This is a genomic window from Bradyrhizobium sp. WSM4872 (assembly GCF_055811715.1).
In genome coordinates this window covers 1-56576 of the sequence record NZ_JBVVPT010000003.1, presented here as the reverse complement: position 1 = coordinate 56576, position 56576 = coordinate 1, and the positions used below count along the sequence as shown (strand labels likewise).

Annotated in this window: 51 protein-coding genes and 3 pseudogenes (1 of these 54 running past the window's edge); 32 read left to right on the top strand and 22 right to left on the bottom strand. The window is 64.0% G+C overall.

Translation table 11 applies throughout. The annotated features are described in order from the left end of the window. Positions 1-791, bottom strand: partial view of a GAF domain-containing protein gene (locus AC0L3C_RS05920; RefSeq protein ID WP_473407413.1) — the 5' portion only. 250 nt of this gene lie to the left of the window's left edge; the window shows 791 of its 1041 coding nt (coding positions 1-791); the start codon lies at positions 789-791; its stop codon lies off the left edge, out of view. Positions 792-1338: 547 nt separating this feature from the next. Here AC0L3C_RS05920 and AC0L3C_RS05915 point away from each other — a divergent pair. Next, on the top strand, positions 1339-2085 hold the full coding sequence (locus AC0L3C_RS05915) for a hypothetical protein (protein WP_473407412.1): 747 nt from the start codon (positions 1339-1341) through the stop codon (positions 2083-2085). Between the two features lie 23 nt (positions 2086-2108). On the opposite strand, the gene AC0L3C_RS05910 is transcribed toward AC0L3C_RS05915, so the two are convergent. After that, the gene (locus AC0L3C_RS05910; RefSeq protein ID WP_473407411.1) at positions 2109-2453 is read right to left on the bottom strand and encodes a hypothetical protein; all 345 of its coding nucleotides are present in this window, start codon (positions 2451-2453) and stop codon (positions 2109-2111) included. A gap of 398 nt (positions 2454-2851) precedes the next feature. On the opposite strand from AC0L3C_RS05910, the gene AC0L3C_RS05905 reads away from it, so the two are divergent. Both AC0L3C_RS05905 and AC0L3C_RS05900 read left to right on the top strand, forming a co-directional pair. Further along, positions 2852-3160: a hypothetical protein gene (locus AC0L3C_RS05905; protein ID WP_473407410.1), complete on the top strand. Its 309-nt coding sequence runs from the start codon at positions 2852-2854 to the stop codon at positions 3158-3160. After that, positions 3157-3627 (top strand): hypothetical protein, encoded by a 471-nt coding sequence (locus AC0L3C_RS05900; RefSeq protein WP_473407409.1) that lies wholly within the window; start codon positions 3157-3159, stop codon positions 3625-3627. The genes AC0L3C_RS05905 and AC0L3C_RS05900 overlap by 4 nt, the downstream gene beginning before the upstream one ends. A gap of 680 nt (positions 3628-4307) precedes the next feature. Here AC0L3C_RS05900 and AC0L3C_RS05895 read toward each other — a convergent pair. From AC0L3C_RS05895 to AC0L3C_RS05880, 4 genes are all read right to left on the bottom strand, one after another. Then, a complete protein-coding gene (locus AC0L3C_RS05895) occupies positions 4308-4634 on the bottom strand; it encodes a hypothetical protein (protein ID WP_473407408.1) in 327 nt (108 codons plus the stop codon). A gap of 147 nt (positions 4635-4781) precedes the next feature. After that, positions 4782-5048, bottom strand: coding sequence for a hypothetical protein (locus AC0L3C_RS05890; protein ID WP_473407407.1), 267 nt, complete (start codon positions 5046-5048; stop codon positions 4782-4784). A 398-nt stretch (positions 5049-5446) separates the two neighbouring features. Next, the gene (locus AC0L3C_RS05885) at positions 5447-6085 is read right to left on the bottom strand and encodes a DUF6680 family protein (RefSeq protein ID WP_473407406.1); all 639 of its coding nucleotides are present in this window, start codon (positions 6083-6085) and stop codon (positions 5447-5449) included. Beyond that, entirely contained in the window at positions 6054-6389 is a 336-nt protein-coding gene (locus AC0L3C_RS05880; protein WP_473407405.1) for a hypothetical protein, read from the bottom strand. Before AC0L3C_RS05880 ends, AC0L3C_RS05885 begins: the two co-directional genes overlap by 32 nt. Positions 6390-6794: 405 nt before the next feature. Here AC0L3C_RS05880 and AC0L3C_RS05875 point away from each other — a divergent pair. Next, positions 6795-8171 (top strand): annotated as a pseudogene (locus AC0L3C_RS05875) (ComEC/Rec2 family competence protein); the annotation flags it as partial. Between the two features lie 138 nt (positions 8172-8309). Here the strand turns inward: AC0L3C_RS05875 and AC0L3C_RS05870 are convergent. From AC0L3C_RS05870 to AC0L3C_RS05845, 6 genes are all read right to left on the bottom strand, one after another. Next, positions 8310-8747 carry a hypothetical protein gene (locus AC0L3C_RS05870; protein WP_473260002.1) on the bottom strand — a complete coding sequence of 146 codons (438 nt, stop codon included), beginning with the start codon at positions 8745-8747 and terminating at the stop codon, positions 8310-8312. Between the two features lie 473 nt (positions 8748-9220). After that, positions 9221-9922 carry a transcriptional repressor LexA gene (lexA, locus tag AC0L3C_RS05865; protein WP_007610823.1) on the bottom strand — a complete coding sequence of 234 codons (702 nt, stop codon included), beginning with the start codon at positions 9920-9922 and terminating at the stop codon, positions 9221-9223. A 175-nt stretch (positions 9923-10097) separates the two neighbouring features. Further along, positions 10098-11309, bottom strand: coding sequence for a molybdopterin molybdotransferase MoeA (locus AC0L3C_RS05860; RefSeq protein WP_473282839.1), 1212 nt, complete (start codon positions 11307-11309; stop codon positions 10098-10100). Between the two features lie 209 nt (positions 11310-11518). Beyond that, positions 11519-11710 carry a hypothetical protein gene (locus AC0L3C_RS05855; RefSeq protein ID WP_473260006.1) on the bottom strand — a complete coding sequence of 64 codons (192 nt, stop codon included), beginning with the start codon at positions 11708-11710 and terminating at the stop codon, positions 11519-11521. Positions 11711-11864: 154 nt separating this feature from the next. Beyond that, positions 11865-12497 carry an HAD family hydrolase gene (locus tag AC0L3C_RS05850; RefSeq protein ID WP_473260009.1) on the bottom strand — a complete coding sequence of 211 codons (633 nt, stop codon included), beginning with the start codon at positions 12495-12497 and terminating at the stop codon, positions 11865-11867. A gap of 8 nt (positions 12498-12505) precedes the next feature. After that, positions 12506-13639 carry an alpha-hydroxy acid oxidase gene (locus AC0L3C_RS05845; protein WP_473260011.1) on the bottom strand — a complete coding sequence of 378 codons (1134 nt, stop codon included), beginning with the start codon at positions 13637-13639 and terminating at the stop codon, positions 12506-12508. Between the two features lie 302 nt (positions 13640-13941). Here AC0L3C_RS05845 and AC0L3C_RS05840 point away from each other — a divergent pair, with 302 nt between their 5' ends. Continuing rightward, complete coding sequence (locus tag AC0L3C_RS05840) at positions 13942-15279, top strand: S41 family peptidase (RefSeq protein ID WP_473260013.1); 1338 nt, start codon at positions 13942-13944, stop codon at positions 15277-15279. Between the two features lie 144 nt (positions 15280-15423). On the opposite strand, the gene AC0L3C_RS05835 is transcribed toward AC0L3C_RS05840, so the two are convergent. Next, positions 15424-18156, bottom strand: coding sequence for a bifunctional diguanylate cyclase/phosphodiesterase (locus AC0L3C_RS05835; RefSeq protein WP_473407404.1), 2733 nt, complete (start codon positions 18154-18156; stop codon positions 15424-15426). A gap of 112 nt (positions 18157-18268) precedes the next feature. Here AC0L3C_RS05835 and AC0L3C_RS05830 point away from each other — a divergent pair. After that, positions 18269-18411: pseudogene (locus AC0L3C_RS05830) on the top strand (Flp family type IVb pilin). 9 nt (positions 18412-18420) lie between these two features. Here AC0L3C_RS05830 and moaC read toward each other — a convergent pair. From moaC to AC0L3C_RS05810, 4 genes are read right to left on the bottom strand one after another with little or no spacing between them, the layout of a single operon-like run. Then, positions 18421-18933, bottom strand: a complete 513-nt coding sequence (gene moaC, locus AC0L3C_RS05825) for a cyclic pyranopterin monophosphate synthase MoaC (RefSeq protein WP_473260017.1) — start codon at positions 18931-18933, stop codon at positions 18421-18423. Next, positions 18933-19751: an indole-3-glycerol phosphate synthase TrpC gene (gene trpC / locus AC0L3C_RS05820; RefSeq protein WP_473407403.1), complete on the bottom strand. Its 819-nt coding sequence runs from the start codon at positions 19749-19751 to the stop codon at positions 18933-18935. Before trpC ends, moaC begins: the two co-directional genes overlap by 1 nt. 7 nt (positions 19752-19758) lie before the next feature. Continuing rightward, the gene (gene trpD, locus AC0L3C_RS05815) at positions 19759-20772 is read right to left on the bottom strand and encodes an anthranilate phosphoribosyltransferase (protein WP_473407402.1); all 1014 of its coding nucleotides are present in this window, start codon (positions 20770-20772) and stop codon (positions 19759-19761) included. Positions 20773-20786: 14 nt separating this feature from the next. Continuing rightward, positions 20787-22685, bottom strand: a complete 1899-nt coding sequence (locus AC0L3C_RS05810) for a peptidylprolyl isomerase (RefSeq protein ID WP_473407401.1) — start codon at positions 22683-22685, stop codon at positions 20787-20789. A gap of 223 nt (positions 22686-22908) precedes the next feature. Between AC0L3C_RS05810 and tpiA the strand changes: the two genes are divergently transcribed. From tpiA to AC0L3C_RS05795, 3 genes are all read left to right on the top strand, one after another. Further along, entirely contained in the window at positions 22909-23664 is a 756-nt protein-coding gene (gene tpiA / locus AC0L3C_RS05805) for a triose-phosphate isomerase (protein WP_473282827.1), read from the top strand. Positions 23665-23804: 140 nt separating this feature from the next. Further along, positions 23805-24191, top strand: a complete 387-nt coding sequence (secG, locus tag AC0L3C_RS05800; protein WP_007590603.1) for a preprotein translocase subunit SecG — start codon at positions 23805-23807, stop codon at positions 24189-24191. A gap of 166 nt (positions 24192-24357) precedes the next feature. Further along, the gene (locus tag AC0L3C_RS05795) at positions 24358-25989 is read left to right on the top strand and encodes a CTP synthase (RefSeq protein WP_007590604.1); all 1632 of its coding nucleotides are present in this window, start codon (positions 24358-24360) and stop codon (positions 25987-25989) included. Between the two features lie 5 nt (positions 25990-25994). Here AC0L3C_RS05795 and AC0L3C_RS05790 read toward each other — a convergent pair whose 3' ends face one another. From AC0L3C_RS05790 to AC0L3C_RS05780, 3 genes are all read right to left on the bottom strand, one after another. Next, positions 25995-26657 (bottom strand): class I SAM-dependent methyltransferase, encoded by a 663-nt coding sequence (locus AC0L3C_RS05790; RefSeq protein ID WP_473260030.1) that lies wholly within the window; start codon positions 26655-26657, stop codon positions 25995-25997. A 103-nt stretch (positions 26658-26760) separates the two neighbouring features. Continuing rightward, complete coding sequence (locus AC0L3C_RS05785; RefSeq protein WP_473282825.1) at positions 26761-28137, bottom strand: sensor histidine kinase; 1377 nt, start codon at positions 28135-28137, stop codon at positions 26761-26763. Beyond that, on the bottom strand, positions 28134-28808 hold the full coding sequence (locus AC0L3C_RS05780) for a response regulator transcription factor (RefSeq protein WP_473407400.1): 675 nt from the start codon (positions 28806-28808) through the stop codon (positions 28134-28136). Before AC0L3C_RS05780 ends, AC0L3C_RS05785 begins: the two co-directional genes overlap by 4 nt. Before the next feature lie 197 nt (positions 28809-29005). Here AC0L3C_RS05780 and AC0L3C_RS05775 point away from each other — a divergent pair, with 197 nt between their 5' ends. The 4 genes from AC0L3C_RS05775 to glsA all read left to right on the top strand — a co-directional run bounded on the left by AC0L3C_RS05775 (position 29006) and on the right by glsA (position 33506). Continuing rightward, a complete protein-coding gene (locus AC0L3C_RS05775; RefSeq protein ID WP_007590607.1) occupies positions 29006-29332 on the top strand; it encodes an NIPSNAP family protein in 327 nt (108 codons plus the stop codon). A 125-nt stretch (positions 29333-29457) separates the two neighbouring features. Beyond that, positions 29458-30321: a 3-deoxy-8-phosphooctulonate synthase gene (gene kdsA, locus AC0L3C_RS05770; RefSeq protein WP_473282821.1), complete on the top strand. Its 864-nt coding sequence runs from the start codon at positions 29458-29460 to the stop codon at positions 30319-30321. Then, complete coding sequence (locus AC0L3C_RS05765; protein ID WP_473260041.1) at positions 30321-31526, top strand: MFS transporter; 1206 nt, start codon at positions 30321-30323, stop codon at positions 31524-31526. The genes kdsA and AC0L3C_RS05765 overlap by 1 nt, the downstream gene beginning before the upstream one ends. A gap of 105 nt (positions 31527-31631) precedes the next feature. Beyond that, positions 31632-33506, top strand: coding sequence for a glutaminase A (glsA, locus tag AC0L3C_RS05760; RefSeq protein ID WP_473407399.1), 1875 nt, complete (start codon positions 31632-31634; stop codon positions 33504-33506). 34 nt (positions 33507-33540) lie between these two features. On the opposite strand, the gene queF is transcribed toward glsA, so the two are convergent. Beyond that, positions 33541-34017, bottom strand: a complete 477-nt coding sequence (gene queF / locus AC0L3C_RS05755; protein ID WP_473260045.1) for a preQ(1) synthase — start codon at positions 34015-34017, stop codon at positions 33541-33543. Between the two features lie 126 nt (positions 34018-34143). On the opposite strand from queF, the gene eno reads away from it, so the two are divergent. From eno to AC0L3C_RS05675, 16 genes are all read left to right on the top strand, one after another. After that, positions 34144-35427 (top strand): phosphopyruvate hydratase, encoded by a 1284-nt coding sequence (gene eno / locus AC0L3C_RS05750; protein ID WP_473260048.1) that lies wholly within the window; start codon positions 34144-34146, stop codon positions 35425-35427. 34 nt (positions 35428-35461) lie between these two features. Then, positions 35462-36595: a zinc-binding dehydrogenase gene (locus AC0L3C_RS05745; protein WP_473260050.1), complete on the top strand. Its 1134-nt coding sequence runs from the start codon at positions 35462-35464 to the stop codon at positions 36593-36595. Positions 36596-36715: 120 nt separating this feature from the next. Further along, entirely contained in the window at positions 36716-37714 is a 999-nt protein-coding gene (locus AC0L3C_RS05740) for an MBL fold metallo-hydrolase (RefSeq protein WP_473407398.1), read from the top strand. A 175-nt stretch (positions 37715-37889) separates the two neighbouring features. Then, on the top strand, positions 37890-38441 hold the full coding sequence (locus AC0L3C_RS05735; RefSeq protein ID WP_473260054.1) for an NADPH-dependent FMN reductase: 552 nt from the start codon (positions 37890-37892) through the stop codon (positions 38439-38441). A 210-nt stretch (positions 38442-38651) separates the two neighbouring features. Then, positions 38652-38969, top strand: coding sequence for an FtsB family cell division protein (locus AC0L3C_RS05730; RefSeq protein ID WP_007590617.1), 318 nt, complete (start codon positions 38652-38654; stop codon positions 38967-38969). Positions 38970-39124: 155 nt separating this feature from the next. Further along, a complete protein-coding gene (locus AC0L3C_RS05725; RefSeq protein ID WP_473407397.1) occupies positions 39125-40087 on the top strand; it encodes a helix-turn-helix domain-containing protein in 963 nt (320 codons plus the stop codon). Positions 40088-40381: 294 nt separating this feature from the next. After that, entirely contained in the window at positions 40382-41899 is a 1518-nt protein-coding gene (gene adh / locus AC0L3C_RS05720; protein ID WP_473282807.1) for an aldehyde dehydrogenase, read from the top strand. Positions 41900-42166: 267 nt separating this feature from the next. Beyond that, a complete protein-coding gene (pdhA, locus tag AC0L3C_RS05715) occupies positions 42167-43189 on the top strand; it encodes a pyruvate dehydrogenase (acetyl-transferring) E1 component subunit alpha (RefSeq protein ID WP_473260060.1) in 1023 nt (340 codons plus the stop codon). A 29-nt stretch (positions 43190-43218) separates the two neighbouring features. Further along, positions 43219-44607 carry a pyruvate dehydrogenase complex E1 component subunit beta gene (locus tag AC0L3C_RS05710; RefSeq protein WP_473282805.1) on the top strand — a complete coding sequence of 463 codons (1389 nt, stop codon included), beginning with the start codon at positions 43219-43221 and terminating at the stop codon, positions 44605-44607. A 3-nt stretch (positions 44608-44610) separates the two neighbouring features. Continuing rightward, entirely contained in the window at positions 44611-44913 is a 303-nt protein-coding gene (locus AC0L3C_RS05705; protein ID WP_007590623.1) for a DUF5076 domain-containing protein, read from the top strand. Between the two features lie 2 nt (positions 44914-44915). Further along, positions 44916-45368, top strand: coding sequence for a nucleoside deaminase (locus tag AC0L3C_RS05700; protein WP_007590624.1), 453 nt, complete (start codon positions 44916-44918; stop codon positions 45366-45368). 60 nt (positions 45369-45428) lie between these two features. Next, positions 45429-46772: a pyruvate dehydrogenase complex dihydrolipoamide acetyltransferase gene (locus AC0L3C_RS05695; RefSeq protein ID WP_473407396.1), complete on the top strand. Its 1344-nt coding sequence runs from the start codon at positions 45429-45431 to the stop codon at positions 46770-46772. A 20-nt stretch (positions 46773-46792) separates the two neighbouring features. Further along, positions 46793-47020, top strand: coding sequence for a hypothetical protein (locus AC0L3C_RS05690; RefSeq protein ID WP_473407395.1), 228 nt, complete (start codon positions 46793-46795; stop codon positions 47018-47020). Positions 47021-47037: 17 nt separating this feature from the next. Then, positions 47038-48456: a dihydrolipoyl dehydrogenase gene (lpdA, locus tag AC0L3C_RS05685; protein ID WP_473407394.1), complete on the top strand. Its 1419-nt coding sequence runs from the start codon at positions 47038-47040 to the stop codon at positions 48454-48456. 191 nt (positions 48457-48647) lie between these two features. Beyond that, positions 48648-49889, top strand: a complete 1242-nt coding sequence (locus AC0L3C_RS05680; RefSeq protein WP_473260071.1) for a threonine synthase — start codon at positions 48648-48650, stop codon at positions 49887-49889. Positions 49890-49976: 87 nt separating this feature from the next. Further along, positions 49977-50945 carry a tripartite tricarboxylate transporter substrate binding protein BugD gene (locus tag AC0L3C_RS05675; protein WP_473407393.1) on the top strand — a complete coding sequence of 323 codons (969 nt, stop codon included), beginning with the start codon at positions 49977-49979 and terminating at the stop codon, positions 50943-50945. Positions 50946-51042: 97 nt separating this feature from the next. Here AC0L3C_RS05675 and AC0L3C_RS05670 read toward each other — a convergent pair whose 3' ends face one another. Next, complete coding sequence (locus AC0L3C_RS05670; RefSeq protein ID WP_473407392.1) at positions 51043-53232, bottom strand: lytic transglycosylase domain-containing protein; 2190 nt, start codon at positions 53230-53232, stop codon at positions 51043-51045. A gap of 322 nt (positions 53233-53554) precedes the next feature. Between AC0L3C_RS05670 and AC0L3C_RS05665 the strand changes: the two are divergent. The 3 genes and pseudogenes from AC0L3C_RS05665 to AC0L3C_RS05655 all read left to right on the top strand — a co-directional run bounded on the left by AC0L3C_RS05665 (position 53555) and on the right by AC0L3C_RS05655 (position 55936). After that, positions 53555-55292: pseudogene (locus AC0L3C_RS05665) on the top strand (adenylate/guanylate cyclase domain-containing protein). Between the two features lie 105 nt (positions 55293-55397). After that, a complete protein-coding gene (locus AC0L3C_RS05660) occupies positions 55398-55574 on the top strand; it encodes a hypothetical protein (RefSeq protein WP_007590638.1) in 177 nt (58 codons plus the stop codon). Between the two features lie 149 nt (positions 55575-55723). Continuing rightward, entirely contained in the window at positions 55724-55936 is a 213-nt protein-coding gene (locus tag AC0L3C_RS05655; RefSeq protein ID WP_473260079.1) for a hypothetical protein, read from the top strand. The last annotated feature ends 640 nt before the right edge of the window (positions 55937-56576 follow it).

Here is a 56576-nt window from a genome sequence, read left to right as displayed (position 1 = left end):
GGAAATGCTGCGAAGGATTGATATGTGTCTAGGTCCGTTGGATTTTGCACGACCAGCGAAGCCACGGAGGGATCGCCAGCGTTGCTGATAATGACACTCCGGTTCCTGGCGAGGCAATGACCAGCAACACCATCGCCCACTCCCCACGTGCGAGCCTTCGTCATATCGCACTTGTTGGAGCGCACGTGCGCTATCAGGTGGAGTTTAGGTGCGCCGTTCACTTTGCGAGCCTGGTAGATGTCTATCGTGTAATGCTGCCGAGACTCGAAGTTTAGCGATCTCTTCATCCATGGTTCACCCGCAGTGAGCGTGCGCGTGATGGCGTCAATCACAGTCGTGTTCGGTTGATCGATGGACTGCTCAATTGCCTCCTGCATCCATCGCATTCCCTCGAGCATCTGATTCGCTTCGTTGAGTTCGCGCGTTGCCAAATCCACCTCTGCTCGCAAAGCTTGGCTCTGCAACGCATGATCCGACAACTGACCAGCGAGTTCTTTGTCCTTCTTCTCTGCGGCGCGCAAAGCCTGCCGCGCCAAATCAATTTCTTCAGCCGAGTCCTTGTTCGTTACGACCAGGCCAACCGACAGCAATAACGCGAGAATAGAGACGGTCATGCCGACGATGTGTGATGGTAGCCACTTCTCAGCAGCGTAGAACTGAAGGAAGGTCGACAAGCCGATCATCAGCGCTGTCAGAATCCCAACCCCTAGAACGATCCAGCGCGATCTCTTCAAATTGTTGGAAGAAGCCGTCGCGACCTGATCGTGGATCGGCGCCAAATCATCAGTCATAGCAAAACCAAAAAGCGGAATGGAGAAAGGCAGTGATGCCCGATAATATAAGTCCAGTCTAAGCGCAACCGGAGAGCGAGCGCAAGACCCTCAGTTAGTCGGCCTCGTTCGCCAGCCGTTTTCCTGATGCGGAATAGTAGCAGTGATGTCCGCGTCTCTGCCCGAGGACTGGCGCCATGCCGCAACCCCAAAGCACAGGGTCAGCGTCAAAGCCGTCCCCAGCAGCAGCACGGACAAAAACTGGCTCATGAATACCCCACGACCAGAACCATGGTCAGGCAGCGAGCACGCACAGGCGATTCGGAAAATGCAGGCCAGCTGACCTAGAGACTGTTTTCCCCAGGTTGTAAAACGGTGGATTGGCACCTTAGACCTTGGACCTGCCGCGACTCAGGTTCGGCATCTGCCAAGCGCAATTCTGCGCTTTGCGGAGGCGAGCGTGCGAGCCATCCCCCTGTACAGGATCACCGAACCGACAGCAGTGCGGATGTTGGAGGGCTTTAGGCAGGGACAGACGCCTAGAATGTTCGCGGTGAGGCCAGCGCGATTGGAGGCCTATTTTCGAGCACATCCGGAATATGCGGCGGAGGCGCGACCTCTCATAGAGGCCAACGCGATCGCCGCCCAGCTTCGAAAGGCAGCCGCCAAGCGCGAAAAGACACATTGCAGCCGCGGCCACCCGTTCACGCCGGAGAACACACGGTTTCGCAAGGACCCGAACGACCCGCGTCGCGAGTGTAAGATCTGCGAGCGAGAACGCGCGGCCGATGGCAACGCATTGAAGCCGGGAAGCGCAGATAAGATCCGCGAACTATTGAAGATGAACGTCCGTATCGGCAGCTTCACTTCGGCGGGTGTCGTCGGCAGCGGCTACGTCATGTCGCACCGGACTTTTGTGCGTCTCAGGCGCTCTGATGCAGAGATCGATGCGCTCGCGGCCAAAGTCATCAAGGGCTCGCGATCGAGAGCCCTTCACACCCGTTGGGCTCGCAGCCGCAATGAGACCAAGCGTGACCAAAAGAATGATTACTACACGATCCGCGCAATGCTGCCGGAGAGTTTCCCTGACAGGGACGATGTTGTCAGTGCGATCTTTGAGGATCTACTGACCGGCGCGTTGAGGCGGGAGGATGTGCGATCGCGCGTGAAATCCTATGTGACTGCGCAGAACAGGATGTTTCCGACCAAGTATGCGAAGTTCGGAGATAGCCCGCTGGTCTCGCTGGATGAGGCTATTTTCGATGACGGCTCAGGCACCAGGGGTGACTACGTGAGCCGCGGCCTCTGGGACTAGCGCGCGCAAAAGCATCCCCGGCGTCAGTTGGCCTCGTTGAGAATTACGGACGGTTCGAAGGCATGATTGTCTGGCCGCCGAGAAAGCTCGTGCAGCTTGAACGCGGTGTTTCGATCCCTACACGGAATCGACTGGCAACGTGCAAATCCCGCTTCTTTTCTGGTGTTGCGGATCTCGATCGCGGCGAAACCTGAAGCGTGCGCAGGTTCGGGGTAAAACGCGATCACCCAATCGTATTGCGCAAGAAACTCAGCTACCTTCGGGCTGGCTTCATGGAATTCGAGCGGCGGCTTGGCTTGTGCGGAAGCTAGCGCCGCCTTGTAAAATTCCTCGCGTTCAACCTTGTCCCGCTCATCAGAAGACCACACGCTCAGACCCTCCTAAAAGCACCCGTCCGGCAAAGACACCACGTTTTCTGCCCAATGGGGAGTGGATTTTTAAGCAAATCAGGGGCAGCATGTCCGTGGGCTTGGAAACCCGGACCAGAGCTATAGCCGCACATCCTTGGTCAGGATGCTCCCGATTGGCGTCGGGGGTGACGGCTGAATGAGCCTTCCCGTTTTGGAAGGCTCGACGGACGCACTTGGCGGTGCGGCTCCGAACCCTGTCTTTATGGCCGGGGTCGGGCGTGCTGTCCAGAGGGGAGACTTCCCAGTCCCACCCCTTAAAAGCGCTCGGCGTGTCGCTCTGGCACGTTTCCAAACCCCGGCTGCAGTGGCCGTCCCGCTGCGCGGGCCTTGGAAAGCCCTTACCCAGAGCAACCACCATGACCATCGAAAGACCCATGTTCCCGCAGCGCGCGGAGCCGACCCTAGACCTTGCGTACCGTCGGCTCGAGGATCGAATAAACGACCTCGACCGGCTTTGCGAGATCACCACCGACCTCGTCCGGCAGGTCTGCGAAAATCCTAAAGATGAGCGCGCGCCCGTGCTCGCCGCGACGATCGCAGAGATCACGCAAGATCGCATGAGCGAGCTCAAAGCTACCTATTACCGCTGGCACGAAAAGCCCCTCAGAGACGGTGACAGCTACGATCCCGTCCCCAGCTATATCCAGCGAGGGGCGCAGCAATGAGCAACCTCATCAAATTTCCCGGCAGCCGTACGGAGCAGCCCAAAGCCAGGGCCGAACATGCTTGGGAGCGGCGAGAAAGGTTGGCCAGCCGCGATCGTGAGGCCGTGCTGCACGACATCGACAGGCACATCAAAGCCCGGCAGGCCTATGCGCAGGCAGTGGCTTGGACCGCTGCGGCAGAAGCTGAAAACTTACCCGCGTCTCAGATCGAGGCTGCACGTCAGGGCATTGTAGAGTTCTTTGCCGAGATGCAGGAAGCGGGACGAAACCTGCTGGTCGTCATGCCGACGGACTTGAAGGCCCTTGTCGACCTGCTGCTCTACCTAGAGAAGAACTTCAGCATCCTGCCGCACGAGGTCACCCACAGCGCCGGCGCGGCTCAGTCCCTCGCTTTCGATCTGCTGCGCACCGTGCGGCTCTCGCTTCGAGAGATAGCGAAGTACGGCAAGCACGGGCCTACATCATGAAGCGTCGCCGCAGGATCCACCGAAAGCGCGACCGGCAGCGGCTGATGACGCACCGCAGACGACTGAGGCGGTAACCGGGTGTCAACGACTAACACGGTACGATTGACCATCGCGGATTGGTGACTAGTACCGCGGTACGCATGGGCATTGAGAACCCGTCGGCTACCGGAGCCGGCGGGTTTTTCATATGCTGGAGCTTGGGAGAGATGGCCCGAGGTTCACGCTGGCGAGCCTAACACCACAGGGCCACGTCAACGATCATAATAGCCCGGTGGGTACCCTGGATAACCATTCCTGTGAGATCGGCGGTAGCCATAGCCTGGCGGCGGGTATTCGGGTCTTGGCCTGTTGTAGACGCCAGGCGCCTTATATTCATTAGGATAGCAACGCCCGTTAGAGAAGTTGAAGTCATATCCATCCGGACACGAGCCGCCCCTTCCTGGGAATTGGACCTGTTGAATTTGAGATTCTTCCTGGACAGGCGCGGGCGATATTGACCCGAGGCCAGCCAGAGCCAGTATCGCAGCTTGAATAAGCACCATTTCTCTCCCTCTTGATCGATCCGTAACGAATGGCAAAGAAGCGAGTTCCCGCAACGGTGCTTATAGGACGCTGACGCACAACGGCCCTTGAACGCAGCATTCACCTGCGGTTCACCCGTTCACCCTGGTAGGCCGCCCTCACTGATCCCTCTTCAGCTGGCGCCGTCCCCAATGCGGCCCTTTGCCCTTCGGATTGAGTTCGGGGACGTAGTGACGGTTCAAAGCCCGCAGGACACCGATGCGGGCGAACATTGTCGGGCCGCCGCTTTCTGCGACCAGGATCAACGCCTCCATCGCGGCTTGCCATTCGGGCGCCTGATGCTCCTTCTTCGGCAGAGCGCTGATGTACTCGCCGGCATCGAGCAGCGTCACCAGCTTGCGCCCATCGGGCAGCGGTATGGGCTCGTCGAACGAGCGGGACCATTTCACTTCAAGCGCAGCCGGCCGGAAGGCGCGCGATTGCAACCCCTGATTCCTGGTGGTTGTGATCCCAGCATGACATGATGATCCATTATTTGCGTTTCGGAGGGAAAGCCCGATGCGCCTTGCATTGCCTTATCTTGGAATTTGTCTCTGCGCGTCACTCGCGGCGTGGTTCTCCTTCACGCTGATCTATTGACTGAGCAAATCCTCGCCAGTGGTCAGCAGCCGCACGTAGGTGCCGCTCTCGTGCAGATCGAGCCATCCGCGCTCGACTGCATACTTGATGCCCGCGCCGAACTCCGTGCCGCTTCCCTTCAGCGTGGAGAGGAAGGGGTAGTTGATCTTCTCGATGTGGATACGGCCGTCCTGGACCGGCTCTATTCCGGCGGCGAGCTCGAGCAGCTTGCGGGCTGCGTTTTGTGGATCGGCAAAAGGGCGTTCGGTGACGTGCTTCATCGCTGGAATCAAAACCTCAAGCCCATGCTTGGCCTGAGTTGCCCGCGACTGTCATGCCAGTTCGGGACGATATGCACAGATCCTGCGGCACCGCATGCCAAGCAGACCAGGCGCAAGCCGACGCGCGCCCATGGCTGATCTTGCGGGAGTGTGTCGAGCCGCACGTCGACCCTGCGATCGCAGCGGCCGTTCAGGCACTGGATGCTGCAGGTCACGTGGCCGTCAGCCAGCCATTCAGCAGGAGAGCGGGGCGGATAGTGACCGGCCCATTTTGTGTATCGACGGCGAGCACGCATGCCGCCATCAAAGCGGCATCGTCAGTCTCTCGCAAATAATCGATTCCTAGTAGGTCCAAGCGATCGCGAGTTACTGCCGGTCGTGGGTGTGGAAAAGCGGTCTCACTGTGGAGCGGGTGGATAGGGACTGCGTCCTTGCTGCGCAACCGGTGTCGCTGGCTGCGGTTGCCCCTGTGCGATGAGCAGTGTCCTTTGACCATTTAGAAGTGCAAGCATTGCAGTTCTGAACGCCTGGACTTCATTTTGCTCAGTCTGCCAGCCAAATGGCACGTAGGCGAGCCGATCAAGCTCATGCCGGTCTATGGTGACTCCTGTCGCCTTAGCAATCGTGTGCAGGAGGTCAAAGAACAGATCAGTTCGTCTTGTCATAAAATTATCGAGCTGATTGCCCGGCGCCGGTACCGCCTCGGAAAGATTACCCATGTAGGCTTTATAGGCTTGCAACACATCGGCGTGGTCGAAAAACTCAAGCTGCACTTGATTGAGCGCGCCGACGTGGTCCGCATTCATGACCATCTTTCGCGTTCGCATCAGTGCTGAAAGAATAACGCGTTTTCTCGCATGGGCGTCGCGTTCGAGGTCTTTCTTCCTGGTTATTTCGACCGCTTTGATCGGTCCATAGACAATCGCAACGATGGTGGCGAAGAGGATCAGAAAATTTATGCAATCCGCAAGCTTCAATGTCCAGAACGGTTCTGCCGGCATATTTTCACCAATCGCGAAGTTTCTGAAATTTGGCATTTACGGGCCCGAGAGGAGTAGCAATCCCTATGATCTGCCCGTTTGAAAAATCCGGTGGTAAGGAAAATTCAAGTGGAATTCGCTGATCTGTCGATGGAGCATCAGCACCGGTTATGAGTTCGGGAGAGCCTGCCGGGATTGTGTAAACGACTGTGCACTTCCAACCTTCTGTGGTTTTGCTGACCTTCCCGTCGTATTTCAATCCGCCAGCGTCTACTCCGATTAGGTCGGAGCCGCGGATTGCAAACAACAGAAGGCTCGACCCAGCGCGACCCGTGAGATAGGCGACATAAAACCCTTCCATCCAGGACTCCTCGAATCAGTGCAGCCACGATGGCACGCAGAACGCGCGTTTAGATCCAAATTCTACTTTATCCGTGTAATTCACAGCCCGAGCCATCTCATGACCACCTGAGAAATAGGCGGGCCCGCGCTTGACGTGGCCACCCAGGCGAGAGTCTGATCCTCCAATGGGGCAACATCAGCACGACATCGACGATCTCGCGCGCATGGAGCGCATCTGCCTGGAGCTCGCCGGCGGCTCGACCATGCCGGAGGAGCGGGCAGGGCTCGAGTTTATGGCCAACTGCTATCGAGCCGAAGCGACTTGCCTTCAAGGTCGCTTCCCATCTGCTTCCCAATCCGGATTTTTGGGAAGCAATGGCGCCATAACGCGCTGTATTTCCTATATAAAATCTTTGCTTGACCGATCTCCGGTTATCACATGGCCGTCGTTGCCGGTGTCGTGTTCTTCGCGGTACGCGCGCTGCTCGCTCTGATTCCGGGACTGGCGGCGGGCTTCGCCATCAAGAAATGGTCGGCCGCCGCCGCGCTGGTCGCTGCTGCGTTCTACCTGCTGCTGTCGGGCGCGGAGGTCGCGACGCAAAGATCGTTCTTCATGACGGCGGTGGTGCTGATCGCGGTGATGGTCGATCGCCGCGCCATCACCTTCCGCACGCTTGCTGTGGCTGCGCTGATCGTGCTGGCGGTCGCGCCGGAAGCGCTGGTGCATCCGAGTTTTCAGATGTCGTTTGCGGCAACCCTCGGCCTGGTGGCGCTGGTGCAGATCGGCATGCCGAATTTGTTTGCCTCGCCGGACCATTCGGCGACCGCGCGCATTGCGATGTGGGGCGGCCGCGAGATCGCGATGCTGTTCATGGCTTCGCTGATTGCGGGACTTGCGACCACACCCTACGCCGCTTTCCACTTCCACCGTGTCACGCCGTTCGGCGTGCTCGCCAATCTCGGCGCGATGCCGGTGGTCTCGGCGCTGGTGATGCCGGCGGGACTGTTGGGGCTGCTTGCTGCTCCGTTCGGGCTGGACAGCGTGTTCTGGTGGCTGATGGGGATCGGCATCGACTGGATGGTCGCGGTCTCGCGCTGGGTCGCGGCCTTGCCGGGCGCGGTCGGCCGCATCCCGGCGTTCGGAATCGCGCCGCTGATCGTGGCGAGCCTGGGAATCATCGTGCTGGGCTTGTTGCGGACGCCACTACGCTGGTCCGGCGCCCTGGTGCTGCTGGCAGCGATCCTCTGGGGACTGTCGGCGCGGCAGCCCGACATCCTGATTGCCGGGGATGGCGCGAGCGTCGCCGTGCGGGGCAAGGACGGATATCTGCACCTGATCAGGACGAACAAGGACAGCTTTCTGCTGAGGGAATGGCTCGCTGCCGACGCCGATCCCCGCGATGCGGGCAGAGCCTCGCTGGCCGATGGCGTGTCCTGTGACGAATCCGGCTGCGTGACGCCACTGGCCGACGGGAGGCTGGTCGCGCTGGCACTCCGCGTCGACGCTCTCGCGGACGATTGCAGTCGGGCCGTGCTGGTGGTGACGACACGTCCCGCGCCGCCCGATTGCGCCGCGATGGTGGTCGATCGGCGGCGGCTCGCCAGCCAGAGCGCGCTGGCGCTGGCGCAGCGTGGCGACGGTTTTGCGGTTCAGGCGGTGAGGGCGAGAGGCACGAGCCGCCCCTGGTTGCCGGCCGGCGCCGGCGAGGGTGATTTCGACGGCAGCCTCGCGCCAAAGACGACCGCGTCCCGCATCAAGGACGCAACGCCGGCGGAGACGGACTTGCAGGCCGACGATTGATCTGATGGTGCGGAGCAACGCAGTGGATCGGTGCGTCCGCTCGGATTCGCTGGGCGCAAACTACACCATCTCGCCGGCCACGGCCGGCGATGGCGATTCAATCCTGACCTCCGACCTCGTAGCCGGAGGGCGGCTGTTTCAGCCGATCGGCAGGTGCGTGACGGTCGGCTGCCTGCTGTCGGCGATGATCTGCGCCTTGTGCTCGCGCTCGGTGACCGACTGAGTCACCGGCAGTTGCAGCACGGTCGCTCGCTGGCCTTCGACGAGCTGCGTCACCAGGACATATTTGCCGTCGGGGAATTCGATCGCGTCGTGATGGCGGTCGGGAACGTGCGGATCGATTTTGCCGAACTTGCCCACGCGGGAATTGATGGTGCGCGTCCAGATCCAGCGATTGTCGTAGCGGACGTCGTCGGCGAAGGCGAGCTCCGTTCCCGGCAGCAGGCAGACGGCAACGGATGGATCGGCTGCGGAGGCGAAGCCGCGCGTCGAGGTGCCGCGGAAGCTTGTCGTGACGATCGTCTCGCCGACTTCGGCGGGGCGCGACGCGACGGCATGTAGGCTGTAGTCACACATCGGGTGCTCCTCATGCTGGGATAGCAACCCGCGTCTCTTATCGAGGCGCAGGCCTCTATCAGAGTGGAAGCACGAAAGCTCTGCTTGGTTGTGGGCAAATCTGCGGCTGGCTTCCGCAAGCCGCGATCACATTATCTTTCCCGAATTCAATAGGAACAAAGCCCGTTGCGATGCATTCGGGAGGCGCATGCGCGAATATTGCCGGCTTGGCTGCGGCGGGCGAACTTGATCGCTGGATGGTGTTTCCTCGAACACGCGAGCCGCGACGCGGTGCCATTTGAAGCGGTGCTGTTTCGGTGCTGTTTCCTGGGCGTCGCGAGGAGCCAGCGCCGGAGGAGGGGCCGGATAGTCTGTGCAGAACCAGAACGACTATCCAGCCGGAGCGGACGATGATCCGCTCCAATCTCTGACCGGCGATGCCGGTCGGAAGCGCGCGAGGCGCCAAGCACTTCAGGTATGAAGCACTTCCGGTATCAGTACTTCCGGTAAAGCCCGATCAGCTTGCCCTGAATCTTCACCCGGTTGGGCGGCAGGATGCGGACCTCATAGGCTGCGTTGGCGGGCTCGAGCGCGATCGAGGCGCCGCGACGGCGGAAGCGCTTCAGCGTCGCTTCCTCGTCGTCGATCAGCGCCACCACGATGTCGCCGGTATCAGCGCTCTCGTTGCGCTGGATCAGCGCCATGTCGCCGTCGAGGATGCCGGCCTCGACCATGGAATCACCGCGTACTTCGAGCGCGTAATGCTCGCCCGAGCCGAGCATGTCAGGCGGTACGCTGATGGTATGGCTGCGGGTCTGCAATGCCTCGATCGGCGTGCCGGCCGCGATGCGGCCCATCACCGGCACCGCCACGGGACGTTCGCCCTCGTCAGCGGGCAGGCTGGAGCCCGCACGCACCTTGCCGAGATTGCCCTCGATGACGCTCGGCGTGAAGCCGCGGCGGCTGCCGGCGGCTGCCTGGAGCTCCGGCAGCTTGATGACTTCAATCGCACGGGCGCGGTTGGGCAGGCGTCGGATGAAGCCACGCTCCTCGAGCGCCGTGATCAGGCGATGGATGCCCGACTTCGAGCGCAGGTCGAGCGCATCCTTCATCTCGTCGAAGGAGGGCGGCACGCCGCTTTCCTTCAGACGTTCACTGATGAACCGCAGAAGCTCGTATTGTTTGCGCGTTAACATCTCGACCAAAGTCCCCCGGTTGATGTCGTCCGATTCCGAGACGCTGAATTCGGCCATAAGCCGCTACATGCTCGAAACAAATCATGAACGGACACTATATGTTCGATACATGTTCCGCAACTGCTTAATTTACCGTGAACAGAGCAAAGTTCGCGGAACGCGCATTGCCGGACGCTCAGACGGGGAGCCGCAACACTTCGCAAGCCGTGCCGGCTTCGGCCTTCGGCGCGAACGGTGCGCGCACGAGAAGTACCTGTGCTGCAGCGAGATTCGCAAGCAGCGAAGAGTCTTGATGATTGACGGGAAGAACGACGCGTGTGCCATCGTCACGCTCCTCCAGATGCGCGCGCAGATAGTCCTCGCGCTGGTCGTTGGCGCCGACGTCGCGGCCGAGCACGGCGCGTTCACGGCGATGGTGAATCACCGAACGGCCAGACAGGACGCGAATCAGCGGCACCATGAACAGGAAAGCGCACACATAGGACGACACGGGATTGCCCGGCAGGCCGATCACACCCATTGCGCCGAGCCGTCCGTGCATCATCGGCTTGCCTGGCCGCATCGCGATCTTCCAGAACGCTATCGCGATGCCTTCGTCCCGCAGCGCCTGCTGGACCAGATCGTGGTCGCCGACCGATGCGCCGCCGGTCGTGATCAGGACGTCGGCGCCGCTCTCACGGGCGCTGCGGATGCCGGCGGTGGTCGCCTCCAGCGTGTCGGCGGCAATACCGAGGTCGATGGTCTCGGCGCCCTCGCTGCGGGCGAGCGCGTGCAGGGCGTAGCCGTTGGAATAGACGATCTGGCCGTGGCCGGGCGTGGTGCCCGGCATCACCAGCTCGTCGCCCGTGGCGAGAATCGCGACTTTCGGACGCCTGAAAACGGCAAGGTGCGGATGATTCATGCCGGCGGCGAGCGCGAGGTCGCGCTCGGTGAGACGGCTTCCCTTGCGCAGGAGCACGTCGCCCTCGCGGAAATCGATACCGGCTGGGCGGATGTGCCGTCCGGCGATCGCGGCTTCCTTGATCGTGATACGTTTGCCGGCGACAACAGTGTCTTCCTGGATCACGACGGCATCCGCGCCACCGGGAATGACGCCGCCCGTGAAGATCCGTACGGCCTCGCCGGCGCCGACCCTCCCGGCGAACGGTCGGCCCGCCGCGACTTCGCCGATGACGGTGAGCTCCGAATCGATCGTCGCGGCGTCGGCCGCCCGCACCGCGTAACCGTCCATCGCCGACATCGCCTGCGGCGGCTGCGTGCGCCGCGCCGCGACGTCACGCGCGAGCACGCGATGGTAGGCCTCGTCGAGCGAAATCATTTCTTCCGGCAGTGGCTCTGCATCCGCCAGCACCGCGGCGAGCGCGTCGGAAACCGGCATCAAGGCCACGGCGAAAACTCCTGCTCGGCACGTTCGGGCGAATGTTCCGCAAGTCTTCTAGCCGAGCGCGGGCGCAGAGGCAAAAACGGGGGCAGTCATCCCGCCGCTTCGCATCGTTCCGGAAGCCGGGATCAAGCGCGTCGCGGCATGATCCGAAGAACGTGAGAGATCGGCAGGAAAGTGGTCATCGAAGCCACGAAATCACCGGCCTGCATCGATCAGCTGCCTGCCTGCCCGGATGTTACGTCGGGCGCCTTGGATCCCTTATCCTTGTCGGGCAACGGATCGGCCTGGGATTTCAGATCGGCGGCCTTGCTCACAAGCTTGGCGGAAAGATCCGAATCTGAAGTTGTCCTGGCGAATTCAAGAAGAAGAGAGGCCTGCTTGGTGAGGTAGGTCTTGCCCAACACGATGATGCATCCGTCCGTAGAAGTCCCAGCGGACTCTAAGAGTCCGGAAGGCGGTATTCCGTTCCGGGAACTCTGTACAAAAATGCACAAAGTGATCGGGTTCCTCAATTTTTTCAAAATTGTTCCCGTCGGGTTTCGCGACGACAGATAGTCGTCAGATGCCCAATGCCTTCAATGCGTTCCCGACGTCCCGGGGCGAGGTCACATGCACCGCCGTCAAGCCGCGCGCCCGCGCTCCCTCGATATTTTCGGCAAGATCATCGAAGAACACGATACGCCCGGCGGGCACGCCGATCGCCGCAACGACGTGGTCGAAGGCCTTCGCGTCCGGCTTGCGCAGGCCGATGCTGGACGACAAATACAGCTCGCGGAAATGGCCGAGGAGGTCGGCATATTCCCTCGAGAAATGGTCCACGTGCGGCCGGTTGGTGTTGGAGAAGGCGTAGAGCGGGATCTGCTTCGCTGCCCGCGGCAGCAGCTCGGCGATATCAGGCATTTCGCCGGCGAAGATCGCGTTCCAGCCTTCCAGGAACTGCGCATCCGAAATGCCGATTCCGAGCGAGGCTCGCAATGAGGCGAAATAGTCCTCATCGCTGATCTTCCCCATCTCGTGCAACCGATAGGCTTCGCTGTCCCGCACATAGCGCGCGACGATGGATTCGGGCTCGCAACCGGCATGTCCCGCCCAGCAGGCGATTGCCTTGGAGAAATCGATATCGAGCACCACGCGGCCGAGATCGAACAGGAGCGCATCCGCAGCTCCGGGAGACAGCGATGTCACCTGCATCCTTTCACTCAGTATCGATATGGCTCGTGGTCGAACAGCGGAAACGCGCTGAACACACTCGGCGCGTTGGTTGCGGTCGCCTGGTGCAGGCAGGATTTGTTGACCTCGGCGAACGAGGTCGCACCCAGGAGGCCGAGACAGCGCAGCACTTCGTCCTCGAGCAGCTCCAGCATGCGCGCCACGCCGGCTTCGCCGGCGGCCGCCAACGCCCAGCATTGCAGCCGGCCGATGCCGACGAGGTCGGCGCCCGCCGCGATTGCCTTGACGATGTCGGTGCCGCGACAGACGCCACCATCGACCATGATCTTGGCGCGGCCCTTCACGGCGTCAACGATCTCGGGCAGGACATGCAAGGCGCCGCGACCGTGATCGAGCTGACGGCCGCCATGGTTGGAGACGTAGATCCATTCGACGCCGTGATCGATCGCGATCAGTGCGTCCTCTGACGTCGCGATGCCCTTGAGGATCAGCGGGATCTTGAACTTGTCCTTGATCATCTTCACGGTCCGCCACTCCAGACCCTTCTGGTAGTCGCCGCCGGTGGCGCGCAGGCGGCTCTCGCGAACGTAGCGCTTGGCGATGTCACGTTCGCGACGGCTGTAATGAGCGGTGTCGACGGTCAGGCAGAAGGCGGCATAGGCGTTCTTCTCGGCCCGGCTGACGACGTCGGCGACGAAGGCGTCGTCGCCGCGCACATAGAGCTGGTAAAGGCGCAGCGCGTCGGGCGCAGCTTCGGCGGTCTTTTCCAGGCCGGGCTCGGACACCGAACTGAGCATGTGCGCCGCACCGAAAGTGCCGCAGGCGCGTGCCACGCTCGCCGCACCATCCGGGTCGAAGATCTCGAGCGCGCCGACGGGGGCGAGCAAGACCGGCAGGCGCATCTTGCGGCCGAACTGCTCGACCGAGCCGGTGACCTTGCGGACATCGCGCAGCACGCGCGGGCGGAAGGCGATCTCGTCCAGCGCCGTGCGGTTGCGACGCATCGTGGTCTCGGTCTCGGCCGCGCCGACGATATAGTCCCAGGCATTCTGGTTGAGGTTGGCGCGGGCTTTCCGGATGAATTCATGCAGATTCTGGAACGGCTCGGTGCTGGCGCCGAGCTCGACGTTCCTTTCCGGTTGGATGCGGGGTGCCTCGTTCATTGTTATCCTCCCGAGAATTTGAAGCCTTCCCTCATCGCCTAACCCGTCCGGGGCGCCAAAACCATCCTAAAATGGCATGGCTGCGAGGCGTGGGCCGGCCGCCCCCCGCTGCGCACGAACCGGGTCCTGCAACGTTGCCGAAAGTTTAGGTCCGGACGAGGGGATTTTTACGGTGTACCCGCCGGCGTGGCATCCCGGCCTTGAAGAAACCAGAATGGTATTGTGAGAAGCAGGCTGGATCGCCATTTGCATGGCGGCTCTCCAGCCCCACCGAACCGCGAAGCAAAAAGGCCAGCCTATTCATGCGGAAAACCCTGCTGTTTCCACTGGGCGCGCTCACCGGAGCGTGTCTGACCCTTTTGGTAGCCAGTCCGCACGGCGGCGTATGGGCGGCACGGGCGGCAGCGAGCGCGGATGACGCCTATTCCAAGCTCAATTTGTTCGGCGAAGTGTTCGAGCGGGTGAAGGCGAGCTATGTCGAGAAGCCCGACAATGCCAAGCTGATCGAAGGCGCGATCACCGGCATGGTGACCTCGCTCGATCCGCACTCGCGCTACATGAACGACAAGGCCTGGACCGAGATGCAGGAGACCACCTCCGGCGAGTTCGGCGGGCTCGGCATCGAGGTCACGATGGAGGAGGGGCTGGTCAAGGTCGTCTCGCCGATCGACGACACGCCGGCCTCCAAGGCCGGCATCATGTCCGGCGACCTCATCAGCAAGATCGACGGCGATGCCGTGCAGGGCATGACGCTCGAGCAGGCCGTCAACAAGATGAAGGGGCCGGTCGAGACCCAGACCAAGCTCACGATCGTGCGCAAGGGGGCCGACGCCCCGCTCGACGTCGCGATCAAGCGCGAGATCATCCATGTGCGCCCGGTGCGCTTCCATGTCGAGAACGGCGATATCGGCTATATCCGCGTCACCTCGTTCAACGAGCAGACCACCGATGGCCTGAAGAAGGCGATCGCATCGATCGCCAAGGAGGTTCCGCCGGAGAAGCTGGTGGGCTACGTGATGGACCTGCGCAACAATCCAGGCGGATTGCTCGACCAGGCCGTATCGGTGTCGAGCGCGTTCCTGCAGCGTGGCGAGGTCGTCTCGACCCGCGGCCGCAATCCGGAAGAGACCCAGCGCTTCACCGCGCATGGTGGCGACCTCACCAAGGGCAAGCCGCTGGTGGTTCTCGTCAACGGCGGCTCGGCCTCGGCCTCGGAGATCGTGGCCGGCGCCCTGCATGACCACAAGCGCGCGACGCTGATCGGCACGCGCTCGTTCGGCAAGGGCTCGGTGCAGACCATCATTCCGCTCGGCACCGGCAACGGCGCGCTGGCGCTGACCACGGCGCGCTACTACACGCCTTCGGGCCGCTCGATCCAGGCCCAGGGCATCGCGCCCGACATCGAGATCCTCCAGGACGTGCCGGCCGAGCTGAAGGGCCGGATGGACACCATGGCGGAGTCCCAGATGCGCGGTCATCTCCAGGCGGCCGATGGCACCGAGCAGACCGGGTCGCAGTCCTATGTCCCGCCGGAAGCCAAAGACGACAAGGCCCTGCATACGGCCTACGACTTCCTGCACGGCCAAACCGCGAATGCGGTCGCCGCCAAGCCGGCGTCGAAGGCTGCGGTGCCGAACTAATTGATCGCCTGTCGAGATGCCGCAGGGTGGGCAAAGGAGCGTAAGCGCCGTGCCCACCGGTTCTGCATCCGCGGCGAGACAAGAGGTGGGCACGCTTCGCTTTGCCCACCTACGAAGCGCTTCCTCACACATTCCAACGGATGACTAGCTTGCCTCGCGGCGACGGCCTTCGTTGCCGCCGCGCTGTGCGAGACGGCTGCGATGGACCGCGAACAGCTCCAGCACCTTGTCGGCCGGCTTCGCCGCGCTGAACAGATAGCCCTGCATCTCGGAGCAGCCGAGCGCGCGCAGCAGACGCTGCTGCTCCTCGGTCTCGACACCCTCGGCCGTGGTGGTCATGCGGCGGGCGGCCGCGAGATTGACGACGGCCTGCACGATGCTGGCGGAGCCATCGGGGCCGGCGATGTCGTCGACGAAGCAGCGGTCGATCTTGATCTTGTCGAACGGGAAGCGATGCAGATAGCTCAGTGAGGAGTAGCCGGTGCCGAAATCGTCGAGCGCGATGCGGACGCCGATGGCGCGGAGTTGATGCAGGATCGCAAGCGCGGTGTCGTCGTCGCGGATCAGCACCGCCTCGGTGATCTCGAGCTCGAGCCGGCTCGCCGGCAAATTGGAGGCGGCAAGCGCCGCCATGATCTTCAGCGCCAGCGTGCCGCTCTTGAACTGCACCGGCGAGACGTTGACGGCGAGGCGGATGTCGTCGGGCCAGTTCGCCGCGTCCCGGCAGGCGGTCGCCAGCACCCATTCGCCAATCTCGTTGATCAGGCCCGTGTCCTCGGCGATCGGGATGAACTCGGCCGGCGAGACCATGCCGCGCACGGGATGGCGCCAGCGCACCAGCGCCTCGCAGCCGGTGATGCGGTCGTCCTTCAGGCTGAGGCATGGCTGGTAATAAACTTCGAGGCCGCCTTCGCGCCCGCCTTGAGCGATGGCGTGGCGCAGGTCGATCTCGAGCTGCCGCCGCTCGTGGATCTTGGCGTCCATCTCCGGTTCGAAAAAGCGATAGGTGCGACGCCCTGCGGCTTTGGCCGCGTACATCGCCATATCCGCGTTCTTCAGGATCTGGTCCAGCGCCGTTCCATGTTGCGGCGCCAGCGCGATGCCGATGCTGGCGTCGGTGGCAAGATGATGTCCCATGCAGTCGAACGGCGCGCGGATGGCCTCGAACACCCGCGCGACGAGCTCGTTGACCTGATCCAGCGACGTTACCGCGCTCTGGACGATGGCAAATTCGTCGCCGCCGAGGCGCGCCACGAAGTCCGCCGGACCCGCACACCGCCGGAGGCTCTGCGCGACCGACTTCAGGAGCTCGTCGCCGACGAGATGTCCGAGCGCGTCGTTGACGCCCTTGAACTCGTCGATGTCGATGTAGTGCACCGCGAGCTGTTCGCCCCCGGCGACGAGATTGAGTTCCTGACGCAGATGCTCGTGGAACATGGTGCGGTTGGGCAGGTCGGTCAGCGCGTCGTAATGAGCGAGATGGGTGATGCGCTCCTCGATGCGCCGGCGCTCCGTGATGTCCTCATGCGTCGCCACCCAGCCGCCGTCCGTGAGCGGTTCGTTGACGATCTGGATCGAGCGACCGTCGGAGGTCTCGACCACCATGGAATTGCGCACATGGATGTCGCGCAGGACCCGCGCGACATATTGGTCCACATCGCCGGTGAACGAGCCGGTGGCTTTGCGGTGCGCAATGATGTCGTGGAAGCTGCTGCCGGGTCTCACGATTTCGGCCGACAGTCCGTACATCTCGATGTAGCGCTGATTGCAGATCACGAGCTGCTGCGAGGCGTCGAACAACAGCAGGCCCTGGGTCATGTTGTTGACGGCGCGGTCGAGGCGCTGCTTTTCCAGCGTCAGCCGTTCCCGCGAAAGGCGATGCTGCTCCAGGAGCTTGCGTATGATCGCGATCAGCACGCCCGCGATGGCGAGCGCGGAGGAGGCGGCAACCGAGATCAGGATGCCGATCTGCTCGCGCCAGTCCGTTAGGGCCGTCGCGCGCGCCGTGGTGGCCATCATCAGGATCGGGAAGTGAGGCAGGGCGTGTGAGGAAATCAGCCGGTCCTCGCCGTCGACGGGGCTCATGAAGCGGCCGGCAAAATGGTCGAGCCCGAAAACCCTTTGATGCGCGAACGGACCGTTCTTGAAATTCCGCCCCATCAATTCGCTGGAATGGGGATAACGCGCGAGCATCGTGCCGTCCCGGTGCAGCATGGAGATCGTCGTGCTTTCGCCGAGCACGGCGGACTCGAAGAATTTTTCGAAGTTTGCCGGCTCGATGCCGCGTCCGACCACACCCATGAATTCACCGTTCGGTCCGACGACCTTGCGCACGATCAGGATGGTCCAGGCGCCGGAGATGCGGCTGTAGAGTGGTTCGATCAGGACTTCGGGAGCGTTGGGATCGTACCGGAAGGTCCGGAAATAGGCGCGATCGGCAACGCTCACGTTCGGGGCCGGCCATGCCGTCGACGAATTGATCAAATTGCCTTCGGCATCGATGATATTGAGTCCGCCTATGTAGGGCAGCGCCTCGATCTTCGAACGCAGCATCCGGTGGAGGTCCTGGCCGGAGAGGCGTTTGCGATAGTCCGCCGCACTGGTGATGCCGCTCGCGCGGACGTAGTCGACGAAATCTTTCTGGATGACTGCGAAATCCTGCAATTGCTGGTCGAAATGATGGGCCAGCATCAGCACGGTGTTTTCCAGCTCGCGGCCGGAGCTGCGCAACGCACGTTCGCGGAAATTCTGCGCCATCAGCGTCGCGCCGACGGCGATCGCAGCGATCAGCAGCGTGCCGCCCACCACCAGCCAGCGGATTGGTCCGCTGCGCACGAAGGCCTGGTCAAAAAGGCGACTGCCGAATCCCGTCATCATGATCGATCGTTGTCGTGCACACGTCAGGGTCAATTCCTGGCCCCGGAAACATCCGTTGGTTTACGGGAACGGAGTGGAGGCGAAGTTAGCAAGCTGGGTTAATGCGCCGTGAATGGACGCTTACAAAAGCAATCAATATGCGATCGAGTATGGCCTGATCGCCGCCGGCATCGCGCTTGCGATTACCGCTGTCGTGAACTGCCTGGGCAGCAAGCTCAATTCAAATTCGGCTCGATCAGCGCGTCGCTGACGTAGCAGCGCGAATCAGACGCGGTAGTGGCCGGACTTGCCGCCGAGCTTCTCGACCAGGTGGATGCCTTCGATCCGCACGCCGCGTTCCACCGCCTTGATCATGTCGTAGATGGTGAGGCAGGCGACCGAGACGGCGGTGAGGGCTTCCATCTCGACGCCGGTCGGGCCGGTGACCTTCACGCTGGCGCGGACGAGGCAGCCCGGCAGCTTCGCGTCGGGCTCGATCTCGACCGTCACCTTCGACAACGCGAGCGGATGGCAGAGCGGGATCAGTTCCGCGGTGCGCTTGGCGGCCATGATGCCGGCGATGCGGGCGGTGCCGAGCACGTCGCCCTTCTTGGCGTTGCCGGACACGATCAGGTCAAGCGTCGCCCTGGTCATCACGACACGTCCTTCCGCGACCGCGAGCCGCTCGCTCGCGGGCTTGTCCGACACGTCAACCATCCGCGCCTCGCCGGAGGCGCCGATATGGGTGAGGGCAGGGCCGGCCTTGGTCGGTTTGGCCTTTGCGGGCTTACGCGCCATCAGTTCGTGCCCGTGGCGCGCGCGGTCTCGCGCGCCAGCAGCGTGCGGGTCGCAGCGGCAATGTCGGCTTGCCGCATCAGGCTCTCGCCGACCAGGAAGGTCGACATGCCGACGCGCTCGAGCCGGGCGAGATCGGCGGGCGTGAAGATGCCGCTCTCGCCGACCATCAGCCGGTCGCCGGGAATCAGCGGCGCCAATGTTTCGCTGGTCGCAAGGGTGGTTTCGAAGGTGCGCAAATTGCGATTGTTGACGCCGATCATCTGCGAACGTAGCTTCAGCGCGCGGTCAAGCTCGGCGCGGTCGTGGATCTCGATCAGCACGTCCATGCCATAGGCGATGGCGGCATCCTCGAGCTCTTTGGCCGTGGCATCATCGAGCGCCGCCATGATGATCAGGATGCAGTCGGCGCCGTGCGCGCGGGCCTCCGCCACCTGATAAGTGTCGAACATGAAATCCTTGCGCAGCACCGGCAGTGACGTTGCCGCGCGGGCCGCCACCATGAAGTCGAGATGGCCCTGGAACGAGGGCGTGTCCGTCAGCACCGACAGGCAGGCAGCGCCGCCGGCCTCATAGGCCCTGGCCAGCAGCGGCGGATCGAAATCGGCGCGGATCAGGCCCTTTGACGGCGAGGCCTTCTTGACCTCCGCGATCAGCGCGAAGTCGCCATTGGCGTGCTTGGCCTTGATCGCGCGCAGGAAGCCGCGCGGTGCTGCTTGCGCCTTGGCCTTCGCCTCCACAGCCGACAGCGGCTGCGCGCGCTTGGCCGCCGCGATTTCCTCGCGCTTGTAGGCTTCGATCTTGGTCAAGATGTCCGACATGTCAGGCTCAGCCGTTCGAGACCGCGATCAGATGTTTCAGCCGCGCGCTCGCCGCGCCGCTGTCGAGCGATTTTGCGCCGATCACGACACCTTCCTTGAGATCCCTGGCTCGCCCAGCCACGACCAATGCGGCAGCGGCGTTGATCAAGGCGACGTCACGGTAGGGGCTCGGCTTGCCGTCGAGCACGCCCTGCAAGGCGATCGCGTTGGCGTCGGCGTCGCCGCCTTTGAGTGCTCCGGCCTCGCAGCGCGGCAGGCCCGCGTCCTCCGGCGTCACCTCGAAATTCCGGATCTCGCCATTGTGGAGCGCGGAGACGAAGGTCGGGCCGGTGAGGGTGATTTCGTCGAGGCCGTCGGAACCGTGCACGACCCAAGCGAATTCGGAGCCAAGGTTCTTGAGCACTTGCGCCAGCGGCTGCACCCATTGCCGGGAGAACACGCCGACCATCTGCCGTTTCACGCCGGCCGGATTGGACACAGGACCGAGCAGGTTGAAGATCGTGCGTGTCGCAAGCTCCACCCGGGTCGGGCCGACGTTCTTCATGGCGGGATGATGGGCGGGAGCGAACATGAAGCCGATGCCGCATTCGCGTATGCAGCGGCCGACCTGTTCGGGCCTCAGATCGATCTTCACCCCGAGCGAAGCCAGCACGTCGGCGGCGCCCGAACGCGACGACAGCGCGCGGTTGCCGTGCTTGGCCACCGGCAGACCGGCGCCCGAAACGATGAAGGAGGCGCAGGTCGAAACATTGACCGAGCCGGAGCCGTCGCCGCCGGTGCCGACGATGTCGACCGCGTCCGCGGGCGCATCGACCGTGAGCATCTTGGAGCGCATTGCCGAGACAGCGCCGGTGATCTCGTCCACGGTCTCGCCGCGCACCCGCAGCGCCATCAGCAGGCCGCCCATTTGCGAGGGCGTAGCCTCGCCGGACATCATGGCGTCGAAGGCGGAAGCCGCTTCGTCACGCGACAGGCTGGCGCCGGTCGCCACTTTTCCAATGATCGATTTCAGGTCGTCCATCGCGTGCTTTCAACTCACTGGTTCGCGCCGGTCACCTGCGCGAAGGCGGCCTGATTAATGGTGGTCCCGATGTCGGTTTCAAGCTTGTTGACGTAGGAAGCGACCTGCTCCTCGGTCTGCGCGCGGTCGAGACTGTCCTTCAGCTTCTTGACGGCATCGGAAGCGGCATCGACGGTGGGATCGATGATCTCGGCAACGCGGAACACGATCACCTCGGTGCCGCCGGTCACGGCCGTCTGCCCGACGCCGTCCTTGGCGACGCGGAAGGCGGCCGACACGACGGCTGCGGGCACGCTGGCGGGCGAGTCGTCGCGCTTGAACCCGGTGGCGGTCTCGACCTTGACGCCGATCGCGGCTGCTTCGTCGGCGAGCTTGGCGCCGGAATCGAGCTTCCGCACCATCTCGGTCGCCTTGGCCTTCAGCTTGGTCGCGATCTGGTCCTGGCGCCAGCGCGCCTCGACCTGATCGCGGACCTCGTCGAGATTGCGGTCGCGCGAGGGCGTGATGGCAAGCACGTCGTACCAGACATAGCCGCCCTTGAAAGAGATCGAGTCGTTGTCGACCCCGACATCGGTGTTGAAGGCTTGCGACACCACGTCGAGGCCCTGCGGAATGCCCGGGACCGGCTGGCCGCTCGGGGCGCGGCCGGAACGGTCGACGGCGTCGATGGTCACGGCGGTGAGCCCGAGCTTCTGCGCCGCATCGATCACGCTGGCACCGCCGCCGCGCTCGTCTTCCATCTTGTCGCGGAGATCGGCGACCTTGACGCGCGCGCGCTCGGTGGCGATCTCGCGCTTGATGTCGGCGGCAACGCTCGCGTAGTTCGCCTCCACGCCCGGCTCGATCTTTTCGACCTTGACGATCGACGTGCCGAGACGGCCCTGGATCGGCTGGCTGATTTCACCGGCGGGAAGCGCGAAGACAGCGTCTCCAACTGCGGGATCGAGCGAGGATTTGGTCACAAGGCCGAGATCGACGTCGGACGCGCTCAGTCCGCGCTCCTTGCCGAGGTCCTCGAACGACGTCCCGCTGGTGAGCCGCTCGCGCGCGGCCTGCGCCTCGGCGGCGTTGGGGAATACGATCTGCTGGATCTGGCGCTTCTCCGGCGTGCCGAGCCGGTCCTTGCGCTGGTCAAACGCTTTCTTGGCGTCCTCGTCCGACACCTCGCTCCACTTGCCGATCTCCTCCGGCGAGACCACGACGAACGCGATCTTGCGATATTCGGGCGCGCGGAACTGGACCTTGTGATCCTCGAAATAGGCGGCGAGCGCCTCGGGCGATGGCGCGTCGATGGTGCCTGCCTGGGCTGCGTCGAGCCTGACGAATTCAATGGCGCGCTGCTCGTTCTGGAAGCGCGTCAGCACGTCGAGCATCGCCTTCGGCGGCTCGAGGCCGGCACCGATCGTGCCGGTGATCTGTCGGCGCAGCGAGACCTTGCGCTGCTCCGAGACGTAGCGCTGCTCGGTATAGCCGAAATTGCGGATCACGGACTGGAAGCGGTTCGAATCGAAGTTGCCGCCGACGCCCTTGAAGTTCGGGTCGTTCATGATGAGCTGGCGGATCTGGTCGTCGGACTGGCCGAGCCCGAGCCGGCGCGCCTCTTCGTCGAGGGCGGCTTCCGCGATCGTCTGCTGGAGCACCTGACGGTCAAGGCCGAAGGCGCGCGCCTGTTCAGGCGACAGCGGCCGGCCGAACTGACGGCTGATCTGCTGGAGGCGATCGGTGTAAATCTGGCGGAACTCGTTCAGCGAAATCTCGGTGCCGCCGACCTTGGCCACGGTGGATTGTCCAAAGCCCTTGAAGATGTCGGCAATGCCCCAAACGCCGAAACTGATGATCAGCACGCCCATCACAACGGCCATAATGGTCTTGCCGAGCCAGTTTGATGAGGCCTTACGCATTCCTCGAAGCATTTGGTCCAACTTGTTTGGCAGGAGGGGAACGGGAGCGCGTCTTAATGCAGATTCCGCAAAAGCGCGTCACCAAATTGATCAATCATCATAAAGTGGTGGCTTTCCCCCCGCAACCTCGGGTCCGGCAGGCTTTCGATCCCTGCGGTTAAAAGCCCCTGGTCTCTGGAACTGCCACGGGACCTCTGCTAGCGCATGAACAAGCCAAATTTTGCTGGAATCTGACATGACCGATGCCATCCGCCCCCTGATCGCCGGCAATTGGAAAATGAACGGCCTGAAGGCCTCGACTGCCGAATTCGACGCCATGCTCAATGGTGCGGCAGAAGTGGCCGGCAAAGCCGATCTGCTGGTTTGCCCGCCGGCGACCCTGATCGCAGCTTTCGCCGAAAAGGCCCGCGGCAAGAAGGTCGCGGTGGGAGCCCAGGATTGCCACCCCAAGGCCTCCGGCGCCCATACCGGCGACATCGCCGCCGAAATGCTTGTGGATTCGGGTGCGACCGCGATCATCGTCGGCCATTCCGAGCGCCGCGCCGACCATGGCGAGGGCGATGCCCTGATCCGGCAGAAGGCCGAGGCCGCCTGGCGCGCCGGGGTGACGGCGATCGTCTGCATCGGCGAGACGCAAGGCCAGCGCGATGCGGGCCACACCCTCGATATCCTGCGCGGCCAGCTCAACGGCTCGCTGCCGGCTGGCTCGACCGCCGCCAATCTGGTCGTGGCCTATGAGCCGGTCTGGGCAATCGGCACCGGCCTGACCCCAACATCCCGGGATGTCGAGCAGATTCATGGCTTTATCCGGGAATTCTTGACCTCCAGGTTCAAGACCGACGGCGCCGGGATGCGGATCCTCTATGGCGGCTCGGTCAAGCCGTCGAACGCGGCGGAGCTGATGGCCGTGAAGAACGTCAATGGCGCGCTGGTCGGCGGGGCCAGCCTGAAGGCGGTCGATTTCCTTGCGATTGCGCAGGGCTGTCCCTAGCTAACTTCAAACCTTAGGACCCGGCCGATCGGGGGTGGCAATGACCCGTCTGATCGTGTAACACCGCGCAACTTCAGGAAAACCCGCGAAGCACGATTGGCCGCCGTCTCGGCGCTGTCGGCTTGTGACGGAAGGACACTATGCAGACTGTTGTCATCGTCATTCACCTCATGATCGTCACCGTCATGATCGGCGCCGTCCTGCTCCAGAAGTCCGAAGGCGGGGGCCTTGGCATGGGAGGTGGCGCAGGCTTCATGTCGAGCCGCGGCACCGCGAACCTTCTGACGCGGACCACCGCGATCCTGGCGGTCGGCTTCTTCCTCACCAGCCTGTTCCTGTCCTGGTATGCCGGCTACGACCGCAAGCCGTCGTCGATCATCGGCGCGCCGGCGTCGCAGACCCAGCCGGCCGGTGGCGGGCCTATCGCGCCGCCGACCTCCGGCGGCATCCTGGACTCGCTGAAGAAGGCCGACGAGCAGCAGCAGGCGCCGGCACCGAGCGGCCCGCAGGTACCGCGTTCGCAATAAAGCAGGGGGGCCATGCAGGGCGGCTTCTACCGTCCTGCATCAACAATCCCCATCAAGGCTCTGTCACCACTCTCAGTTCTGGCTCACCCACAGCCCCGCAAAATGTTTGGGGCGGAATACGAATCGCTTTGGCGAATCGAATTCGAGGGATTAGAGGTTAAGCCCCATGGCGCGGTACATATTCATCACCGGCGGCGTGGTTTCTTCGCTCGGCAAGGGTCTGGCTTCAGCGGCACTCGGTGCCCTGTTGCAAGCCCGGGGCTACAAGGTCCGCCTCCGCAAGCTCGACCCCTATCTCAACCTCGATCCCGGAACGATGTCGCCGTATCAGCACGGCGAAGTGTTCGTGACCGATGACGGCGCGGAGACCGACCTCGATCTCGGTCACTACGAGCGCTTCACCGGGCGGCCGGCGACCAAGGCCGACAACATCACGACCGGGCGCATCTATCAGGACATCATCTCCAAGGAGCGGCGCGGCGACTATCTCGGCGCCACCATCCAGGTGGTTCCGCATGTCACCAACGCCATCAAGGATTTCGTCCTCGACGGCAACGACGATTACGACTTCGTGCTGGTCGAGATCGGCGGCACCGTCGGCGACATCGAGGGCCTGCCGTTCTTCGAGGCGATCCGCCAGCTCAAGAACGAGCTGCCGCGCGATCACGCCATCTACATTCATCTGACGCTGCTGCCTTATATCCCCAGCGCCGGTGAGCTGAAGACAAAGCCGACGCAGCACTCCGTCAAGGAGCTGCGCTCGATCGGCATCCAGCCGGACATCCTGCTCTGCCGTACCGATCGCGAGATCCCCAAGGAGGAACGGCGCAAGCTCGGGCTATTCTGTAACGTGCGCGAGAGCGCCGTTATCGAGGCGCGCGACGCCGACAGCATCTACGCTGTCCCTCAGGCTTACCATGCGGCAGGCCTCGACGACGAAGTGCTTGCCGCCTTCGGCATCGGCTCGCGGATTCCGCCGGAGCTGCGGAGCTGGCAGCAGATCAACGAGCGCATCCGCAATCCCGAGGGCAACGTTACCATCGCCATCGTCGGCAAATATACCGGCATGAAGGATGCGTACAAGTCGCTGATCGAGGCGCTCTCGCATGGCGGCATCGCCAACAAGGTGAAGGTCAATCTCGACTGGATCGAAAGCGAGATCTTCGAGAAGGAAGATCCAGCGCCGTTCCTCGAGCACGTCAACGGCATTCTGGTGCCCGGTGGATTCGGCCAGCGCGGCGCCGAAGGCAAGATTCGCGCGGCGCAGTTCGCGCGCGAGCGCGACGTGCCGTATTTCGGCATCTGCTTCGGCATGCAGATGGCGGTGATCGAGGCCGCTCGGAATCTTGTCGGGATCGAGGAGGCCAACTCCACCGAGTTCGGCCCGACCAAGGAGCCCCTGGTCGGCCTGATGACGGAATGGCTGCGCGGCAACGAGCTTGAGAAGCGGACCAACGCCGGCGATCTCGGCGGCACGATGCGCTTGGGCGCCTATCCCGCGGCGCTCAATCGCGGCAGCCGCGTCTCCGAGGTGTATGGCGGCGCGACCGAGATTTCCGAGCGCCACCGCCATCGCTACGAGGTCAACACCGCCTACAAGGATCGCCTCGAGCAGCACGGGCTGAAATTCTCCGGCCTGTCGCCCGACGGCGTGCTGCCGGAGATCGTCGAGTACGAAGATCACCCCTGGTTCATCGGCGTCCAGTTCCATCCCGAACTGAAGTCGCGCCCCTTCGAGCCGCATCCGCTGTTCGCGTCGTTCATTCGGGCAGCGATGGTGCAGAGCCGCCTGGTGTAATCGGCTCAGGGCGTGGCGGTGCAGTCACGCCCGAGATGTATCGGCTCCGGCGCGGCCGGCATGGACGTATCAGGCGCAAGCGATCCCGTGACGAGCTTCATCTGCGGCCGCCGCGTCAGCTTGTAGACGGCGGCCGGCGGCACGTTCAGCAGGGCACGATCCACCAGCTTTGCGCGCAAGCCTAACCGATCGAGCACGGGCCGCGGGATCGGGCAACTCATGCCGTAGGTGAACTGGTAGAACGCGCCGCCGGGGCGGACGTGACTGAACGCGCCACCGACGATCGAGACGACCTTGCGCGTCGACATGTTGAGCAGCGGCAGGCCGCTCACGACCGCGCCGACGGGCGCGCCCTCATAGAGGCGCTCCGTTGCCAGCCGCCCCGCATCCATCCACAAGACGCGCGCGTTGGGGAAACGCATCTGGAGCACCTTCATGAAGTCGGAGCCGTATTCGATCAGCGTGAGGTCCTGCTGACGCACGCCGCGTTTGAGCAGCTTGTAGGTAAATGCGCCCGTGCCGGGGCCGAGCTCGAGAACAGGACCGGTCGATGCGGTGATCTCGCGGGTGATGAGATCGGCCAGCGCCGCGCCTGACGGCGCGATCGCGCCGACGCGGCGCGGGGCTGACATCCATGACAGGAAGAACGAGAGGAAATCGTTGGGCATGCGCACTCCGGCATCTTGGTTGCGCCTCGCAGATCAGCGGTGAGGCGGCCGAACAATCGCTTGAGTGCATTGCGACAGCATTGCGTGCCGCACGCCGATTGCGTCAATTCTCCCGGACTGGCGGCAGTGACATCCTGAAGCACGCGCCGCCGATCGCTGCGTCCGCGACCGAGATGTGGCCGCCATGCAGGAGCACGATCTCGCGCACCATGTTGAGGCCGAGGCCGGCACCGCGATCGAGCGGTGACAGCCGGTAGAACGGCTCGAATATCTGTTCGCGCTGATCGGCCGGGATGCCGGCGCCTTCGTCCGTGACTTCGATGCTCGCGGGCCTGCTGACACGAATGCCGATGGTACCACGGCGAGGGCCGTGCTGGATCGCATTCTGCACGAGGTTGGTCAGCGCGCGCTCCAGCGCCGCCGCATCGCCGATCGTTTCGACCGGCGTGGAGGGGGCGTCGAGCGCTAGCTCGTAGCCGGCGGCAATGGCCAGCGGCGCGAGATCCGCGGCCGCGCTTTGCGCGATTGCAACGAGGTCGACGCGCGCGAAGGGATGGCCGCAGCGGTCGAGCCGCTGAATGTCCAGCAGTTGCTCGGCAAGCGTAGCCAGCCGCGCGGAATCCTCCAGCAGCCGGGTCTTTTCCGGCCCTGCGGGGAGCGACTCCAGTCGCGTGTTCAGGATTGCGATTGGCGTGCGCAACTCGTGTGCGGCATCGGCGACGAATCGCTTGTGGCGGGCATAGCCCTGGTCTAGTCGCGCCAGCGCGTCGTTGACCGCGGTCACGAGCGGTACGACCTCCAGCGGAATTCGGTCCAGCGACAGCCGGGCGCCGCGTTGATGGATGTCGATGCGCCGCGCCTGGTCCGCCGTTGCATCGAGCGCCTCGAAGGCGCGCCGCACGATCATCGGTGTGGCAATGAACGTCGCCGTTCCCATGAGGAGCAGGCCGGGCAGGGCGATGCCGAGCAATGCAAGCGAAGTCATGAACAAAGCCTTGGCGCCGGTGAGCTTGCCTTGCGTCGCCGTGATGATCTGCACATTGCCGGCGTCGGTGTCGACCCGCTTCAGCCGCGCCGGGGGCTTACGCGGGTCGTCCTCCAACAGCTGCCAACCGAGCCGCGCCTGGCTGATCTGGTCGAGGCTGCTGCCGATGGCGGCGAATTCGGCCGGCACGGCGCCTTCGCTGAGTGAATGTCCCTGCCTGTCGCGGACCAGGAACCAGAGATCGGGGGTCTCGCTGCGCAATTGTTTCAGTTCGGTCGTCGACCGCAGGACCAGGTCGCCTTGCGCGTCGCGCGCGAGCGCGCGCTGGACGATGTCGATCACGCGATCTTCGTCGCGCCCGGCGATCACGAACCCCGACGCGCTCAATGCCCCGACGACGACGGCAACGAGCGCCGTGAGCAGCACCGCCTGGAGCGACAGCAGGCGCCAGCTCAGCCGCGAGCGCAGGCAATAGGGATCGTGGTGCTTGCTCATGGCAGCTTCTTCAAGAGATAGCCGACGCCGCGGATGCCGTGGATCTCCACGCGCGCATCGGCTTCCGAGAGTTTGCGGCGCAGGCGCGACACGTGCGTATCGAGCGCATTCGACTGGATCTCGTCGTCGAAACTGTAGACGGCTTCTTCCAGCGCGGAGCGCAGTACGGTTCGGCCCATGCGGCGGACCAGGGCTTCCAGCACAAGGAGCTCGCGTCGCGGCAGCTCGAGCGGAGCCCCATCGATGCTTGCCTCGCGATGGCCGAAATCGAAAGCGAGGCGGCCGGCGTGCATGATGTCGGGCTGCATCCCGGCGGGCCGGCGCAGCACGGCGCGCAGCCGCGCCAGCAGCTCCTCCACCGCGAACGGTTTCGCCAGATAATCATCCGCTCCGCAGTCGAGCCCGGCGACCCGGTCGGCGAGTTCGCCGCGCGCCGTCAACACGATGATCGGCACGCCGTCGGCGCGCGCCCTGAGTTTCGGGATCAGGGTGAGACCGTCGCCATCGGGAAGCTGGCGATCGAGCAGGACGGCGGCGTGGACGTCGGCAGAAATGGCCTCTTCCGCCTCGGCGAGCGTGGGGGCGTGGTCCACGACCATGTCGTAGCGCTTCAGCGCCGACGCCAGCGCGTCGGCCATTTCGGCCTCGTCCTCGACGAGCAAAATCCGCATGATCCGCACCTCAACCTCAATCGCGCCAATCTAGCGGCCGTATCATTGCGGCAGCATTGCGGGAACCGACTCTCGATGAAGCGGCTTCAGCGGACCCCAGCCATGCGCGGAACGCCACCGGGGGCGGCCGAGCGGGCCTCAAGACACCGTCAGGGCCAGCCGATATAACCGCCGGACCTGATCAGGGAGGAACAAGAATGATCTACGAAATGCGCATCTATCGCTGCGTGCCCGGCCGCCTGCCGGCACTGCTCAAGCGGTTCGAGACCGTCACGCTGAAGGTGTGGGAAAAGCACGGCATCAGGCAGGCCGGGTTTTTCACGACCCTGATCGGTGAATCCAACCAGGAGCTGACCTATTTCCTGGCCTGGGAGTCGCTCGCCGAGCGCGAGAAGAAGTGGGCCGCCTTCATGACCGATCCGGACTGGATGAAAGGGCGCGCCGAGAGCGAGGCGGACGGCCAGATCGTCGGCAACATCGTCAGCCAGATCCTGGCGCCGACCGCCTTCTCGGCGGTGAAGTAGAGGCTGCCGGCGCGAGGCCATCGCTGAGGGCCTGGGCGCAACCCTGATATTCTGGGAGCCCAGGCCGAATGGGGTTGATCCGCCCTTCATCGCGGCTATGGTCGCGCCGAAACGAGGGATTTGCCTTGAGCTCTTCGACGTCAGCGGCGCCGGTCGTCACCATTGGCAAGGTCAAATTCGGCAATGATCTGCCGATCTCGATCATTGCGGGGCCGTGTCAGCTCGAAAGCCGCCAGCATGCGCTGGAGGTGGCCTCCGCGCTGCAGGAGATTGCCGCGCGCCTGCAGATCGGCCTCGTCTACAAGACCTCGTTCGACAAGGCCAATCGCACCAGCGCGTCGGCTGCGCGTGGCCTCGGGCTTGCCCAGTCGCTGCCGATCTTCGCCGAAATCCGATCGTCGCTCGGCCTGCCGGTCCTGACAGACGTGCATGACGCCGCGCAGTGCGCCGAGGTGGCGCAGGCGGTGGACATCCTGCAGATCCCGGCCTTCCTGTGTCGCCAGACCGATCTGCTGCTGGCAGCCGCTGCGACCGGGAAGGTCGTCAACGTCAAGAAGGGCCAGTTTCTTGCGCCCTGGGACATGGGCAACGTCGTATCCAAGATCACGAGCGCGAACAATCCCAACGTGCTCGTGACCGAACGCGGTGCGTCCTTCGGCTACAACACGCTGATCTCCGACATGCGCGCACTGCCGATCCTGGCGCGCACCACCGGCGCACCCGTGATCTTCGACGCCACTCATTCGGTACAGCAGCCGGGCGGAAAGGGGACCTCTTCCGGAGGTGAGCGCGAATTCGTGCCGGTGCTCGCACGCGCAGCCGTCGCTGTCGGTGTTGCCGGTGTCTTCATCGAGACCCATCCCGACCCCGACAGCGCGCCGTCCGACGGACCCAACATGGTGCCGCTGCGCGAGTTCGAGGCGCTGATCCGAAGACTGATGGCGTTCGACGCGCTCGCCAAAGATTCGACCAAAGCCGACCCGCGCTGATGCAGCAAGGCGCAGCGCGGCCGCACGATCATGGCCTGCCGGCCGCGCTCTACGTCATTTCCGGTGCGAGCTTTGCCGCGGCACTCTCCGCGCGCGCGCTTGATCCGGTGCTGCCGCACGTCGCCGAGGACTTTGGCGTCAGCATCGCGACAGCTGCCGGGTTTGCCGCGGTGTTCGCCTTCACCTTCTCGATCATCCAGCCGATCGTCGGCGCCGCCGCCGATCTGTTCGGCAAGACGCGGCTGATGATCGGCTGCCTCGCGCTGCTCGGCCTTGCCAACATCCTGGGGGCGCTCTCGAGCTCGTTCTCGGTTCTGTTCGCGACCCGTATCCTCGCCGGCATCGGCTCCGGCGGCGTGTTTCCGGTGGCGCTCAGCCTGACCAGCGACCTCGTCGGTCCGGAGAAACGCCAGGTCGCGATCAGCCGCACGCTCGCCGGCGCGATGACGGGCAATCTGCTCGGCGCCTCCGCTTCCGGCCTGATCGGCGATTTCCTCGGCTGGCGCGGCGTGCTGGCGGTGCTCGGGGGGCTCGTGATCGTTGCGTCGGTCGCGGTGGCCGCCGGTTTTCGTGGTGCCAAGGTCAAGCATCCGCCGAAGACGAGCCTGTCGGCGCTGAAGGCCGGCTATCGCACCATCTTCACCAACCCGAACGCCTATGTCTGTTATTCGGCGGTGTTCATCGAAGGCTGCTGCGTGCTCGGCCTGTTTCCCTACATCGCTTCGTTCCTGTTCGAGCTCGGTCAGACCTCGCTCTCGATCGCGGGCATCGTTATCGCGGGCTTTGCGGTCGGCGGCTTGTTCTACACGCTGACCGTGTCGCGCCTGCTGCCATGGCTGGGCATGAAGGGAATGATGATCGCGGGCATGACGCTGGTGGCCTCGCAGCTCGTGGTCGTCGCCTTCGGCCCGCGCTGGGAAGTGCAGGCACTCAATCTCATCGTGATGGGATGGGGCTTCTACATCGCCCATGGCTGCCTTCAGATGTTTGCCAGCGAACTCTCGGTCGAAGCACGCGCCACCGCGCTGTCGCTGCATTCGTTCTTCTTCTTCATGGGGCAGACGCTCGGGCCGCTCGCCTATGGCCTTGGCCTGCAGCATGGCGGCAAGATGCCGACCCTGTTCACGAGCGCCGCGATCATGGTGGCGCTGGGCCTTGTCTGCGCGCGCCTGTTGAAGCAGCGCGCGCCGTCCGACGCGCGCTGAGGCTATTCGGTCCCTCAACTGGGATCGGCCCCACCACGACACCGCCGGTCCCGTATACATGGCACACGAATTGCTTTGATTTTAGGCAAAGCGAGGTGTGAGATCGTGGACGCCCAGACCAGCCGTTCGCCAAGCGCAGCCAGCGTGCCCCGATCGACGGGATATCCCACCAAGCCCCCGCTCCGGCGCTTCCTGACCTCTTGTTACGAAGAATTCCGGGCCGACAATTCGGGCGAACTTGCCGACTACATCCCCGAGCTGAAGCGCGCCAACCCCGACCATTTCGGCATCGCGCTCGTCACCATCGACGGCCATGTCTACGAGGTCGGCGACAGCGCGGTGCCGTTCACGATCCAATCGGTCTCGAAGGCCTTCGTGTTCGCACTGGCGCTGGAGATGGTTGGCGAAGAACGCGTCGCGGCCACCATCGGCGTCGAGCCGAGCGGCGAAGCTTTCAATTCGATCCGGCTTACCAATGACAACCGTCCTTTCAACCCGATGGTCAATGCCGGCGCCATCGCCTGTTCGGGCCTGATCTACAAGGTGGACGGGAAGGGCGCCTTCGAGCGCGTCCGCTCGAAGCTCGGCCAGTTCGCCGGCCGCGAGCTCGGCGTCGACGAGGCCGTGCATGTCTCCGAGACCGCGACCGGCAACCGCAACCGGGCCATTGCCTGGCTGCTGCGGAATTACGCGGTGCTGCCCGACGACGTCGATGCGGTCCTCGACGTCTATTTCCGCCAATGCGCGATCCTGGTCACTGCGCGCGATCTGGCGGTGATGGCGGCCACGCTCGCCAACCGCGGCATCAATCCGGTGACGGGGGTGCAGGTGATCACACCGCACATCGTCGCGCGCACGTTGTCGGTGATGACGAGCTCGGGCATGTACGACTATGCCGGCGAGTGGACCTACCGCGTCGGCATCCCCGCCAAGAGCGGCGTCGGCGGTGGTATCGTCGCGGCGCTACCTTCGCAACTTGGGCTCGGCACCTTTTCGCCGCTGCTGGACAATCATTTCAACAGCGTGCGCGGCCTCAAGGTCTGCGAGGCGCTGTCGGCGCGGTTCGACCTGCACATGCTCAACCGCAACGCCGACGTACGCAGCAGCGTCATGGCCGACTATGATATCTACGGCATCTCGTCGCGTCGCAGCCGCCAGCCGCACGAGCAGCAGATTCTCGACGATCGCCACAGCGATATCCGCATCCTCGAGCTCGTCGGCGCGCTGAATTTCGGCACCATTGACTACGTCACGCGACGGCTCACCAGTGAGCCGCCGAACGCGCCGCTCCTGATCATCGATTTCCGCCGCGTCCCCGACATCACCGCAGCCGGCGCAGAGCTTCTGGGTGAGACGCTGACGGCGCTCAACAATGCAGGCATCACCACGGTTCTATCAGGCATCGAGGAGACGTCCGCGGTATGGGCCGCGATTTCCGCGCGCACGGCGGATCCGCGAAGGCTGCGGCGCTTTGCGCTGCTCGACGATGCGATCGAATGGGCCGAGGACCAGGTGATCTATCGCTTCGGCGGCTTTACCGACATGAAGGAGAGCGTGCATCTCGGCGATCAAGCGCTGCTGGCCGAGCTCGACGCCGACGAGATCGCCGCCATCGTCAAGCTCTCGACCACGCGCCACTACTATGCCGGCCAGCGCATCGTCGCGGCCGGCACGCTCGCCAATTCCCTGTTCTTCCTCCAGAGCGGCATGGTCAGCGTCAAATTGCGAAGCGGCGTGCGGCTGGCCTCGCTCGGCCCCGGCATGGAGTTCGGCGAGATGGCAATCCTCGAGAGAAGCCGCAGCGCCGATGTCTTCGCCGATACGCTCGTGACCTGCCTCGAACTGCCGCTCGACAGTTTTGCCGACTACCGCCGGCTGCATCCCGAGACCGCGCTGAAGATCATGCGCAACCTCGCCGCGATCCTGGCGCGGCGGCTGGTGGCGGCCAACGCCAAGGTCGACCTGCTCAGCGCTTATTAGCCGCAACGCACTGCTTCCTGGAGACTGGAAACGTTCAGCCGCGGCCGCGATAGGGCGCGACGCCTTGCTCCGGCACCCACAGGCCCTTCGGCACGCGGCCGGTCTGCCAGAACACGTCGATCGGAATGCCGCCGCGCGGATACCAGTAGCCGCCGATGCGGAGCCATTTCGGCTTGATCTCGCTGGCGATGCGCTTGCCGATCATCACGGTGCAGTCCTCGTGGAAGGCGCCGTGATTGCGGAAGCTCGCGATGTAGAGCTTGAGCGACTTCGACTCCAGCAGCCATTGGCCGGGCGCGTAGTCGATCATCAGATGCGCGAAATCCGGCTGTCCCGTGACCGGACAGAGCGAGGTGAACTCGGGCACGGTGAAACGGACCAGATAATCGGTGCCTCCTTGCGGATTGGGCACGCGGTCCAGTTTCGCCTTCTCGGGCGTATCCGGCCATTCCACGGCGCGGCCGAGCTGCAAAGCAGGGGAGTTGTTCGATTTGCTGGGTTTTTTCGACATCGGGCCGCCTCCGTAGCGGCCCTCTTAGCCAATCGCGACCCGGCCGTCACCCGGCCTTTTCCACTTCGACGCATTGCGGTAGAAGCACCGCCAACCGCCCCCTTTGGTCCCCGAAAAGAGGCTCTCATGACCGCCATCATCGACATCATCGGCCGCGAAATCCTCGATAGCCGCGGTAATCCCACCGTCGAGGTCGACGTCGTGCTGGAAGATGGTGCGCTCGGTCGTGCCGCGGTGCCGTCAGGCGCCTCCACCGGCGCCCATGAGGCGGTGGAATTGCGCGACGGCGACAAGGCCCGCTATCTCGGCAAGGGCGTCACCAAGGCGGTCGGCGCCGTCAACGGCGAGATCTTCGAGGCCCTGAGCGGCCTCGATGTCGAGCAGCAGGCCCAGATCGACCAGATCATGATCGACCTCGACGGCACGCCGAACAAGAGCCGGCTGGGCGCCAACGCCATCCTCGGCGTGTCGCTCGCCTGCGCCAAGGCGGCCGCGAACTCGCTCGACATGCCGCTCTACCGTTACGTCGGCGGCACCTCGGCGCGTCTCTTGCCGGTGCCGATGATGAACATCATCAATGGCGGCATGCATGCCGACAACCCGATCGACTTCCAGGAGTTCATGATCCTGCCCGTCGGCGCATCCTCCTTCGCCGAGGGTCTGCGCTATGGCGCGGAAGTGTTCCACACGCTGAAGTCCGAGCTGAAGAAGGCCGGCCACAACACCAATGTCGGCGACGAGGGCGGCTTCGCCCCGAACCTGCCGTCGGCGGACGCCGCGCTCGAATTCGTCATGAACGCGATCGGCAAGGCCGGCTACAAGGCGGGCTCCGACATCGTGATCGGCCTCGACTGCGCCTCGACCGAGTTCTTCAAGGATGGCAAATACGTCTACGAAGGCGAGGGCAAGACCCGCTCGATCTCCGAGCAGGCCAAGTACCTTGCTGACCTCGTCTCGCGCTATCCGATCGTGACCATCGAGGACGGCATGTCGGAAGACGACATGGACGGCTGGAAGGAGTTGACCGACCTCGTCGGCAAGAAGTGCCAGCTCGTCGGTGACGATCTCTTCGTCACCAACGTCAAGCGCCTCGCCGAAGGCATCAAGGCCGGACGGGCCAATTCGATCCTGATCAAGGTCAACCAGATCGGCACGCTGACCGAGACGCTCGCCGCCGTCGAAATGGCGCACAAGGCCGGCTACACCTCGGTGATGTCGCACCGCTCCGGCGAGACCGAGGATTCCACCATCGCGGACCTCGCGGTCGCCACCAATTGCGGACAGATCAAGACCGGCTCCCTTGCACGCTCCGATCGCACCGCAAAATACAACCAGCTCCTGCGTATCGAGCAGCAGCTCGGCAAGCAGGCGCTCTACGGCGGCAAGGCGGCACTGAAGGCGCTGGCATAAGCCGGCGGTCGGACAAAAACAGGGGAGGATCGACATGAGCGACGGCAAGACCGGACTGCAACTGCGTTCGCTGATCAAGACGAGCGGTGAGCTCGAGATCTCGCTTCTCGACGTGCCGACCCCCGAACCCGCCGCGGACGAGGTCGTCGTCCGCGTCGAGGCGGCGCCGATCAATCCGTCCGACCTCGGGCTCCTGATCGGCGCGGCCGACATGAGCACGGCAAAGGCTTCCGGCGACAAGGGCGCTCCCGTCATCACCGCGAAGGTGCCGGAGGGCGCGATGCGGGCGATGGCAGGCCGGCTCGACGAGTCCATGCCGGTCGGTAACGAGGGCGCGGGAGTCGTGATCGGGACCGGCTCCTCGGATGCCGCGAAGGCGCTGATGGGCAAGACCGTCGCCATGATCGGCGGCGCGATGTACACCCAGTATCGCACGTTGAAAGTGCGCGAGTGCCTGCCGCTGCCGGAAGGCACCACGCCGGCCGAAGGTGCCTCCTGCTTCGTCAATCCGCTCACCGCGCTCGGCATGACCGAGACCATGCGGCGCGAGGGTCACAAGGCGCTGGTGCACACCGCGGCCGCATCCAATCTCGGCCAGATGCTGAACAAGATCTGCATCAAGGATGGCATCCCGCTGGTCAACATCGTGCGCAGCAAGGAGCAGGCCGACATCCTGCACAAGATCGGCGCCAAATATGTCGTCAATTCCACCGCGCCGAGCTTCCTCGGCGATCTCACCGACGCGCTGGTCGAGACCGGCGCCACCATCGCCTTCGACGCCATCGGCGGCGGCAAGCTCGCCGGCGACATCCTTAACTGCATGGAAGTCGCGATCAACAAGACTGCGAAGGAATACAGCCGCTACGGCTCCAACGTGCACAAGCAGGTCTACGTCTATGGCGCGCTCGATGTTCGCCCGATCGAGCTGCCGCGCGGCTTCGGCATGGCCTGGGGCGTCGGCGGCTGGCTGCTGTTTCCGTTCCTCATGAAGATCGGGCAGGCGGACGGGGCCAGGCTGCGCCAGCGCGTGGTCGACGAACTGAAGACCACGTTTGCCAGCCACTACACCAAGGTGGTGTCGCTTTCCGAGGCGCTCGATCCCGCCAACATCGCGGTCTATGCCAAACGCGCCACTGGCGAAAAATTCCTCATCAACCCAAATAAATAATCGGCACGTGCGACGGCTCGTCACCCAAAGAAGGTCTTGCCTTCTGAGCGAAGCGGGAGATTATTCCGCCGCCATTGAAAGCGGAAAAACCGCAAGGCGCGCTCAGAAGGGGACTTCTCCATGACCGATCTCAATCGCCGCCATTTGCTCGCAGGTGCTGCCGTCCTCGGTGCGGCGGCCGTGACCAAGCTTGGATCGACCGCCGCCAATGCCGCGGTGCCGCAAGCCGGCACGCAGGCGCCGGGCTTCTATCGCTACAAGGTCGGCAGCTACGAGTGCACCTCGATCAATGACGGTGCGCGCACTTTCCCGATGCCGGACAAGTTCGTCGTCAACGCGCCGAAGGAGGAAGCGTTGGCCGCGGGCGAGGCGGCCTACATGCCGAAGGGCATGGTCACGGTGCCGTTCAACCCGCAGCTCATCAACACCGGCTCCAAGCTCGTGCTGATCGATACCGGCAACGGTGTCGCCAATCTCGAGCCCAGCAAGGGCGCGGTCGGTCGCACGCTGCAGAATCTCCAGGCCGCCGGCGTCGACCCCAAGAGCATCGACGTCGTGCTGCTCTCGCATCTGCATCCCGACCACACCAACGGCATTCGTCTCGCCGACGGCGCGCTTGCCTTCCCCAATGCGGAGATCATGGTGCCCGGCAAGGACTGGGAGTTCTGGACCAGCGAGGACAACGCCGCCAAGGCCGAGTCGAACGGGATGATGAAGAACTACTTCGCCAATGTGAAGAAGACCTTTGCCGGACTCGAGTCCAAGGTCACGAAGTACGAGTGGGGCAAGGAGGTCGCGCCGGGCATCACGTCGATCGCGACGCCCGGCCACACCCCCGGGCACACCTCGTTCGCGGTTGCCTCGGGCGATGCAAAGGTGCTGATCCAGTCCGACGTCACCAACATCCCCGAGTTCTTCCTGCGCAATCCGGACTGGCATGTGGTGTTCGACACCGATGCTGCGCTGGCGCAGGAGACGCGTCACAAGTTCTACGACATGGCGGCGGCCGAGAAGGCGACCGTGATCGGCTTCCACTTCACCTTCCCCTCGGTCGGGCATGTCGAGAAGGACGGCGCCAAGTATCGCCTGATCCCGTCGGCGTGGAATCCGACGATCTGAGCCGATTTGCAGATTTTTGCCGAGGATCAGGCCGCCACTTGGCGGCCTGATTGTTTGGGCAACCGTTCAGAAACGCAGCGTTTCCAAATCCGACTGGTCCATGCACTTGCATCCATCACTCGGGATCGCTTAAGTGCCGACCCGGCACTCCCGCTGAAGATTTCGAGGACACTCCATGGCCTACAATATCGTCACGATCGCCGGCAGCCTGCGCAAGGACAGCTTTTCGCTGAAGATCGCCCATGCGCTCGCCAAACTCGCGCCGGCCTCGCTCAAGCTCGAGGTCATCACGCCGGCCGGCATCTCGTTCTTCAACCAGGACCTCGAGGGCGCGCCGCCGGCCGATTGGCTGTCTTTCCGCGAAAAGATCCAGAAATCGGACGGCGTCATCTTCGTCACGCCGGAATACAATCGCGCGATCCCGGGCGTGCTGAAGAACGCCATCGACGTCGCCTCGCGGCCCTATGGCAAGAGCTCGTTTAACGGCAAGCCGGTCGGCATCATCGCGAACTCGCCGGGCCCGCTCGGCGGCGTCAGCGCCGCCAAGACGCTGCAGAACATCCTGCCGGGTATTTCCGGCCCGATCATGCAGCAGCCGGAGGCCTATTTGAACGGAGTGGGCGACGCCTTCGATGCTGAGGGCAACCTGACCAAGGAGTCCCTGAAGCCTGTGATCCAGGCCTATATCGACGCGTTTGCGGTGCACGTCGCGAAGCATCACGGCTGAGGCGCGATTCCCAGGACTTCGTCATGGCCGGGCAAAGGCGCGAAGCGCGTCTTCGCGCTAGGTGTCCCGGCCATCCACGTCCTTGCTGAACTGACGAAGAACGTGGATGCCCGGCACAAGGCCGGGCATGACGGCTGAGTCAGGCATGGGAACGCGATGCGCGCGGGGGCCATTAGCACGCCCTTAACCAACCTGTCCCATCTTCCCAAGATGGTCTCCCGCGCGCGCCTCAAATCGATCCTGACCGGTCTTGCCCTCTATGCGATGGCGGCCGCCATCGTCGGTTATTTCGGTGTCAACGCCTATACCGGCAAATACGGCCTCAACGCCCGTCAGGAGCTCGACCAGGAGATCGTGGCGCTGACCAGCGAGCTGGCCCAGCTCAAGCGGGAGCGCGCCAGGAGCGAGCAGCGCGTTTCGCTGCTGCGCTCCGCGAAGATCGACCCCGACATGCTGGACGAGCGGGCGCGCTTCCAGCTCGACTACGTCAATCCGCGCGATCTGGTCCGGACGATCCCGGCGAACTGACAACTCTTCCTAAAGTTGAAGGACTGGAACCGGATTGCCGCCTTGACGGGATCGCGGCAACCGGCTCATGGCTTCTATCACCATGGCCTGGGTTGACGCAGATCAACCAGGCCGTGCCGGCACGCTCTAGATTGCCACCCGGAGGAAACACCGTGATGAATGGGCAATCCCCCCGGCATCACGCGGCCCGTGTCGAGGCCGCCATTACGTCAGGCCAGGCGGCACGCTCGTCGCTCGTGGCCTCGTGGCGCCGTTCGTCCAGATTGCATCGCCTCGATCCCGCCGGCCGTAGCTCGCCGAACCGGCTGAGCGAAGCCGAACTGCACCGCGCGCGCGAGCGCGTCGCGCCGCTGCTCGCCGCTGCGCGAGGTGCGATGGACCGGCTCTACCAGGCGGTCGGCGCGAGCGGCTGCTGCGTGCTGCTCGCCGACGGGGAGGGCGTGCCGGTCGATCGTCGCGGCACCCCGGCCGACGATGCGACATTTCAGTCCTGGGGCCTCTGGACCGGCGCGCTCTGGAGCGAGGAGCATGAGGGCACCAACGGCATCGGTACCTGCCTTGTCGAGCAGCGTCCGCTGACGATCGACCGCGACCAGCATTTCTTCACCCGCAACACGCTTCTGAGCTGCACCGCCGTTCCGATCTACGACCATGAGGCTGCGTTCGCCGGCGTGCTCGACGTCTCCTCCTGCCGCGCCGATCGTACCGACGTGTTTTCCAATCTGATCGCGCTCGCGGTCGGTGAGGCGGCCAAACGTATCGAGGCCGATCTGTTTCGCAGGGCCTTCGCCCATGCCCGCATCGTGTTGACGCAAGCGGCGGACGGCCAATGCGGCGGCCTCGTCGCGGTCGATGCGGACGATCTCGTGATTGGCGCGACCAGGACTGCCCGGGCGGGACTGGGGCTCGCGCCGGGCCGGGCGTTGCGACCAGCGCCTGCGGCCGATCTCCTCGGCGGCGATGTTGCGGACGACCACCTCGCTGGCGGCCAGCGCGCCGTGTTGCAGCGGGCTCTCCTGCGCGCCGGCGGCAATGTCTCGGCTGCCGCCAAGGCCCTCGGCGTCAGCCGCGCCACGCTGCACAGGAAGCTCAAGCGGTTCGAGCTGAACGCGCATTGAGCTGCTGGTAGATCTTCATGGTGAGGAGACCGCGAAGCGGTCGTCTGGAATCACAAGAGGCCCTGACGTCACCCCCAGCCATCCTTCGAGACGCGCGCAAGAGCGCGCTCCTCGGGATGAGGTCAGTATGTGCGGCGGCACGACGTGCAGCCTCGTCACCTGTCGCAGAACTGCGACAGGTCGGCTCCGTCATCGCTCCTATCAGGGCTGACAGAAGACCCCTCCCGCGACATCGTCGGCGCAAGTCGCGACCACGCGACGAATTGCGCAAACAGCAAACATCGGGAGTGATCAATGAACAAGGTAGAATTCCTCAGCGTCAGCAAAATTCCCTTCGCCGAACGCTACGACAATTTCATCGGCGGCAAGTTCGTCGCGCCGATCTCCGGCAAGTATTTCGACAACGCCTCGCCGGTGACCGGCCAGATCGTCTGCAAGATCGCGCGCTCCGACGCGCAGGATGTCGAGGCAGCGCTCGACGCTGCGCATGCCGCGAAGGCCGCCTGGGGCCGCACCAGCGTCGCCGAGCGCGCAGCGATGCTGAACCGGATCGCCGACCGTATGGAAGACAATCTCGAGCGTCTCGCCATCGCCGAGACCTGGGACAACGGCAAGCCGATCCGCGAGACCCGCGCAGCGGACATCCCGCTCGCCATCGATCATTTCCGCTATTTCGCCGGCGCCATCCGCGCCCAGGAAGGCTCGATCGGCGAGATCGATCACGACACCGTTGCCTATCATTTTCACGAACCGCTCGGCGTGGTCGGTCAGATCATCCCCTGGAACTTCCCGCTGCTGATGGCCTGCTGGAAGCTCGCGCCCGCGCTCGCCGCCGGCAATTGCGTCGTGCTCAAGCCGGCCGAGCAGACCCCGGCCTCGATCATGGTCTGGGCCGAGATCATCGGTGACATTCTGCCGCCCGGTGTCCTCAACATTGTCAACGGCTTTGGCCTGGAAGCCGGCAAGCCGCTCGCGTCCAGCCCGCGCATCGCCAAGATCGCCTTCACCGGCGAGACCACGACGGGCCGGCTGATCATGCAATATGCCAGCCAGAACCTCATTCCCGTCACGCTCGAGCTCGGCGGCAAGTCGCCCAACATCTTCTTCAGCGACGTCACCGCCGAAGACGACGACTTCTTCGACAAGGCGATCGAAGGGTTCGTCATGTTCGCGCTGAACCAGGGCGAGGTCTGCACCTGTCCGAGCCGGGCGCTGGTCCATGCCGACATCTATGACCGCTTCATGGAGCGGGCGCTGAAGCGCGTCGCCGCGATCAAGCAGGGTGATCCGCGTGCGGCCGACACCATGATTGGTGCGCAGGCGTCGGGCGAGCAGCTCGCAAAAATCCTCTCCTATATCGACATCGGCAAACAGGAGGGCGCAAAGGTCCTGGCCGGCGGCGGACGCGCCGAGCTCGGCGGCGATCTCGCCGGCGGCTTCTACGTCCAGCCGACCGTGTTCGAGGGCCACAACAAGATGCGCGTCTTCCAGGAGGAGATCTTCGGCCCGGTGGTTTCGGTCGCGACCTTCAAGAGCGACGAAGAGGCGCTCGAGATCGCCAACGACACGCTCTATGGCCTGGGGGCAGGCGTCTGGAGCCGCGACGCCAACCGCTGCTATCGCTTCGGCCGGGCGATCCAGGCCGGCCGGGTCTGGACCAACTGCTACCATGCCTATCCCGCGCATGCGGCCTTCGGCGGCTACAAGCAGTCGGGCGTCGGGCGCGAGACCCACAAGATGATGCTCGATCACTACCAGCAGACCAAGAATCTGCTGGTCAGCTACAGCCCCAAGAAGCTCGGCTTCTTCTGATCGGTCGGGCGGAGAGGGCGGCGCTGTTCTGCGCCGCCCGTTCCAAATGTCGGGATCGCGTTGGCTCAACGTTGCTTGACGCGGGCACGAATCTGCGGGTGCGGCGACCGTGTCGATTTGTTGCCCGATCCGCGTCAAAGATTTTGCAATATTACGATCACGTTGCAGTGCGGCATAATGAAAGTCGTGCCATGCCGCCGCGGTGCTTTCCAAGGGCGTTTGACTTGGGTTAGAGAGGGCTGAAGTTTTCTCTGACCCGGAATTCCCATGGCCGCACCCAAGAAAGCCGCCGCAAGCACTGCACAGGACAAGACCGACGGCGGTTCGCCCCCGGAATTCACCAGAGAGCAGGAGCTCAAGGCGCTCCGCGACATGCTCCTGATCCGGCGGTTCGAGGAAAAGGCCGGCCAGCTCTACGGCATGGGTGCGATCGGCGGCTTCTGCCACCTTTATATCGGCCAGGAGGCCGTGGTAGTCGGGATGCAGATGGCCCTGAAGCCGGGCGATCAGGTCATCACCGGTTATCGCGATCACGGCCATATGCTCGCCACCGGCATGGAGGCCAACGGCGTCATGGCCGAGCTCACCGGCCGTCGCGGCGGCTATTCCAAGGGCAAGGGCGGCTCCATGCACATGTTCAGCAAGGAGAAGCACTTTTATGGCGGCCACGGTATCGTCGGTGCGCAGGTCTCGCTCGGCACCGGGCTCGCTTTCGCCAATCATTATCGCGACAACGACAATGTCAGCGTCACCTATTTCGGCGACGGCGCGGCCAACCAGGGCCAGGTCTATGAGAGCTTCAACATGGCGGAGCTCTGGAAGCTGCCGGTGATCTACGTCATCGAGAACAACCGCTACGCCATGGGCACTTCGGTCTCGCGCGCCTCGGCGCAGCAGGATTTTTCCAAGCGCGGCGCCTCCTTCAACATTCCCGGCAAGCAGGTCGACGGCATGGACGTCCGCGCCGTCAAGGCCGCCGGCGACGAGGCGGCGGCGTGGTGCCGGGCCGGCAAGGGCCCCTTCATCCTGGAGATGCAGACCTACCGTTATCGCGGCCACTCGATGTCCGACCCCGCCAAGTACAGAACGCGCGAGGAGGTCGAAAAAGTCCGCCACGACCAGGATCCGATCGAGCAGGTACGCAACCGCCTGTTGGCCGCCAAGGTCAGCGAGCAGGATCTGAAGGCGATCGACGCCGAGGTGCGCGACATCGTCAACGCGTCTGCCGATTTCGCCCAGCATGATCCCGAGCCGGATGCCGCCGAGCTCTGGACCGATATTTACCGCTGAACGCGCGCAAGCTTTCTTTTGGAGTCGATATGCCAATTCAAGTGCTGATGCCCGCGTTGTCGCCCACGATGGAGAAGGGCAACCTCTCCAAATGGCTGAAAAAAGAGGGTGAGACGATCAAGTCCGGCGACGTCATCGCCGAGATCGAGACCGACAAGGCGACCATGGAAGTCGAGGCGACCGATGAAGGTACGCTCGGCAAGATCCTGATCCCCGAGGGCACCGCCGACGTGGCCGTGAACACGCCGATCGCGACGATTCTGGCCGATGGCGAGAGTGCCGCCGATCTCGCCAAGGCGCCCGCGCCTGCCCAGCAGCAGAAGGCTGCTGAGTCCGCCGCCCCCGCCGCCGCGAAGGCCGAGGCTCCAGCTCCCAAGGCTGCGCCGGCGCCGCAGGTCGTCGCAGAGCCCGATCCGGAAGTGCCCGCCGGCACCGAGATGGTGACGCAGACCATCCGCGAAGCCCTCCGCGATGCCATGGCCGAAGAGATGCGCCGCGACGCCGACGTCTTCGTGATGGGCGAAGAAGTCGCCGAATACCAAGGCGCCTACAAGGTGACGCAAGGCCTGCTTCAGGAATTCGGCGCCAAGCGCGTCATCGACACGCCGATCACCGAGCACGGCTTTGCCGGCATCGGCGTCGGCGCCGCGATGAGCGGGTTGAAGCCGATCGTCGAGTTCATGACCTTCAACTTCGCCATGCAGGCAATCGACCAGATCATCAACTCCGCGGCCAAGACGCTCTACATGTCCGGCGGCCAGATGGGCTGCTCGATCGTGTTCCGCGGGCCCAACGGCGCCGCTTCCCGCGTGGCCGCCCAGCACAGCCAGGATTATTCGTCCTGGTATTCGAACGTTCCGGGCCTCAAGGTCGTCGCGCCGTTCTCGGCCGCTGATTACAAGGGCCTGCTCAAGGCTGCGATCCGCGATCCCAATCCGGTGATCTTCCTTGAGAACGAGATGCTCTACGGTCACACCGGCGAGGTGCCGAAGCTCGACGATTTCGTGATTCCGATCGGCAAGGCGCGCATCGTGCGCTCGGGCAGCCATGTCACGATCATCTCATGGTCGAACGGCATGAGCTACGCGCTGAAGGCCGCCGCCGAACTCGCCAAGGACGGCATCGAGGCCGAAGTGATCGATCTGCGCACGCTGCGCCCGATGGACACCGAGACGATCATCAACTCGGTCAAGAAGACCGGCCGCGCCGTCACAGTGGAAGAGGGCTGGGCCCAGAGCGGCGTCGGCGCCGAGATCGCCGCGCGGATCATGGAGCATGCCTTCGACTATCTGGATGCGCCTGTAACCCGCGTCTCCGGCAAGGACGTGCCGATGCCCTATGCCGCGAACCTGGAAAAGCTCGCGCTGCCTTCGGCTGCCGAAGTTGTCGAGGCGGCCAAAGCCGTCTGCTACAGGTAGACCATGGCGGGTCCGAAGGAGCAGCCATTACCACCCGACGTCCTCGTCCGCGATGATGCGGTCGAGATCCTGCGCGTGTTCGTGCTGGACGGCGGGCTGTCGATGGCATTCCAGCGGGCCTTCGACGAGCCGGACATGTGGGGCCTGCTGCTCGTCGATCTCGCGCGTCACGCCGCGCGCGCCTATGCGCGCGAGAGCGAATACACCGAGGAGGACGCGCTGAACCGGATCATCGAGATGTTCCAGGCCGAGATCGAGCGACCCACCGACACCGGCACCACGACGCCGCGCGGGAAGGGGCACTGACCGTGGCGATCGAATCCTATCATTTCGATTTTATGCTGGAGGCGATCCGCGAGGCGGAAGCCTCGATCGCGCAAGGCGGTCTGCCGATCGGCGCCGTGCTGACCCGCGACAACAAGGTGATCGCCCGCGGCCACAACAACCGCGTGCAGGAGAACAACCCGATCCTGCACGGCGAGATGAGTTGCCTGCGCGAGGCGGGTGCGATTTCGTTCCACGATACCGTCATGTACACCACGCTGTCGCCATGCGCGATGTGTGCCGGTGCGCTCGCGCTGTTCAAGGTCAAGCTCGTGGTGATCGGAGAGTCCGTCACTTTCGAGGGCTCCAAGGACATCCTCGACAAGTTCGGCATCCCCTGGATCGATCTTGCGGACGACCGCTCCATCACCATGATGAAGAACTGGCGTTCCATCCCTGCCAATGAGCGCCTGTGGCAGGGCGACATCGGCAACTAACCTGGTCTGTCTGTCTTCGGTCCGGAGACGGATTTTTGCAAAGTTCTTCTTGAGGTCAGCATGCCCATCAACATCCTGATGCCCGCTCTTTCGCCGACGATGGAGAAGGGCAACCTCGCCAAGTGGCTGAAGAAGGAAGGCGACAAGGTCAAATCCGGCGACGTCATCGCCGAGATCGAGACCGACAAGGCGACCATGGAGGTCGAGGCCATCGACGAGGGCACGATCGCCAGGATCCTCGTGCCAGAGGGCACGCAGGACGTCCCGGTCAATGACGTGATCGCGGTGCTGGCCGGCGAGGGGGAGGACGTGAAGGCGGCAGGTGCCGCCAAGCCGAGCGCTTCGGCCGCACCTCCGAAAGCTGCTGAAGCTGCCGCACCGGCGCCCGCGCCGGCAGCCACCAAGGCTGCGCCGGCGCCCGCCACCGCACCTGCACCGCTGGCCGCAGCGCCGGCTGCGCAGAGCAACGGCCATGCCGGCCGCGTGTTCTCCTCACCACTGGCGCGCCGGCTCGCCAAGGAAGCCGGCGTCGATGTTGCGATGGTGACCGGCACCGGCCCACATGGCCGTGTGGTGGCACGCGACGTCGAGCAGGCGAAGTCCGGCAAGGGCCTGAAGGCACCCGCGGCGGCGCCGTCAGGCGCGCCCTCGACCGCGCCGACCATGTCGGACAAGCAGATTCTGTCGCTGTTCGAACCGGGCTCTTACGAGGTCGTCCCGCATGATGGGATGCGCCGCACCATTGCCCAACGTTTGACCGCGTCGATTCAGAACGTCCCGCACTTCTACCTCACCATCGACTGCGACATCGGCAAGCTGCTCGCCGCGCGCGAGGAGATCAATGCGGCTGCTCCCAAGGACAAGGAGAAGAAGCCGCTCTACAAGATCTCGGTCAACGATTTCGTCATCAAGGCGATGGCGGTCGCGTTGCAGAAAATTCCGAATTGCAATGTGAGCTGGACCGAAAGCGGCATGGTCAAGCACCACCATTCCGACGTCGGCGTTGCGGTGGCGATGCCCGGCGGCCTGATCACGCCGATCATCCGGAAGGCGGAGAGCAAGACCCTGTCGACCATCTCCAACGAGATGAAGGATTTTGCGACCCGCGCGCGTTCGCGCAAGCTGAAGCCCGAAGAGTACCAGGGCGGCACGACGGCGGTCTCCAACCTCGGCATGTTCGGCATCAGCCACTTCACCGCCGTGATCAATCCGCCGCATGCCACCATCCTCGCAGTCGGCACCAGCGAGGAGCGGCCTGTGGTCCGCGGCGGCAAGATCGAGATCGCGAACATGATGAGCGTGACCCTGTCCTGCGATCACCGTGCCATCGACGGCGCGCTCGGCGCGGAGCTGATCGGCGCCTTCAAGCAGCTGATCGAAAACCCCGTCATGATGATGGTGTAGCCCGGGGAGGCGCAGGGTGAATGCGAACGCGTTGGCCCTGGATCTCCTTGTTGCTCTCGGCTGTGGTTGCACTCAATCCGGTCGGGCTCGATATTCTGCATTCCGCGTTCTTTGCCGGCGAGCAGCTGGCACGGAGCATCGGCCAGGCGGTCATTGTGATCGCGCTGGCTATCATGGCCGGCGCGATCCTGCTCGAATGGCTGGTCAGGGTTTTGATTTCCAGGCGCCGCGTCCGCGGCGCCACTTGAGTTGAACGGGAGCCGCCATGGCCGATACATCCTTCGACGTCATCATCATCGGCTCCGGTCCGGGTGGCTATGTCACCGCGATCCGGGCCGCCCAGCTCGGCTTCAAGGTCGCGATCGTCGAGAAATCCTATCTCGGCGGCATCTGCCTGAACTGGGGCTGCATCCCGACCAAGGCGCTGCTGCGCTCGGCCGAGATCTACCACTACATGCAGCACGCCAAGGATTACGGCCTGTCGGCCGATAACGTCTCGTTCGATCCGAAAGCCGTGGTGCAGCGCTCGCGCGGCGTCTCGAAGCGGCTGAATGACGGCGTCGGCTTCCTGATGAAGAAGAACAAGGTCAGCGTGATCTGGGGCGCGGCCTCGATCGACGCGCCCGGCAAGGTCACGGTGAAGAAGTCCGACGTCGAGGGCCCCAAAGGTGCGCTCGGCGAGGGGGCTTATCAGGCCAAGCACATCATCGTCGCGACCGGCGCACGGCCGCGCGTGCTGCCGGGACTCGAGCCCGACAAGAAGCTGATCTGGACCTACTTCGAGGCGATGGTGCCGGAGCGGATGCCGAAATCGCTGCTGGTGATGGGCTCGGGCGCGATCGGGATCGAGTTCGCATCCTTCTTCAAGACGATGGGCTCCGACGTCACGGTGGTAGAGGTGCTGCCGCAGATCCTGCCGGTCGAGGATGCGGAGATTGCCGGGCTTGCCCGCAAGCGCCTCGAGAAGCAGGGCATCAAGATCCTCACCAACACGGGCGTGACGAAGCTGGAGAAGAAGAGCGACAGCGTGGTCGCGACGCTCGATGACGGCAAGGCGAAGCAGACCGCCGAGTTCGAGCGCGTGATCTCTGCCGTCGGCGTCGTCGGAAACATCGAGAACCTCGGTCTCGAAAAGCTCGGCGTCAAAACCGAGCGCGGCTGCATCGTGATCGACGGCTACGGCAAGACCAACGTTCCCGGCATCTATGCCATCGGTGACGTCGCGGGTCCCCCGATGCTGGCCCACAAGGCCGAGCATGAGGGCGTGATCTGCGTCGAGGCCATCAAGGGCCTGCATCCGCACCCCATGGACAAGCTGATGATCCCCGGCTGCACCTATTGCAACCCGCAGGTCGCCTCGGTCGGCCTGACCGAAGCCAAGGCCAAGGAGAATGGCCGCGAGATCCGCGTTGGCCGCTTCCCCTTCGTCGGCAACGGCAAGGCGATCGCGCTCGGCGAGGACCAGGGCCTGGTCAAGGTCATCTTCGACAAGAAGACCGGTCAGCTGCTCGGCGCCCACATGGTCGGCGCCGAGGTCACCGAGCTGATCCAGGGCTACGTCGTCGCCATGAACCTGGAGACCACGGAAGAAGAGCTGATGCACACCGTGTTCCCGCATCCGACCCTGTCGGAGATGATGAAGGAAGCCGTGCTGGATGCGTATGGACGGGTACTGAATATTTGACATCAGACCCGTCATCCTGAGGTGCGAGCGCAGCGAGCCTCGAAGGATGCACGGCCGAGATACAGCAGCCGGGCTCGTCGCCCTTCGAGGCCTCCGCTTCGCTCCGGCACCTCCAGCGACAACGGCTTCACCGTTGCGCAGGGGTGACGGGATAGACATTGAGAACACCAGAACAAGAAGGAAACCACCCCATGCAAGACAACGACAACCTCACCATCGAACGCCCGAGCTTCGTCACCCATCTCGAATGCGCGATGGAAGGCGATCATTATGCAGCCGACCAGGTCCACAACCTCTCCAAGGCCGGCAAGCCGCTCCTCGTGCGCTACGACCTCGCCGGCGTGAAGAAGGCGCTGACCAGGGACGCGCTTGCGCAGCGCCCCGCCGACATGTGGCGCTACCGCGAGCTGCTGCCGGTGCGCAAATGCCAGGACATTGTCTCGCTCGGCGAGGTCACGACGCCGCTGATCCGGCTGCCCAAGCTCGGCAAGAAGCTCGGCGGCGGCGAGATCATCGTCAAGGACGAGGGGCGGCTGCCGACCGGCTCGTTCAAGGCGCGCGGCCTCGTGATGGCGGTGTCGATGGGCAAGGCGCTCGGCATCAAGCACATGGCGATGCCGACCAACGGCAATGCCGGTGCGGCGCTCGCGGCCTATGCGACCTCCTGCGGCATCAAGACCACGATCTTCTGCCCGGCCGATACGCCCGAGGTGAACGTCAGCGAGATCGAGCTTCAGGGCGCGACCGTCTACCGCGTCAACGGCTATATCGACGATTGCGGCAAGATCGTCGGCGAGGGCAAGGCGAAAGTCGGCTGGTTCGACACCTCGACCTTGAAGGAGCCGTACCGGATCGAAGGCAAGAAGACGATGGGGCTCGAACTCGCCGAGCAGCTCGGCTGGGACGTGCCCGACGTGATCTTCTATCCGACCGGCGGCGGCACCGGCCTGATTGGCATGTGGAAGGCCTTCGACGAGCTCGAGAAGATCGGCTTCATCGGCTCGAAGCGCCCGCGCATGGTTGCGGTGCAGGCCTCCGGCTGCGCGCCGATGGTGCGTGCCTATGAAGCCGGCACCGAGCATGCCACGCGCTGGGAAGATGCCCACACCATCGCGTCAGGCATCCGCGTGCCGCAGGCGATCGGCGACTTTCTCATTTTGCGCGCTGTCCGCGAGAGCAAGGGCTTTGCCATCGCGGTCGACGATGACAAGATCTCGTCGGCGCTGAACGAGGTCGCGCGCGAGGAGGGATTGTTGCTCTGCCCCGAAGGTGCTGCAACCTACGCCGCCTATAAGGACAGCCTCGCCGACGGCCGCGTCAGCACGACCGACCGCGTGATGCTGTTCAACTGCGCCACCGGCCTGAAATACCCGCTGCCGCCGGTCAACCGCACGCTCGATCGCCACAAGCCGATCGACTATTCGCAGTTCTAACGCGGCATTTCGTCTCTTCACGAACGATCCCTCTTCCCGTACGCGGGAAGGGACAAGAATAACAATGACATTGCTGGGGAGACAACAATGAAGGCCGCCTGGGCTGCGCTGTTTGCTATTCTCGCTGTTGCAGGCGCCGCGCGCGCCGACGATTATCCGTCACGTCCCATCACCATCATCGTGCCCTTCGCCGCCGGCGGTCCGTCCGATGCGATGGCACGGGTGCTTGCCGAGCGGATGCGCACGGCGCTCGGCCAGCCGCTGGTGATCGAGAACGTCACTGGCGCGGGCGGCTCGATTGGCGTCGGCCGTGCCCTGCATTCGGCCCCCGACGGCTACACGATCTCGTTCGGCCATCTCGGCACCCACGTCGCCAACGGCGCGGTCTACAAGCTCAATTACGACCTGGTCGCGGATCTCGAGCCGGTGGTGCTGCTGCCGAGCAATCCGATGATCGTCGTCAGCAAGAACGCGGTGCCCGCAACCTCGCTGAAGGAGTTGCTGGACTGGCTGAAGTCGCGGCCATCACCGCCGACCGCCGGCACCGCCGGCGCGGGTTCCGGCAGCCACATCGCCGGGGTCTATTTCGAGAGCGTCAGCGGCATCAAGCTGCAATACGTGCCGTATCGCGGCACCGCGCCCGCCCTGAACGATCTCATCGCCGGCCAGATCGATGTCATCGTCGACCAGACGTCGAACTCCATCAACCAGGTCCGCGCCGGCACCATTCGCGCTTACGCCATCACCGACGACAAGCGCCTGTCGTCGGCGCCCGACATCCCGACGGCGGAGGAGGCGGGCCTGAAGGGTTTCAACATGACGCTGTGGTCCGGCATGTGGGTGCCGAAGGGCACGCCGAAGGCGATCGTCGCCAAACTCAATGCCGCAGCCGTGGAAGCGCTGAACGATCCCGGCGTGAAGAAGCAGCTCGAAAGCCAGGGGCTGGAGATGACGCCGCAGGATCAGCTCACGCCCGAGGCCCTCGGCGCGCGCCAGAAGGCGGAGATCGCAAAGTGGTGGCCGATGATCAAGGCGGCCAACATCAAGGTGGATTGAGGCGTTCTGGTAGGTGGATTAGAGAAGCGTAATCCACCTCTTTGCGGCGAAAAGGCTGGTGGATTACGCTTCGCTAATCCACCCTACGAAGCTGCGGCTATTCCGTTCCCGTATAGCCCACCGGCGTCGCCACGGCCGCCGCGTCCTTCGTCACCACGCGCTGGTCGCTCTTGCCGGCGATCATGCCGCTGCCCTCGAACCGGGCGCGGTAGACCAGAACGTTCTCGATCACGCGCTGGACGTAGTTGCGCGTCTCCGACAGCGGGATGCGCTCGACCCAATCGACCGGATCGACCTTGGGATCCCTGGGGTCGCCGCGCGCCTGCACCCATTCGCGCACGCGGCCACGGCCGGCATTGTAGCCGGCGAAGGTCATGATCTGGTTGCCGCGGTATTCCGACATCAGCGCGCTGAGCTCGGCCGCGCCCATCTGCGTGTTGTAGACGGGATCGGAGACCATCTTGTCCCAATCATAGGTCAGGCCGAAGCGCTTTGCGGTGTCGCGGCCGGCTTCCGGCGTCACCTGCATCAGACCGACCGCGTTGGCGGCCGACTTGTCGCGCTGGTCGAACGAGCTTTCGGTGCGCGCCACCGAATAGATCACGCTGGGGTCGATTGCAGGCGCGACCTGCTTGTGTTCAGGGATGCCGATGGTCGGGAAGGCGTAGTGATCGAGTGCGAGCCCGCGCGCCAGCGCCGACTTGCCGACCTCCAGCATCACGCGCGCATCATTGCGCCGGCCGGCGAGCTCGCCGAGCGCTTCGAGTGCCGCCACGTCGGTGCTCTCCTTGGCGAAATCCTCGGCGTAGTAAAACACCATGTCGCGCTCACCGACGCCGTAGAGCATGTCGGCGGCGCGCACGCGGTCGTCCGCGGGCGGCGTGTCGGCTGCTGCCAGCACGGGCGAGGGCGCGCGCAGCTCGATGCGGTCGAGGCCGAGCCTGGCGCGGGCGAGCTGGCCGTAATAGGCGGTCGGATAGCGCGCCGCGGCCTGATAGCTCAGGCGCGCATCGGCGGTTGCGTTCATCGCCTCCGCCGCGCGACCGCGCCAATAATGCGCGCGCGACAGCGCGATCGGGTTGGCCGAGCCTTCGTCGATCGCGGCGAAGTGCGTCATCGCCGCCTTGGGATCATCGAGATAGCGCAGCGCGATCCAGCCGCACATGAAGTGATAGTCGACGCGATAGACTTCCATCGCGGGCACGGCCGCCGAGCGCACCACATCATAGGCGGTTTTGAACTTGCCCTGGTCGAGCAGCTTTCGCGCGAGCAGGCGGCGCTCGCGCCACCAGGCGTCGGTGTCTTGCGCCGCCATCGTATCGGGCGCGGCGGCCAGGATCACCTCGGCCGCGTCGTCGATGCGGTCATTCTGGAGATGCCATTGCGCGCGGCACAGCACATAGCCGAGGTCGCGGCGCGCCTCGGCCGAGACGTCCTCGAGATAATCCTTGGCCTTGCCGGCCTTGCCGGTGACGGCGGCGCAGGCCTTGACGATCGCGAGCGCATCCTCGCCGAGCCGCTTGGCTGCGCGCCGCGCACCTGCGTAGTCCTTGGCGCCGAGGCGCTTGTCCATGCGGGCACGATGATCCTCGGTGGTCAGGAGATCGCGAAACGCTTCGTAGGAATCTTCCTCGCTGCGCTCGGACAATTCGTCGGTGCGCCAGGCATCGCGCACCAGACGCGCGGCCCTGTCGCTATCGCCCTCGGTCATCAGCACGCGGGCGAGCGCGAACTTGCCCTTGGCGCTGGTCGGCCGGTCCATCGTGAATTTGTGCACGGTCGCCGCGTCGGCCTTCTCCTGCCACAGCCGCGCCTCGGCGCGGCGGCGGAGCAGCGCGCTGCTCGGCCAGTCCGGATTGGCGGCGAGGAAGGCGGCGTAGCGCTTGAAATTCGCCGTGCTTTCGGAATGGCGCAGCATGAACCAGTCGGCGAGCTTCTGCCCCGCCGGGTCGGCAATGCGGTCGCGCGCCGCGCTCGCATCCTCGGTCTTGCCCTTCCGCGCGAGATCGATGGCATCCTTCAGCGCGGCGAGATCGCCGGTCAGCGGCGGGGCTGCCGGCTTGTCCGAGGGCGCGTCGTCCTGCTCCTTCGACTTGCGCTTGGCCTCAGCATGCTTGCCGGGTCGAGCCTTGCCGGCGGAGGCGTGGCGCTGCTTGCCGGTTTTCGCCTCATGCGACTTCTTCGGCGCGGACGATTTGTGACTGCTCTTCGCTGCCAGCTCGGTAGGGATGAAGGCCAAAGCGGCCACGGCAACGACACACGCGAGCGAGCGTAGGCACTGGTTCATTCCGTGGTCCCCCTGCGAAACCAGTACAAACCAAAGTCCGCGACGGTATGCGGCTCGAGAATCAAAACGGCGTCAAAAACGGTGACACGACGTCGTTTCGCATCCTCAAGCTGTTCCAACAATGCGGCGAAATACGGATGGAGCGAGGGAACTTGTGCAACGGCGGATAGAGGGGGCTCTTAACCTCTGTTAACCATTCAGGCTCGCGCGGTGGTTGCGGGCGGCTCCTTGGCGCCACAGCGGCCTGATTGTGCGTGTTCCCTGGTCCAGATACGGTGTATTGGGGTCCATAGCCGTTCCTGCAGCCCATTGCCTCACACCCATGCCGCTTTTCAACCAGTCGATCCGGCGCAAAATCGTCGGCATCGCCCTCGGATTGATCGTCCTGATGCTGGTCACCTCGATCCTGTCGATGGTGATGTCGAGCCAGGTCGGCGTCCTCCTCGACGAACTGACCAACCGCTACATTCCGGCCTATAGCCATCTCGCCCGCGCCAATATCCGCTCGCTGGAGCGGGCGCTGGCGCTGCGGCGAATGGTCATGACCAGGATGGGATCGGCGTCGGACGAGGAGGCCTACGCGGCGCGGCTTCGCGACTTCGAGGCATTGGACCGCAAGTTCGAGGAGGAGGCCGAGACCGCGCGCAAGCTCATCAACGCCATCATCGACGACCCCAGGACCCCTTCCGACAACGCCGCACTGGCACGGCTCGACGTTCGAATCGAGAGCGCTGTCACCGAGCTGCGGCGCAATCTGGACGAGGGCAATACGAAACTGCTCAAGCAGATCGAGACCAAGGACATGTCCGAGGCCCGCGGCACGCTGGAACAGCTCGACTCGCTGCGCGATGCGTTCAACCGGAAGGTCGACGCGATCCGCGGCGACATGCTGACGCAGGTCTTCTTCTCGACGTCGCAGGTGATCTGTCGGCAATACCAGGCGATTATCGTGTCGGGAGTCGTGACCTTGCTGGCAGCGGTGCTCGGATTTGCCTTTGCGCTCCTGGTGTCCAGCGGCATTACCCGCCCGGTGCGGCTGCTGCTCGCCGGCACCCGCGAGGTCGAGGCCGGCCGCTTCGACAAGACCATCACCGTCTCCACCCAGGACGAGATCGGCGAGCTGGCTGCAGCCTTCAACCGCATGACCGAACAGCTCAGGCACAACGAGCGCGTCCGCGAGACGTTCGGTCGCTACATCGATCCCAAGGTAGTACAAGGCCTGATCGACCGGCCCGAGGTCGCCATCGACGGCCAGCGCCGAGTGATGACCATCATGTTCTGCGACATGAGCGGCTTCACCGCGATGAGCGAGGGCATGACCCCGCGCGGCCTGGTCAGGGTGATGAACCGTTATTTCACGATGATGTCCGGTCCGATCAGGAGCAACCGCGGCATCATCGACAAAATATATCGGCGACGCCATCATGGCCTATTGGGGCCCGCCCTTCATCGAGGAGGACGAGCCGGCGCTGCTCGCAGGGCTTGCCGCCATCGACATGGCCGATCAGGTGCCCGCGCTGCAGAAGCAATTGCCGGATCTCCTCGGCATCCGCGCCATGCCGGGGCTTTGCGATCTGCGCATCGGCATCGCGACCGGAGAGGTCCTCACCGGGAGCATTGGCTCCGAGCTGATGATGAGCTTCACCGTGATGGGCGATGCGGTGAATCTCGCCTCGCGGCTGGAGGCCGTCAACAAGACCTATGGCACCCGTATTCTGATCTCGCAGGCGACGGCGGACGCGATCGGCTCGCACCTCGAATTGCGCGAGGTCGACCGTCTCGCGGTCGCCGGCCAGAGCGCGCCGCAAGCGATCTTCGAGGTGATGGGCCGGGCAGGCGTGCTCACTGCCGCGCATGAGGGCCTGCGTTCGCACTACGCCGGAGGCCTCGCCGCCTATCGCGCCCGCCGCTTCGACGAAGCCCGTGCCGCCTTCAACGCGGCACTCGAAGCCGTCCCCGCCGACGGCCCCTCGCGCGCGCTGCTTGCCCGTATCGCGCGGTTCGAAGCCAATCCGCCGGACGAGGGCTGGGACGGCGCCTGGCGGTTGGAGCAGAAATAGCTGGCGGCGCGGGAAAAATTGATTCTACTCGATAACGATGTTCGCCGTGACCTATTTCCCGGGCTTAGGTTTGGTGTCCTTGAGGCGTTTGACGGGGACACGCCGATGACAGAACTTGAGAACAGGCTCGAACGGTTCGAGACGCTCACCGCCGAATGCGAGCTGATCGCCAGGCTCGCCACCGACAGCACCAAGCGCGAGTTTTATCTGAAGCTTTCGGAGCAGTACCGCCAATTGGCTGTGGACATGCGCCAGGCCATCGCGAGCAAAGCTGCGGCCTGACGCCGGCAATCCGTTCTTAACACTTGGCGCGCATCCTCAATGCAGATGCGGGGACGTTTGCTGGGCTTCTCCGCTGTGGGAATGCCGGGCTTGTTGCGGTGCGGCGGCGCCTCGCGAGATTGTTTTGTCGTGCCTCACAGGGCGATCCCATGCGCCTCCTTGCGGTCATCGTGTTTGGACTCATGACGGCAGCCTGCAACCCGGAGCAGGACATCACAGGCTCGACCCCGGTCTGCGCGATGCGGAACTACACCTCCTTCAATCCCCGCGACATGAACCAGTGCGTTGCCGCCTGCAAGGCGTGCGACCACGGCAACACGGTCACCTGCACCACGTCCTGCACGCTCAAGGGCGCCCGCTGAGCCGCTCCGCCTCATGGTTTGGGCCTGACGGTTTCTTTGGCGGTGTTTTGGCACCGGAACGATTCACATGGATTAATCATTGAAGGGGATGGCAGGACGCGGAGTCCTTTGGAATGGGTATGCTCGATCCCGGTCGGTTCCTGGTGTCATGCTCTCACTGCGCAGCCTGGCCGATGGCGGCCAATGTAAAACGTTCGAGCTGGTCGGCTTCACCTAACGAGGTCCGCTTCGTGTGCCCGCGTTGCCGTCGCGAGGAGACTGCGATCATCTCCGCCTCCGGCGAGTTGACGCCGATCCGGCGCGTCGACGTCCCGCCGCGCGACGTCACCGCGGCTTGGGCTCAAGCCCAGCGCGCAAGAGGGCGAGCGTAGCCCGCCCGTTTAAGGACAAGAGGCGACGCACCGTCGGGGCCGTCTCGACGAATCCGAACCGCCAGGCGCCACGAAGCTGTCGCGGTTGTCCGTCGGGCAAAACATCTGACCATTTCTCGATGCGCCCGTGTCAATCCGCTCACGCAAAAATATTCCACTTTACCGAAATTCGGAAACGGCGTATGTGTCGCTCATCCCGGCTCATCCTTGAGGGGCGATCTCGTTGTCGTCTTGATTGCGAGCCGGGCTTGCGATGGACGCGGCAGCGT

What these genes read in the sequence shown, in the direction of transcription:
- adh (WP_473282807.1), top strand. Translation starts at nt 40,382, where the DNA reads ATGAACAAGGTAGAATTCCTCAGCGTCAGCAAAATTCCCTTCGCCGAA.
- trpD (WP_473407402.1), bottom strand. Translation starts at nt 20,772, where the DNA reads ATGGACGACCTGAAATCGATCATTGGAAAAGTGGCGACCGGCGCCAGC.
- AC0L3C_RS05655 (WP_473260079.1), top strand. Translation starts at nt 55,724, where the DNA reads ATGCGCCTCCTTGCGGTCATCGTGTTTGGACTCATGACGGCAGCCTGC.
- AC0L3C_RS05730 (WP_007590617.1), top strand. Translation starts at nt 38,652, where the DNA reads ATGGTCTCCCGCGCGCGCCTCAAATCGATCCTGACCGGTCTTGCCCTC.
- AC0L3C_RS05705 (WP_007590623.1), top strand. Translation starts at nt 44,611, where the DNA reads ATGGCGGGTCCGAAGGAGCAGCCATTACCACCCGACGTCCTCGTCCGC.
- AC0L3C_RS05890 (WP_473407407.1), bottom strand. Translation starts at nt 5,048, where the DNA reads ATGAAGCACGTCACCGAACGCCCTTTTGCCGATCCACAAAACGCAGCC.
- AC0L3C_RS05680 (WP_473260071.1), top strand. Translation starts at nt 48,648, where the DNA reads ATGCAAGACAACGACAACCTCACCATCGAACGCCCGAGCTTCGTCACC.
- AC0L3C_RS05775 (WP_007590607.1), top strand. Translation starts at nt 29,006, where the DNA reads ATGATCTACGAAATGCGCATCTATCGCTGCGTGCCCGGCCGCCTGCCG.
- AC0L3C_RS05710 (WP_473282805.1), top strand. Translation starts at nt 43,219, where the DNA reads ATGCCAATTCAAGTGCTGATGCCCGCGTTGTCGCCCACGATGGAGAAG.
- AC0L3C_RS05845 (WP_473260011.1), bottom strand. Translation starts at nt 13,639, where the DNA reads ATGAACGAGGCACCCCGCATCCAACCGGAAAGGAACGTCGAGCTCGGC.
- AC0L3C_RS05785 (WP_473282825.1), bottom strand. Translation starts at nt 28,137, where the DNA reads ATGAGCAAGCACCACGATCCCTATTGCCTGCGCTCGCGGCTGAGCTGG.
- AC0L3C_RS05660 (WP_007590638.1), top strand. Translation starts at nt 55,398, where the DNA reads ATGACAGAACTTGAGAACAGGCTCGAACGGTTCGAGACGCTCACCGCC.
- AC0L3C_RS05740 (WP_473407398.1), top strand. Translation starts at nt 36,716, where the DNA reads ATGACCGATCTCAATCGCCGCCATTTGCTCGCAGGTGCTGCCGTCCTC.
- pdhA (WP_473260060.1), top strand. Translation starts at nt 42,167, where the DNA reads ATGGCCGCACCCAAGAAAGCCGCCGCAAGCACTGCACAGGACAAGACC.
- lexA (WP_007610823.1), bottom strand. Translation starts at nt 9,922, where the DNA reads ATGTTAACGCGCAAACAATACGAGCTTCTGCGGTTCATCAGTGAACGT.
- AC0L3C_RS05810 (WP_473407401.1), bottom strand. Translation starts at nt 22,685, where the DNA reads ATGCTTCGAGGAATGCGTAAGGCCTCATCAAACTGGCTCGGCAAGACC.
- lpdA (WP_473407394.1), top strand. Translation starts at nt 47,038, where the DNA reads ATGGCCGATACATCCTTCGACGTCATCATCATCGGCTCCGGTCCGGGT.
- AC0L3C_RS05670 (WP_473407392.1), bottom strand. Translation starts at nt 53,232, where the DNA reads ATGAACCAGTGCCTACGCTCGCTCGCGTGTGTCGTTGCCGTGGCCGCT.
- AC0L3C_RS05880 (WP_473407405.1), bottom strand. Translation starts at nt 6,389, where the DNA reads ATGGAAGGGTTTTATGTCGCCTATCTCACGGGTCGCGCTGGGTCGAGC.
- AC0L3C_RS05850 (WP_473260009.1), bottom strand. Translation starts at nt 12,497, where the DNA reads ATGCAGGTGACATCGCTGTCTCCCGGAGCTGCGGATGCGCTCCTGTTC.
- tpiA (WP_473282827.1), top strand. Translation starts at nt 22,909, where the DNA reads ATGACCGATGCCATCCGCCCCCTGATCGCCGGCAATTGGAAAATGAAC.
- AC0L3C_RS05905 (WP_473407410.1), top strand. Translation starts at nt 2,852, where the DNA reads ATGACCATCGAAAGACCCATGTTCCCGCAGCGCGCGGAGCCGACCCTA.
- AC0L3C_RS05840 (WP_473260013.1), top strand. Translation starts at nt 13,942, where the DNA reads ATGCGGAAAACCCTGCTGTTTCCACTGGGCGCGCTCACCGGAGCGTGT.
- secG (WP_007590603.1), top strand. Translation starts at nt 23,805, where the DNA reads ATGCAGACTGTTGTCATCGTCATTCACCTCATGATCGTCACCGTCATG.
- AC0L3C_RS05735 (WP_473260054.1), top strand. Translation starts at nt 37,890, where the DNA reads ATGGCCTACAATATCGTCACGATCGCCGGCAGCCTGCGCAAGGACAGC.
- AC0L3C_RS05780 (WP_473407400.1), bottom strand. Translation starts at nt 28,808, where the DNA reads ATGCGGATTTTGCTCGTCGAGGACGAGGCCGAAATGGCCGACGCGCTG.
- moaC (WP_473260017.1), bottom strand. Translation starts at nt 18,933, where the DNA reads ATGGCGCGTAAGCCCGCAAAGGCCAAACCGACCAAGGCCGGCCCTGCC.
- AC0L3C_RS05900 (WP_473407409.1), top strand. Translation starts at nt 3,157, where the DNA reads ATGAGCAACCTCATCAAATTTCCCGGCAGCCGTACGGAGCAGCCCAAA.
- AC0L3C_RS05870 (WP_473260002.1), bottom strand. Translation starts at nt 8,747, where the DNA reads ATGTGTGACTACAGCCTACATGCCGTCGCGTCGCGCCCCGCCGAAGTC.
- trpC (WP_473407403.1), bottom strand. Translation starts at nt 19,751, where the DNA reads ATGTCGGACATCTTGACCAAGATCGAAGCCTACAAGCGCGAGGAAATC.
- AC0L3C_RS05885 (WP_473407406.1), bottom strand. Translation starts at nt 6,085, where the DNA reads ATGCCAAATTTCAGAAACTTCGCGATTGGTGAAAATATGCCGGCAGAA.
- AC0L3C_RS05675 (WP_473407393.1), top strand. Translation starts at nt 49,977, where the DNA reads ATGAAGGCCGCCTGGGCTGCGCTGTTTGCTATTCTCGCTGTTGCAGGC.
- AC0L3C_RS05695 (WP_473407396.1), top strand. Translation starts at nt 45,429, where the DNA reads ATGCCCATCAACATCCTGATGCCCGCTCTTTCGCCGACGATGGAGAAG.
- AC0L3C_RS05690 (WP_473407395.1), top strand. Translation starts at nt 46,793, where the DNA reads ATGCGAACGCGTTGGCCCTGGATCTCCTTGTTGCTCTCGGCTGTGGTT.
- AC0L3C_RS05790 (WP_473260030.1), bottom strand. Translation starts at nt 26,657, where the DNA reads ATGCCCAACGATTTCCTCTCGTTCTTCCTGTCATGGATGTCAGCCCCG.
- AC0L3C_RS05725 (WP_473407397.1), top strand. Translation starts at nt 39,125, where the DNA reads ATGAATGGGCAATCCCCCCGGCATCACGCGGCCCGTGTCGAGGCCGCC.
- eno (WP_473260048.1), top strand. Translation starts at nt 34,144, where the DNA reads ATGACCGCCATCATCGACATCATCGGCCGCGAAATCCTCGATAGCCGC.
- AC0L3C_RS05745 (WP_473260050.1), top strand. Translation starts at nt 35,462, where the DNA reads ATGAGCGACGGCAAGACCGGACTGCAACTGCGTTCGCTGATCAAGACG.
- AC0L3C_RS05835 (WP_473407404.1), bottom strand. Translation starts at nt 18,156, where the DNA reads ATGATGACGGGATTCGGCAGTCGCCTTTTTGACCAGGCCTTCGTGCGC.
- queF (WP_473260045.1), bottom strand. Translation starts at nt 34,017, where the DNA reads ATGTCGAAAAAACCCAGCAAATCGAACAACTCCCCTGCTTTGCAGCTC.
- AC0L3C_RS05765 (WP_473260041.1), top strand. Translation starts at nt 30,321, where the DNA reads ATGCAGCAAGGCGCAGCGCGGCCGCACGATCATGGCCTGCCGGCCGCG.
- AC0L3C_RS05795 (WP_007590604.1), top strand. Translation starts at nt 24,358, where the DNA reads ATGGCGCGGTACATATTCATCACCGGCGGCGTGGTTTCTTCGCTCGGC.